Annotated in this window: 58 protein-coding genes (1 of these 58 running past the window's edge); 41 read left to right on the plus strand and 17 right to left on the minus strand. The window is 67.9% G+C overall.

The window, feature by feature from the left end; all coding sequences use genetic code 11:
- The 10 genes from sdhA to zapE form a co-directional block, all read left to right on the plus strand.
- The coding region (sdhA, locus tag ACFE87_RS15010; RefSeq protein ID WP_375460457.1) for a succinate dehydrogenase flavoprotein subunit at positions 1-1,616 on the plus strand (1,616 nt) is incomplete at its 5' end.
- A gap of 153 nt (positions 1,617-1,769) precedes the next feature.
- On the plus strand, positions 1,770-2,024 hold the full coding sequence (locus ACFE87_RS15015; RefSeq protein ID WP_375460518.1) for a DUF433 domain-containing protein: 255 nt from the start codon (positions 1,770-1,772) through the stop codon (positions 2,022-2,024).
- Positions 2,021-2,401, plus strand: coding sequence for a DUF5615 family PIN-like protein (locus tag ACFE87_RS15020; RefSeq protein ID WP_375460458.1), 381 nt, complete (start codon positions 2,021-2,023; stop codon positions 2,399-2,401). The genes ACFE87_RS15015 and ACFE87_RS15020 overlap by 4 nt, the downstream gene beginning before the upstream one ends.
- Positions 2,402-3,184: a succinate dehydrogenase iron-sulfur subunit gene (locus ACFE87_RS15025; protein WP_375460459.1), complete on the plus strand. Its 783-nt coding sequence runs from the start codon at positions 2,402-2,404 to the stop codon at positions 3,182-3,184. It begins immediately after the preceding gene.
- A gap of 70 nt (positions 3,185-3,254) precedes the next feature.
- Positions 3,255-4,331, plus strand: a complete 1,077-nt coding sequence (locus ACFE87_RS15030) for an ATP-dependent DNA ligase (protein WP_375460460.1) — start codon at positions 3,255-3,257, stop codon at positions 4,329-4,331.
- Positions 4,328-5,212, plus strand: a complete 885-nt coding sequence (ligD, locus tag ACFE87_RS15035) for a non-homologous end-joining DNA ligase (protein WP_375460461.1) — start codon at positions 4,328-4,330, stop codon at positions 5,210-5,212. The genes ACFE87_RS15030 and ligD overlap by 4 nt, the downstream gene beginning before the upstream one ends.
- A gap of 51 nt (positions 5,213-5,263) precedes the next feature.
- Complete coding sequence (locus ACFE87_RS15040) at positions 5,264-6,370, plus strand: OpgC family protein (protein ID WP_375460462.1); 1,107 nt, start codon at positions 5,264-5,266, stop codon at positions 6,368-6,370.
- Positions 6,307-7,158 (plus strand): SGNH/GDSL hydrolase family protein, encoded by an 852-nt coding sequence (locus ACFE87_RS15045; RefSeq protein WP_375460463.1) that lies wholly within the window; start codon positions 6,307-6,309, stop codon positions 7,156-7,158. The genes ACFE87_RS15040 and ACFE87_RS15045 overlap by 64 nt, the downstream gene beginning before the upstream one ends.
- Positions 7,159-7,283: 125 nt before the next feature.
- On the plus strand, positions 7,284-7,871 hold the full coding sequence (locus tag ACFE87_RS15050) for an AprI/Inh family metalloprotease inhibitor (protein ID WP_375460464.1): 588 nt from the start codon (positions 7,284-7,286) through the stop codon (positions 7,869-7,871).
- A 70-nt stretch (positions 7,872-7,941) separates the two neighbouring features.
- Positions 7,942-9,096 (plus strand): cell division protein ZapE, encoded by a 1,155-nt coding sequence (gene zapE / locus ACFE87_RS15055; protein ID WP_375460519.1) that lies wholly within the window; start codon positions 7,942-7,944, stop codon positions 9,094-9,096.
- Between the two features lie 54 nt (positions 9,097-9,150).
- Here the strand turns inward: zapE and ACFE87_RS15060 are convergent, their stop codons facing one another.
- Entirely contained in the window at positions 9,151-9,282 is a 132-nt protein-coding gene (locus tag ACFE87_RS15060) for a hypothetical protein (protein ID WP_375460465.1), read from the minus strand.
- A 392-nt stretch (positions 9,283-9,674) separates the two neighbouring features.
- On the opposite strand from ACFE87_RS15060, the gene ACFE87_RS15065 reads away from it, so the two are divergent.
- The 10 genes from ACFE87_RS15065 to lpdA all read left to right on the plus strand — a co-directional run bounded on the left by ACFE87_RS15065 (position 9,675) and on the right by lpdA (position 20,354).
- Positions 9,675-9,887 (plus strand): hypothetical protein, encoded by a 213-nt coding sequence (locus ACFE87_RS15065; protein ID WP_375460466.1) that lies wholly within the window; start codon positions 9,675-9,677, stop codon positions 9,885-9,887.
- A gap of 128 nt (positions 9,888-10,015) precedes the next feature.
- Entirely contained in the window at positions 10,016-10,978 is a 963-nt protein-coding gene (gene mdh / locus ACFE87_RS15070) for a malate dehydrogenase (RefSeq protein ID WP_375460467.1), read from the plus strand.
- A 109-nt stretch (positions 10,979-11,087) separates the two neighbouring features.
- Positions 11,088-12,284 (plus strand): ADP-forming succinate--CoA ligase subunit beta, encoded by a 1,197-nt coding sequence (sucC, locus tag ACFE87_RS15075; protein ID WP_375460468.1) that lies wholly within the window; start codon positions 11,088-11,090, stop codon positions 12,282-12,284.
- An 82-nt stretch (positions 12,285-12,366) separates the two neighbouring features.
- Positions 12,367-12,882 (plus strand): RDD family protein, encoded by a 516-nt coding sequence (locus tag ACFE87_RS15080; protein ID WP_375460469.1) that lies wholly within the window; start codon positions 12,367-12,369, stop codon positions 12,880-12,882.
- Between the two features lie 150 nt (positions 12,883-13,032).
- Positions 13,033-13,917 carry a succinate--CoA ligase subunit alpha gene (gene sucD / locus ACFE87_RS15085; protein ID WP_375460470.1) on the plus strand — a complete coding sequence of 295 codons (885 nt, stop codon included), beginning with the start codon at positions 13,033-13,035 and terminating at the stop codon, positions 13,915-13,917.
- 163 nt (positions 13,918-14,080) lie between these two features.
- Complete coding sequence (locus ACFE87_RS15090; RefSeq protein ID WP_375460471.1) at positions 14,081-17,023, plus strand: 2-oxoglutarate dehydrogenase E1 component; 2,943 nt, start codon at positions 14,081-14,083, stop codon at positions 17,021-17,023.
- Between the two features lie 4 nt (positions 17,024-17,027).
- Positions 17,028-17,243 (plus strand): hypothetical protein, encoded by a 216-nt coding sequence (locus ACFE87_RS15095; RefSeq protein WP_375460472.1) that lies wholly within the window; start codon positions 17,028-17,030, stop codon positions 17,241-17,243.
- A gap of 29 nt (positions 17,244-17,272) precedes the next feature.
- Positions 17,273-18,535 carry a 2-oxoglutarate dehydrogenase complex dihydrolipoyllysine-residue succinyltransferase gene (gene odhB, locus ACFE87_RS15100; RefSeq protein WP_375460473.1) on the plus strand — a complete coding sequence of 421 codons (1,263 nt, stop codon included), beginning with the start codon at positions 17,273-17,275 and terminating at the stop codon, positions 18,533-18,535.
- 11 nt (positions 18,536-18,546) lie between these two features.
- Positions 18,547-18,933, plus strand: coding sequence for a hypothetical protein (locus ACFE87_RS15105; RefSeq protein WP_375460474.1), 387 nt, complete (start codon positions 18,547-18,549; stop codon positions 18,931-18,933).
- Positions 18,934-18,950: 17 nt separating this feature from the next.
- A complete protein-coding gene (lpdA, locus tag ACFE87_RS15110; protein ID WP_375460475.1) occupies positions 18,951-20,354 on the plus strand; it encodes a dihydrolipoyl dehydrogenase in 1,404 nt (467 codons plus the stop codon).
- Between the two features lie 40 nt (positions 20,355-20,394).
- Here the strand turns inward: lpdA and ACFE87_RS15115 are convergent, their stop codons facing one another.
- Entirely contained in the window at positions 20,395-21,528 is a 1,134-nt protein-coding gene (locus ACFE87_RS15115; RefSeq protein WP_375460476.1) for a CobW family GTP-binding protein, read from the minus strand.
- Entirely contained in the window at positions 21,521-23,005 is a 1,485-nt protein-coding gene (locus ACFE87_RS15120; protein ID WP_375460477.1) for a D-alanyl-D-alanine carboxypeptidase family protein, read from the minus strand. The genes ACFE87_RS15115 and ACFE87_RS15120 overlap by 8 nt, the downstream gene beginning before the upstream one ends.
- 160 nt (positions 23,006-23,165) lie before the next feature.
- Here ACFE87_RS15120 and ACFE87_RS15125 point away from each other — a divergent pair, with 160 nt between their 5' ends.
- The 3 genes from ACFE87_RS15125 (at position 23,166) to ACFE87_RS15135 (ending at position 26,657) form a co-directional block, all read left to right on the plus strand.
- Positions 23,166-24,074 (plus strand): EamA/RhaT family transporter, encoded by a 909-nt coding sequence (locus ACFE87_RS15125; RefSeq protein WP_375460478.1) that lies wholly within the window; start codon positions 23,166-23,168, stop codon positions 24,072-24,074.
- A 93-nt stretch (positions 24,075-24,167) separates the two neighbouring features.
- A complete protein-coding gene (locus ACFE87_RS15130) occupies positions 24,168-25,334 on the plus strand; it encodes an acetyl-CoA acetyltransferase (protein ID WP_375460479.1) in 1,167 nt (388 codons plus the stop codon).
- An 87-nt stretch (positions 25,335-25,421) separates the two neighbouring features.
- Positions 25,422-26,657 (plus strand): nitrate/nitrite transporter, encoded by a 1,236-nt coding sequence (locus ACFE87_RS15135; RefSeq protein WP_375460480.1) that lies wholly within the window; start codon positions 25,422-25,424, stop codon positions 26,655-26,657.
- Here the strand turns inward: ACFE87_RS15135 and ACFE87_RS15140 are convergent.
- A complete protein-coding gene (locus tag ACFE87_RS15140; RefSeq protein ID WP_375460520.1) occupies positions 26,632-26,880 on the minus strand; it encodes a BolA family protein in 249 nt (82 codons plus the stop codon). The two genes, ACFE87_RS15135 and ACFE87_RS15140, sit on opposite strands and share 26 nt — an antisense overlap.
- Before the next feature lie 95 nt (positions 26,881-26,975).
- Between ACFE87_RS15140 and ACFE87_RS15145 the strand changes: the two genes are divergently transcribed.
- The 9 genes from ACFE87_RS15145 to ruvB all read left to right on the plus strand — a co-directional run bounded on the left by ACFE87_RS15145 (position 26,976) and on the right by ruvB (position 36,193).
- Positions 26,976-27,590 carry a J domain-containing protein gene (locus ACFE87_RS15145; protein WP_375460481.1) on the plus strand — a complete coding sequence of 205 codons (615 nt, stop codon included), beginning with the start codon at positions 26,976-26,978 and terminating at the stop codon, positions 27,588-27,590.
- Between the two features lie 143 nt (positions 27,591-27,733).
- Entirely contained in the window at positions 27,734-28,720 is a 987-nt protein-coding gene (gene cobS, locus ACFE87_RS15150; protein ID WP_375460482.1) for a cobaltochelatase subunit CobS, read from the plus strand.
- A 116-nt stretch (positions 28,721-28,836) separates the two neighbouring features.
- Complete coding sequence (locus ACFE87_RS15155) at positions 28,837-29,325, plus strand: DUF29 domain-containing protein (protein ID WP_375460483.1); 489 nt, start codon at positions 28,837-28,839, stop codon at positions 29,323-29,325.
- A 3-nt stretch (positions 29,326-29,328) separates the two neighbouring features.
- A complete protein-coding gene (locus ACFE87_RS15160) occupies positions 29,329-30,066 on the plus strand; it encodes a haloacid dehalogenase type II (protein WP_375460484.1) in 738 nt (245 codons plus the stop codon).
- Positions 30,063-31,952: a cobaltochelatase subunit CobT gene (gene cobT, locus ACFE87_RS15165; protein WP_375460485.1), complete on the plus strand. Its 1,890-nt coding sequence runs from the start codon at positions 30,063-30,065 to the stop codon at positions 31,950-31,952. The genes ACFE87_RS15160 and cobT overlap by 4 nt, the downstream gene beginning before the upstream one ends.
- Before the next feature lie 120 nt (positions 31,953-32,072).
- Positions 32,073-33,146, plus strand: coding sequence for a hypothetical protein (locus ACFE87_RS15170; protein WP_375460486.1), 1,074 nt, complete (start codon positions 32,073-32,075; stop codon positions 33,144-33,146).
- Positions 33,143-33,670, plus strand: a complete 528-nt coding sequence (locus ACFE87_RS15175) for a GNAT family N-acetyltransferase (protein ID WP_375460487.1) — start codon at positions 33,143-33,145, stop codon at positions 33,668-33,670. Before ACFE87_RS15170 ends, ACFE87_RS15175 begins: the two co-directional genes overlap by 4 nt.
- A 4-nt stretch (positions 33,671-33,674) precedes the next feature.
- Complete coding sequence (gene hslU, locus ACFE87_RS15180; protein ID WP_375460488.1) at positions 33,675-34,997, plus strand: ATP-dependent protease ATPase subunit HslU; 1,323 nt, start codon at positions 33,675-33,677, stop codon at positions 34,995-34,997.
- A gap of 143 nt (positions 34,998-35,140) precedes the next feature.
- Positions 35,141-36,193: a Holliday junction branch migration DNA helicase RuvB gene (gene ruvB / locus ACFE87_RS15185; RefSeq protein ID WP_375460489.1), complete on the plus strand. Its 1,053-nt coding sequence runs from the start codon at positions 35,141-35,143 to the stop codon at positions 36,191-36,193.
- A gap of 32 nt (positions 36,194-36,225) precedes the next feature.
- On the opposite strand, the gene ACFE87_RS15190 is transcribed toward ruvB, so the two are convergent.
- The 3 genes from ACFE87_RS15190 to queC all read right to left on the minus strand — a co-directional run bounded on the left by ACFE87_RS15190 (position 36,226) and on the right by queC (position 38,872).
- Entirely contained in the window at positions 36,226-36,789 is a 564-nt protein-coding gene (locus tag ACFE87_RS15190) for a VUT family protein (RefSeq protein ID WP_375460490.1), read from the minus strand.
- Between the two features lie 57 nt (positions 36,790-36,846).
- Entirely contained in the window at positions 36,847-38,070 is a 1,224-nt protein-coding gene (locus tag ACFE87_RS15195; RefSeq protein ID WP_375460491.1) for a VWA domain-containing protein, read from the minus strand.
- Between the two features lie 70 nt (positions 38,071-38,140).
- Positions 38,141-38,872, minus strand: a complete 732-nt coding sequence (gene queC / locus ACFE87_RS15200; protein WP_375460492.1) for a 7-cyano-7-deazaguanine synthase QueC — start codon at positions 38,870-38,872, stop codon at positions 38,141-38,143.
- A 63-nt stretch (positions 38,873-38,935) separates the two neighbouring features.
- Here queC and ACFE87_RS15205 point away from each other — a divergent pair, with 63 nt between their 5' ends.
- Complete coding sequence (locus tag ACFE87_RS15205) at positions 38,936-39,178, plus strand: AbrB/MazE/SpoVT family DNA-binding domain-containing protein (protein WP_375460493.1); 243 nt, start codon at positions 38,936-38,938, stop codon at positions 39,176-39,178.
- The gene (locus tag ACFE87_RS15210) at positions 39,178-39,579 is read left to right on the plus strand and encodes a type II toxin-antitoxin system VapC family toxin (protein WP_375460494.1); all 402 of its coding nucleotides are present in this window, start codon (positions 39,178-39,180) and stop codon (positions 39,577-39,579) included. Before ACFE87_RS15205 ends, ACFE87_RS15210 begins: the two co-directional genes overlap by 1 nt.
- Here the strand turns inward: ACFE87_RS15210 and ACFE87_RS15215 are convergent.
- A complete protein-coding gene (locus ACFE87_RS15215; protein ID WP_375460495.1) occupies positions 39,576-40,508 on the minus strand; it encodes a ribose-phosphate pyrophosphokinase in 933 nt (310 codons plus the stop codon). The two genes, ACFE87_RS15210 and ACFE87_RS15215, sit on opposite strands and share 4 nt — an antisense overlap.
- Before the next feature lie 184 nt (positions 40,509-40,692).
- Between ACFE87_RS15215 and uvrC the strand changes: the two genes are divergently transcribed.
- The 3 genes from uvrC (at position 40,693) to moaD (ending at position 43,775) form a co-directional block, all read left to right on the plus strand.
- Positions 40,693-42,813, plus strand: coding sequence for an excinuclease ABC subunit UvrC (gene uvrC, locus ACFE87_RS15220; RefSeq protein WP_375460496.1), 2,121 nt, complete (start codon positions 40,693-40,695; stop codon positions 42,811-42,813).
- Positions 42,814-42,906: 93 nt separating this feature from the next.
- A complete protein-coding gene (gene pgsA / locus ACFE87_RS15225) occupies positions 42,907-43,527 on the plus strand; it encodes a CDP-diacylglycerol--glycerol-3-phosphate 3-phosphatidyltransferase (protein WP_375460497.1) in 621 nt (206 codons plus the stop codon).
- Entirely contained in the window at positions 43,524-43,775 is a 252-nt protein-coding gene (moaD, locus tag ACFE87_RS15230) for a molybdopterin converting factor subunit 1 (protein ID WP_375460498.1), read from the plus strand. The genes pgsA and moaD overlap by 4 nt, the downstream gene beginning before the upstream one ends.
- Positions 43,776-43,782: 7 nt before the next feature.
- Here the strand turns inward: moaD and ACFE87_RS15235 are convergent, their stop codons facing one another.
- Positions 43,783-44,388 carry a glutathione S-transferase gene (locus tag ACFE87_RS15235; protein WP_375460499.1) on the minus strand — a complete coding sequence of 202 codons (606 nt, stop codon included), beginning with the start codon at positions 44,386-44,388 and terminating at the stop codon, positions 43,783-43,785.
- Between the two features lie 106 nt (positions 44,389-44,494).
- On the opposite strand from ACFE87_RS15235, the gene ACFE87_RS15240 reads away from it, so the two are divergent.
- Positions 44,495-44,896, plus strand: coding sequence for a PaaI family thioesterase (locus ACFE87_RS15240; protein ID WP_375460500.1), 402 nt, complete (start codon positions 44,495-44,497; stop codon positions 44,894-44,896).
- Here ACFE87_RS15240 and ACFE87_RS15245 read toward each other — a convergent pair.
- The 3 genes from ACFE87_RS15245 to ACFE87_RS15255 all read right to left on the minus strand — a co-directional run bounded on the left by ACFE87_RS15245 (position 44,881) and on the right by ACFE87_RS15255 (position 48,203).
- Complete coding sequence (locus ACFE87_RS15245; protein ID WP_375460501.1) at positions 44,881-45,651, minus strand: SDR family NAD(P)-dependent oxidoreductase; 771 nt, start codon at positions 45,649-45,651, stop codon at positions 44,881-44,883. The genes ACFE87_RS15240 and ACFE87_RS15245 overlap by 16 nt on opposite strands.
- A 5-nt stretch (positions 45,652-45,656) precedes the next feature.
- Positions 45,657-46,895: an MFS transporter gene (locus tag ACFE87_RS15250; protein WP_375460502.1), complete on the minus strand. Its 1,239-nt coding sequence runs from the start codon at positions 46,893-46,895 to the stop codon at positions 45,657-45,659.
- A 189-nt stretch (positions 46,896-47,084) separates the two neighbouring features.
- Positions 47,085-48,203: a DNA topoisomerase IB gene (locus ACFE87_RS15255; protein ID WP_375460503.1), complete on the minus strand. Its 1,119-nt coding sequence runs from the start codon at positions 48,201-48,203 to the stop codon at positions 47,085-47,087.
- Between the two features lie 239 nt (positions 48,204-48,442).
- Here ACFE87_RS15255 and ACFE87_RS15260 point away from each other — a divergent pair, with 239 nt between their 5' ends.
- Together ACFE87_RS15260 and gabD are read left to right on the plus strand one after the other, a co-directional pair.
- Entirely contained in the window at positions 48,443-48,850 is a 408-nt protein-coding gene (locus ACFE87_RS15260) for a hypothetical protein (protein WP_375460504.1), read from the plus strand.
- 75 nt (positions 48,851-48,925) lie between these two features.
- Complete coding sequence (gene gabD, locus ACFE87_RS15265; RefSeq protein ID WP_375460505.1) at positions 48,926-50,407, plus strand: NADP-dependent succinate-semialdehyde dehydrogenase; 1,482 nt, start codon at positions 48,926-48,928, stop codon at positions 50,405-50,407.
- 120 nt (positions 50,408-50,527) lie between these two features.
- Here gabD and ACFE87_RS15270 read toward each other — a convergent pair whose 3' ends face one another.
- The 4 genes from ACFE87_RS15270 to ACFE87_RS15285 all read right to left on the minus strand — a co-directional run bounded on the left by ACFE87_RS15270 (position 50,528) and on the right by ACFE87_RS15285 (position 53,778).
- Positions 50,528-51,136: a tetratricopeptide repeat protein gene (locus ACFE87_RS15270; protein WP_375460506.1), complete on the minus strand. Its 609-nt coding sequence runs from the start codon at positions 51,134-51,136 to the stop codon at positions 50,528-50,530.
- 71 nt (positions 51,137-51,207) lie between these two features.
- The gene (locus ACFE87_RS15275; protein WP_375460507.1) at positions 51,208-52,044 is read right to left on the minus strand and encodes a class I SAM-dependent methyltransferase; all 837 of its coding nucleotides are present in this window, start codon (positions 52,042-52,044) and stop codon (positions 51,208-51,210) included.
- Positions 52,041-53,042 carry a UPF0104 family protein gene (locus tag ACFE87_RS15280; RefSeq protein ID WP_375460521.1) on the minus strand — a complete coding sequence of 334 codons (1,002 nt, stop codon included), beginning with the start codon at positions 53,040-53,042 and terminating at the stop codon, positions 52,041-52,043. The genes ACFE87_RS15275 and ACFE87_RS15280 overlap by 4 nt, the downstream gene beginning before the upstream one ends.
- Positions 53,043-53,148: 106 nt before the next feature.
- Positions 53,149-53,778 (minus strand): hypothetical protein, encoded by a 630-nt coding sequence (locus ACFE87_RS15285; RefSeq protein ID WP_375460508.1) that lies wholly within the window; start codon positions 53,776-53,778, stop codon positions 53,149-53,151.
- Positions 53,779-53,931: 153 nt separating this feature from the next.
- Between ACFE87_RS15285 and ACFE87_RS15290 the strand changes: the two genes are divergently transcribed.
- Complete coding sequence (locus tag ACFE87_RS15290) at positions 53,932-54,717, plus strand: SDR family NAD(P)-dependent oxidoreductase (RefSeq protein WP_375460509.1); 786 nt, start codon at positions 53,932-53,934, stop codon at positions 54,715-54,717.
- A 27-nt stretch (positions 54,718-54,744) separates the two neighbouring features.
- Here the strand turns inward: ACFE87_RS15290 and glpK are convergent, their stop codons facing one another.
- Positions 54,745-55,502, minus strand: the 3' portion of a protein-coding gene (gene glpK / locus ACFE87_RS15295; protein ID WP_375460510.1) for a glycerol kinase GlpK. Its footprint extends 736 nt past the window's final position; 758 of the gene's 1,494 nt are visible here — the last part of the coding sequence; its start codon lies off the right edge, out of view; its stop codon occupies positions 54,745-54,747.

A 55,502-nucleotide genomic window follows, 5' to 3' on the forward strand; every position in this document is an offset into this window, starting at 1 on the left:
CGCTCGGCAATATGGGCCCGGACGATTGGCGCTGGCACATGTACGACACCGTGAAAGGGTCGGACTGGCTGGGTGACCAGGACGCCATCGAATATCTCGTCCGCAATGCGCCGGCCGCCGTCTACGAGCTCGAGCATTGGGGCGTGCCCTTCTCGCGCACCGACGAGGGCAAGATCTACCAGCGGCCCTTCGGCGGCATGACGACCGATTTCGGCAAGGGCACGGCCCAGCGCACCTGCGCGGCCGCGGACCGGACCGGCCACGCCATCCTGCATACGCTTTACGGCCAGGCCGTCCGGCACCAGACGAATTTCTTCATCGAATACTTCGCCATCGACCTGATCATGGACGAGGAGGGCCGCTGCCGCGGCGTCATCGCGATCGACATGCAGTCGGGCGAGATCCACCGCTTCCGGGCCGCGATGACCATCCTGGCGACCGGCGGCTATGGCCGGGCGTATTTCTCGGCCACCTCCGCCCATACCTGCACGGGCGACGGTAACGCCATGGTGCTCCGGGCCGGGCTGCCGCTCGAGGACATGGAATTCGTGCAATTCCACCCGACCGGCATCTACGGCGCCGGCTGCCTCATCACCGAGGGCTCGCGCGGCGAGGGTGGCTACCTCACCAATTCCGAGGGCGAGCGCTTCATGGAGCGCTACGCACCCTCCGCCAAGGACCTCGCCTCGCGGGATGTCGTCTCGCGCTCGATGACGATGGAGATCCGGGCCGGCCGCGGCGTCGGCAAGGAGAAGGACCACATCCATCTCCATCTCGATCACCTCGACCCGAAGATCCTGCATGAGCGCCTGCCCGGCATCTCGGAGAGCGCCAAGATCTTCGCCGGCGTCGACGTGACAAAGGAGCCGATCCCGGTGATCCCGACCGTCCATTACAACATGGGCGGGGTCCCCACGAACTTCCACGGCGAGGTCCTGACCCTGAAGGGCCAGGATCCGGACTATATCGTGCCGGGCCTGATGGCGATCGGGGAGGCTGCCTGCGTGTCGGTCCACGGCGCGAACCGGCTCGGCTCGAACTCGCTCATCGACCTCGTCGTCTTCGGTCGTGCGGCGGGGCTCCGCTGCGCCGAGATCGTCGAAGCCGGCGCGCGTCAGGCCGAGCTGCCGGCGAACTCCGCCGACCTCGCGCTCTCGCGCCTCGACCGCGCCCGTCACGCCAACGGGGGCACGCCCACGGCTGTGCTGCGGGACAAGATGCAGAAAACGATGCAGTCGAACTGCGCCGTGTTCCGCACCGGCGAGGTGCTGGAGGAGGGCAAGGGCCTGATCGGCGAGGTCTGGCGCGGCCAGCAGGACCTCCAGGTCACCGACCGCTCGCTCGTCTGGAATTCCGACCTGATCGAGACGCTCGAATTCGAGAACCTGATCGTCCAGGCGGTGGTCACCATGGAGAGCGCCGCCAACCGCCAGGAATCCCGCGGCGCCCATGCCCGCGAGGATTTCCCGGACCGCGACGACAAGCAGTGGATGAAGCACACACTGAGCTGGATCGACGAGACCAAGCACGAGGTCAATATCGATTACCGGCCGGTGCATACGTATACGATGTCGAACGACATCGGGTATATCGAGCCGAAGGCGCGAGTGTATTAGGCTATGACGGATTGGAGAGGCTGAGGTCGTTTGGCTGCCATATTTGTTCGTACGGTGGCGTGGTGATCTGGGCTTTTTCGGGAAGTATTTCGAAAGTCTAGGTGTTCTGGCGAACTTCAAGTGCGGCGGCAGGAGTTAGAGAGAGGCTTGGTGATGAGGCGGAGCGTCCAAGGGTTTCCGACGATTACCGTCGATCCGGCTGTTATGGGCGGCAAGCCGAGCATCCGCGGTATGAGGGTGACAGTCGGGATGATCCTCGACGAGATCGGCGCGGGCACGACCGTCGATCAACTCCTCGCCGACTTCCCGTACATTCAGCGCGACGACGTATCCGACGCCATCCGGTTTGGCGCATGGCTCGCCCGGTTCCGTGACATCGACCTTGTCGAGGCAGGGGGAGGATCGTGATCGACACGAACCTCTCGGCAGAGTGGGTGCCGGCGCTTGCTGAGGTCGGTATCAAGGCGATCCACTGGTCCAGCATCGGCAGAGAGGATGCGCCAGACGAAGAGATCATGGACTGGGCGCAGGCGAACGATGCCGTCGTGCTGAGCCGCGATCTGGACTTCGGGTCGATCGTCACGCTGCTCGGGCTCCGATCACCGAGCGTCGTCCAGTTGCGCATCAGGCAGGTGGATCACACCTCACAAGCGGTCCTTGTCCGGCGGGTGCTGTCTCTGCAGTCCGAACAATTCGCCCGAGGCGCAATCGTGACGGTGGAAAGCGAGCGCGTCCGCGTCAGGCGCCTTGAGCCTTTCAACCCTTTCGAGAACGAGATCGAGTAGATGGCCCAGTTCCAACTCCCCAAAAACTCCCGCTACACGGACGGCACCACCTGGCCGAAGCCGGCCGGGGCGAAGCGGCTGCAGGAGTTCCGCATCTATCGCTGGAACCCGGATGACGGGAAAAATCCGGCGATCGACACCTATTATGTCGACCGGGACGATTGCGGGCCGATGGTCCTCGACGCGCTCCTCTGGATCAAGAACAAGGTCGACCCGACCCTGACGCTCCGGCGGTCCTGCCGCGAGGGGATCTGCGGCTCCTGCTCCATGAACATCATGGGCGAGAACACGCTCGCCTGCACGCTCGGCATCGACGATTGCAAGTCGGACGTGATCAGGATCTATCCCCTGCCGCACATGCCGGTGATCAAGGACCTGGTTCCCGACCTGTCCTCCTTCTACGCCCAGATCGCCACCATCGAGCCCTGGCTCCACACCGACAGCCCGGCGCCGGAAAAGGAATGGCGGCAATCGCCGCAGGAACGAAGCCAGCTCGACGGGCTCTACGAGTGCATCCTGTGCGCCTGCTGCACCACGTCCTGCCCGAGCTATTGGTGGAACGGCGACCGCTTCCTCGGGCCCGCCGCCCTGCTGCAGGCCTATCGCTGGCTGTCCGATTCCCGCGACGAGGCCACCGGCGACCGGCTGGACGAGCTGCACGACCCGTTCCGGCTCTACCGCTGCCATACCATCATGAACTGCGCGAATACCTGCCCGAAGGGCCTCAATCCGGCGAAGGCCATCGCCGAGATCAAGAAGATGATGGTGCAGCGCGCCGTGTGAGCGAACCCGAAGCTTTGCTCCCGCGTTGCCGATCATCGGTGCGGGGGCGAGTTCGGCTGTGGCGTTGCGTGTGGCGGACGAGGTAGCGGCTCGGCCCGGGGCCGGAGCGCCAATCCCGATCGAGACCGAAACGTCTCCAATGGAGGCCCGGCTCGTCTCCGAGCTTCCCCATGACGCTGGCTGGCAGTTCGAACCCAAATGGGACGGGTTCCGCTGCCTCGTCTTCCGGGACGGCGAGACTGTCGACCTTCGGGCGAAGTCCGGGAAGCCGCTCGGGCGCTACTTCCCGGAGGTGGTCGAGACCGTGCGGCGGCTGCCCCTGGACGGTTTCGTCCTCGACGGTGAGCTCACCATCCCGGTCGGCGACAGCCTCGATTTCGACGCCTTGCAGATGCGGCTCCATCCGGCCGAGAGCCGGATCCGCAGACTGTCGCAGGAGACGCCCGCGATCCTGATCCTGTTCGACATCCTGGTCGTGCCCGGCGGCCGGGCCACCGCTGCCTTGCCGCTCGAGCAACGCCGGGCTGAACTCGAGGCTCTTTGGGCGGGGCTCGACGACACGTCCGGCCTGAGGCTTACGCCCTTCACCCGCTCGCGAGAGGAGGCCGAAGCCTGGCTTGGCCGGCTCGGCGGGGCGCTCGACGGGGTCGTGGCGAAACGGCTCGACGGCCCTTACGAATCCGGTGAGCGCGCGATGCTCAAGGTCAAGCGGATGCGGAGCGCCGATTGCGTGGTCGGCGGCTTCCGCTACGAGAGCAACGGCCGGCAGGTCGGGTCTCTCCTTCTCGGTCTCTACGACGACGAGGGCCTGCTCAACCATGTCGGGTTCACGTCCGGGATCGCCGACAGCGAGCGGCGGGAGCTGACCGCGCGGCTGGAAGGCCTGGTCGAGGCGCCGGGTTTCAGCGGCCGTGCGCCAGGCGGCCCGAGCCGCTGGAGCACGGAGCGAAGCGGTGATTGGCAGCCGCTGCGGCCGGAACTCGTCGTCGAGGTCCGCTACGACCACGTCACCGGCGACCGGTTCCGGCACGGGACGCGGCTGCTCCGCTGGCGGCCCGACAAGGCGCCGCGCCAATGCGGCTTCGATCAGCTCGAAGCGGAGGCGCGTCCTGCCGAGCTTATCGCCCGCATGGTGGCCGGAACATGAGCGCGGGCGAGGCGATCGAGGTCGAGGGCGTCCGGCTGACGAGCCCGGACAAGATCCTCTACACCGAACAGGGCATTACCAAGCGCGAGCTCGCCTCCTACTACGTCGCGGTTGCCGACCGGATGGTGCCCTATGTGGCGAACCGGCCGATCACGCTCGTGCGCTGTCCGGCCGGCCGCCAGAAGAAGTGCTTCTACCAGCGCCATGCGGGCTCCGGCGTGCCGTCCGAACTCGGCCAGGTCGAGGTCGCGGGGTTCGAGGAATCCGGCGCCTATCTCTTCATCCGCGACGTTCGCGGCCTGGTCGCGCTCGTGCAGATGGGCGTGCTCGAAATCCATCCCTGGAACGCCCATGTCGACCGGACCGACCGGCCGGACCAGGTCATCTTCGACCTTGATCCGGGCGAAGGCCTAGCCTTCCAGAACGTGGCGGCGGCGGCCCATGACGTCCGGGCCGAACTCGACCGGCTCGGATTGCCGGGTTTTCTCAAGACGACGGGCGGCAAGGGCCTGCACATCGTCGTGCCGATCACGCCGGATCATGACTGGGCCGAGGTGAAACGTTTCTCGAAGGCCGTTGGGGACAAGCTCTCCGCGGCGGAGCCCGAACGCTTCCTGACCCGGCAATCCATCGCCGCCCGCAAAGGCCGCATCTTCATCGATTACCTCCGCAACGACCCGACCTCGACTGCGGTCGCGCCGTTCTCGACCCGGTCGCGGCCGGGGGCGACGGTGTCGGTCCCGATCGGGTGGAGCGAGCTCACGCCGGATCTCGATCCGGCCGAGCTGACCCTCCGGACCGTGCCGAACTGGCTCGCCCGCCGGACCGACGACCCGTGGGCCGGCATGGACGCCGCGCGGCGGCCCTTGCCCCCGCTCTGACTTCGGCTCGCGGCCGGGTACAAGGGGCCCCGAGTCGGGCCGACGAACACGATGCGGGTTGCGAACGAGATCGATTTCTGGCGGGGGCTCGCGCTCGTCAGCATCTTCGTCAATCACGTCCCCGGCTTTTCCTTCGAGCGGTTCACGCACCGGAATTACGGGCTGTCGGATTCGGCCGAGCTGTTCGTCTTCCTGGCCGGCTGGGGCCTCCGTCATGTCGCGACGACCGCGCAGGAGCCGCTCGGTCTCCCTCGGCTCGTCCTGCGCCTCGGCGCCCGGGCCGTGACCCTCTATGCCGCCCAGATCCTGATCACCATGCTGGCGATCGCGACCATCGCGTCGGCCGCGCTCCTGCTCGATAACCCGCTGCTCCTCGAATCGAACAACGCGGCGGCGGTGTTCCAGGACCCTGTGCCGACGCATCTCGGCCTCGTGCTCCTGTCGCACCAGCTCGGCTATTTCGACATCCTGCCGCTCTACGTCGTGCTGATGTTCGGCGCGCCGGCCATGGCGATCGTGCACCGGCTCGCACCCCGGCTGCTGCTGCCGCTCTCGATTGCGATCTACGCAGCGGCCCTCACCTTCCGGATCAACCTGCCGACCTGGCCTGTCGATGGCGTCTGGTTCTTCGATCCCTTCGCCTGGCAGTTGATCTTCGTGCTCGGTTTCGTGCTCGGCGCACCGGACGAGATCGGCGGCCTCGTCCGCAGGCATCTGCGCTGGCTGCGCCCGATCGCCTGGGTCGTGGTGGTGGTGGGAGCATGGGTCGTGCTCATCGACTACGAGCCCGATCCGACGCGCGTGCCCGATCCGACACTGTTCTTCGTCTTCGACAAGACCTTCCTATCGCCGGCGCGGCTGCTGCATTTCCTGGCGGTCGCGGCCGCCTTCGCCGGGAGCTTCCGCTACATCGCCCGCTTTCTCCGGCCGGTCGCCCGGTTCCTGTCGATGCTCGGCCGCAACTCCCTCAATGTCTTCTGCGTCGGCTCCCTTCTCAGCCTCGTTGGACAGTTCTTGCGGGTCGCATGGGGAGGAGGTTTGATGGTGGATGGGCCCGTGCTATTGCTCGGGATAGCGGTCTTGGGATCAACGGCATGGCTGTCCGAGTTGCGCGACAGGCTAAGGCTTTCGGCTCCACCCTCGTCGCCTGTGTCCTGACATTCGGCTTGCTCTTCGCGGCGCCGTCCCGAGCCGTCGAGGGGGAGCCCGTGATCCCGGTTCCGGGCCCGCCCGCGCCGCCCGCCCTCAGTCCGCGCTGTCAGGCCCCAGCCGCCGACATCGCGACGCCGGCTCCGCTGCCTCATCTTCAGGCCGATCTCGAAGCACGCCGTACGATCCGGGTGCTGGCGATCGGCTCCTCCTCGACCGTGGGGCTCGGGGCTTCCTCGCCCGCCTTCAACTATCCGGCCCAGCTCGAAACCATCCTGGAACAGACCTTCAAGGGTCTCGACGTCGTCATCATCAATCGGGGCGTGTCGGGCGAGATTTCGTCGGCCACGGCCGACCGCATGAAGACCCTGGTCGCGCTCGAAAAGCCGGATCTCGTGCTGTGGCAGGTCGGCACCAACGACGCCCTGATGCGGGTGCCGGTCGACGAGTTCAAGGCGACCGTCATCGATACGGTGCGATGGCTGCGGGAGCGCGAGATCGACACCGTGCTGGTCGGCCTGCAATACACGCTGAAGGTGAGCAAGGACGAGCATTACAAGGGCATCCGCATGGCGCTCCGCGATATCGCCATGAGCGAGGGCGTGCTGCTGGTCCGTCGTTACGAAGCCATGGAGTTCATCGAGAATGCCAAGGCGGGACCTCTCCTGTCGCCCGACGAATTGCACCTGAACGACCTCGGCTACCGCTGCATGGCCGAGCATATCGCGCGCGCCATGGTCGTGAGCGCCTTCATCAAGGACAAGCGTTCGCCGAGGGCGGCGCGGACGCGGCTCTGACGGGACGTTGACGGACGAGTCTGCCCGACCGGGTCATCGCCCGGGAGGGCGCAGGTCCGGATCGTATTGCGCACAGGCGCTCGAGCCGTCATGGACCGCGGCGGGGGTGGAGCGAAGTGAGAATCATGGGTGCCGAGACAGGCTGGATCCAGAGGCTGGCCATGATCGTCTGCGTCGCAACGGCCGCGGCCGGATGCCAGTCGGGACGGTTCGGCGGTGGTGCGCGGGCGCCCGTGGTCGCGTCAGCCCGCTCTGCCCCGGCCGAGCCTCCATCGGAGCCGACGGTCGCAGCGGTCCCGTCGGGCTCCGTGACCTCGGAGCCGCTCGGCCCGCCACCCGGCTCAGAGGTCCAGGTCATGCCGGGCGGACCCCGGCCGGTCGAGACCCTCGGCGGCGGCGGCGCACCCGCCTCCGCGCCCGCAGGTCCCTCGTCCCGCTCCGCCGCCATTGGCGGCTGGACGGCGCGCGAGGCGACCGGCACGACCTGCAAGGTCAATCTGTCCAGCACGCCCTCGCTCGACCTCTACCGGGCCTCCGCCGGCGGATGCGCCAACAAGGACCTGGCCCGGATCACGGCCTGGGATTTCCGGGATGGCGAGGTCTACCTCTATCAGCCTGGCGGGGCAGTCGCGGCGAGACTCCGGTCGTCCCATTCCGGACTGTCCGGCGTGCTCGCGAAATCCGGTGCGCCCCTGAGCCTGACCCGCTCCTGAACTCGCGCAGCCCGATCTCCGCATCCGGCCGGTCGTGACGCAGCCACAAGGCCGCCCGGGCAAGACCGGCATGGTGCGGGCCCGCTACGACGAACTGGTGCGCGAGGGCGCGCTCGAGGCCGACCCCGCGCAATCGGCGCTGGTCGGGCGGCTCGACCAACTGCGCGAGGAACTCGTCGAGCATCGTTCGGCCCGCAAGCCGGGCCCGCTCGGATGGCTGTTCGGCACCCGCGCCCAGCCGCCTGCCCGGGGCCTCTACATCTGGGGCGGCGTCGGGCGCGGCAAGACGATGCTGATGGACCTGTTCTGCGACAGCCTCGGGGACAAGACCAGGCGAAGGGCCCATTTCCACGCCTATATGGCGGAGGTGCATGCCCGGATTCACGCTTGGCGGCAGGATCTCAGGGCCGGGCGCGTGGCGGGAGACGACCCGATCCGGCCCGTGGCCGAGGCGCTGGCGGAGGAAGCCTCGATCCTCTGTTTCGACGAATTCGCCGTGACCGACATCGCCGACGCGATGATCCTCGGCCGTCTCTTCACGGCGCTCTTCGCCGAAGGTGTGACCGTGGTCGCGACCTCGAACGTGCCCCTAGGCGATCTCTACCGCGACGGTCTGAACCGGGCGCTGTTCCTGCCCTTCATCAAGCTTCTCGAAGAGCGCGCGGAGGTTTGGCACCTCGAGGCCCGCACGGATTTTCGGCTGGAGAAACTCGGCGACGCGTCCGTCTATTTCACGCCGAACGACGGCGAGGCGTCAGGTCACATGGACGGGCTGTTCCTGCGGCTGACGGGCGGAAAGCCGGCGCGACCCGCAACCCTCAGAGTGCTCGGGCATGATGTCGACGTCCCGAGCCAGGCGATGGGCGTGGCCCGCTTCGCATTCGGCGATCTCTGCCGCCGGCCGCTCGGAGCGTCCGATTACCTGGGCATCGCCCGCAGCTATCACACGGTCTTCGTCGACGGCATCGCCCGTATGAGCTCGGATCAACGCAACGAGGTCCGGCGATTCATCACACTCATCGACGTGCTGTACGAACGTCACGTCAAGCTCGTCGCCTCCGCCGAGACGCGGCCCGAAGACCTCTATCGGGCAGAGACAGGCGCCGAAGCGTTCGAATTCGCCCGGACGGTGTCTCGCCTGCACGAAATGCGATCGCGGGACTATCTCGCGCTGCCCCCGCGGGACGAAAACACCGGTTCGGCGAAGGGTCTCGCGGAGACCTGACCGACCTGCGGCGATCGCTCGCCGCAGGTCGAAGATCTTGAGAGGGTGCGGAGCTTAGCCGCCGCCACCCGTGCCGCCGCCACCGCCACCGCCCGTGTTCGGGACTGCACGCGAGGGCTGCTCGGCATTGCCGGCGCCGGCGGGGTTGTTCGAGACCGTGCCCGCTCCCGTCCCTTCGGTGGGCATGCTTCCGGTCGCACCGGGACCGCTATTCGCACGCGCCGGGGAGCCGGGCGCCACCGCACCCGGCGCCATAGCGGGCGGGGATGCCGGCGAGGTCGACATCTGGGCAAGGGCCGGCATCGCCGCGCACAGCGCGCCAGCTACCATCAACATTCTGCGCATATTCATCTCCCACAAGAGCCGGATCATCGCTGCGGAGGCCGGCTCGGTTGTGGTTGACAAAGATGAGCCTTGGAACTGGTTCCAGTCATCGTATGTCGAATTCGGACACCGAGGAGGGAAGACTGTCACGCTAGTGTTACGATGCTAGTCTTGATGGCTGATCAGCGCCGATGGCGAGGCGGACACCTGACATGCGCGAGAACCCAAGAGCGAGCGGCATTGAGGATGCTATCGTGACCCTGGCCGAGGATATCGCGCGCGCCTCCCCCGATTGCGCCGACAAGGCGATGCGGATCGTCGACCTTGCTCGCCAAGGAGACCTGCGGCCCGATCACCAAACGGTGCAGAATGCAATCGAGGGTAACCTCCTCGACGACGAGATGTCCGAGTCCCGGATCCAGACGACCACCTCGCGCGTCCTCGGGGCCATTCGCACGGGCGCTTAGCCGAGCCTCTCGGCCAAAACCGGCCCTCGGTCTTTCCTCGCTTGATGGTCACCCACGAATGCGTCAAAGAGGCGCCACGGGCTCCTGCCCAAGACCCTCATGACACGACGCCGAGGAACCATCACGACATGGCTCGTAAGACGATCGCGCTGATCGGCGCGGGGCAGATCGGCGGCACGCTCGCCCATCTCGCCGGATTGAAGGAACTCGGCGACATCGTCCTGTTCGACATCGCCGACGGCGTTCCCCAGGGCAAAGGCCTCGACATCGCCGAATCCGCGCCGGTCGACGGTTTCGACGCCAAGTACCAGGGCGCGAGCGATTATGCGGCCATCAAGGGCGCCGATGTCGTGATCGTCACGGCCGGCGTTCCCCGCAAGCCCGGGATGAGCCGCGACGACCTCCTCGGCATCAACCTGAAGGTGATGGAAGCTGTCGGGTCCGGCATCAAGCAATATGCTCCGGACGCTTTCGTGATCTGCATCACGAACCCACTCGACGCGATGGTCTGGGCGCTACAGAAATTCTCCGCCCTTCCCGCGAACAAGATCGTCGGCATGGCCGGTGTCCTTGATTCGTCCCGGTTCCGGCACTTCCTGGCCGAGGCCATGGACGTGTCGGTGAAGGATGTGACCGCCTTCGTGCTCGGCGGCCATGGCGACGACATGGTGCCGCTCACGCGCTACTCGACGGTCGCCGGCATTCCTCTCCCGGACCTCGTGCAGATGGGCTGGCTCGACCAGGCCAAGCTCGACGCCATGGTCGACCGGACCCGCAAGGGCGGCGGCGAGATCGTCGCCCTCCTGAAGACCGGTTCGGCTTTCTACGCCCCGGCCGCTTCCGCCATCGCGATGGCGGAGAGCTATCTCAAGGACAAGAAGCGGGTGCTGCCTGCGGCCGCGCTCCTGACGGGACAGTATGGCGTCGACGGCATGTTCATCGGCGTGCCGATCGTCATCGGGGCGAACGGCGTCGAGCGCATCGTCGAGGTCACGCTGAACGAGGACGAGAAGGCGATGTTCGCCAAGTCGATCGCCTCGGTCCAGGGTCTCGTGGACGCCTGCAAGGGCATCAACCCGGCTCTCTCGTAGGGGCTCCCTTGTCATGGCCGGGCTTGTCCCGGCCATCCCGATCCGACCGGCTCGCCCTTGCTATCGTCATAGCCGGGACGAGCCCGGCCATGACATCGAAAGTTGATCCATGAACATCCACGAGTATCAAGGCAAAGCCGTCCTCAAGGAGTTCGGGCTTCCCGTCTCTCGCGGCGTCGCGATCTTCTCGGCCGACGAGGCCGAGGCGGCCGCGAAGGAGCTCGGCGGCCCGATCTGGGTCGTGAAGAGCCAGATCCATGCGGGTGGCCGTGGTAAGGGCAAGTTCAAGGAGGCCGAGGCCGGCGACAAGGGCGGCGTCCGGCTCGCGAAGTCGATCGAGGAGGTAAAGCGCTTCGCCTCCGAGATGCTCGGCCGGACGCTGGTCACGATCCAGACCGGGCCGGCCGGCAAGCAGGTGAACCGGCTCTATATCGAGGACGGATCGGAGATCGACCGGGAGTTCTATCTCTCCGCGCTCGTCGATCGCGAGACCGGCCGGGTCGCCTTCGTGGTCTCGACCGAAGGCGGCATGGATATCGAGGCGGTCGCCCACGACACGCCGGAGAAGATCGTCACCTTCTCGATCGACCCCGCCACCGGCTACATGCCCCACCACGGCCGCGCCGTCGCCCAGACGCTCGGCCTCACGGGCGAACTCGCCCGGCAGGCGGGGGACATCATCTCCAAGCTCTACACGGCGTTCCTCTCCAAGGACATGTCGATGCTGGAGATCAACCCGCTGATCGTCACGAAAGCCGGCTCGCTCCTCTGCCTCGACGCCAAGATCGCCTTCGATTCGAACGCGCTCTACCGCCACAAGGACGTGGTCGAGCTTCGCGACCTGAGCGAGGAAGACTCGAAGGAGATCGAGGCCTCCAAGCATGACCTCGCCTACATCTCGCTGGAAGGCACCATCGGCTGCATGGTGAACGGCGCCGGCCTTGCCATGGCGACGCTCGACATCATCAAGCTGTATGGCGAGGAGCCGGCGAACTTCCTCGACGTCGGTGGCGGCGCGACCGAGGACCGGGTCACGGCGGCCTTCAAGATCATCACGGCCGACCCGAACGTGAAGGGCATCCTGGTCAACATCTTCGGCGGCATCATGAAATGCGACGTCATCGCGCGCGGCGTCATCGCCGCCGTGAAGGCGGTCGGGCTGCAGGTGCCGCTGGTCGTCCGGCTGGAGGGCACGAATGTCGCCGAGGGCAAGGAGATCATCCGAACCTCCGGCCTGAACGTGATCTCGGCCGACGATCTCGACGACGCGGCCCAGAAGATCGTCGCGGCGGTGCGCAAGGGGTAGCGGCGGCCGGGGCCGCTCGCGGCGGCTCCGCCCCGGTTCTCTCGAACAGGCTCGGCATCAATGAAAGGGGCGTGGGGTCGAGATGAGCGCATTCGGACCTGGCAACACCTACGCCCCCGTGCCGCAGCCGGAGGCGCTGACCTTCGCGGGCTTCTGGGTGCGCGTCGGCGCCTATCTGATCGACGCCATCATCCTGTCGGTCGTGAACGCCGTCATGTTCGGGGCCTTCGCATCCAGCCTGACCGGGCCAGGCCCGAGTTCCGATCCGGCCAATGTCCAATTCGGCTCGGTCGTTACCGTCTCCGTTCTCTCCATGCTGATCCCGGCCCTGTACACGATCGGGTTCTGGCTCTCGTCCGGCGCGACGCCCGGCAAGATGGCGCTCGGCCTTCGGGTCGTGAGCAGCGACGCTGGCGCCCCGATCTCGACCGGGCAGGCAATCGGGCGCTTCTTCGGCTATTTCGTCTCCTCCCTCGTCTTCGGCCTCGGCTTCCTCTGGGTCGCCTTCGACATCCGCAAACAGGGCTGGCACGACAAGCTCGCATCCACTGTGGTGGTCCGCCGGAGCAGCACGGTCCCGGTCGCGTTCGGGCGCTGACATGGAAGAAGCAGGATCTAGAGCCGACCGGCGCCGAGCGCCTGTCAGCGACCGTTCTCTACAGCGAAGACCTGAATCACGGGCAGACCTACGGGTCCGTCCGGGTCGTCAACCCCTTCCTTCCCACCTGAACGACTACGAAAGCGCCCCATGTCCATCCTGATCGACAAGAGCACGAAGGTGATCTGCCAGGGATTCACCGGCAAGAACGGCACCTATCATTCCGAGCAGGCGATCGCCTACGGCACCCGGATGGTCGGCGGGACCTCGCCCGGCAAGGGCGGCTCGAACCATCTCGGCCTGCCGGTCTTCGACACGGTTCGCGAAGCCAAGGAGCGGACCGGCGCCGACGCGTCGGTCGTCTACGTGCCGCCGCCTGGCGCCGCGGACGCGATCTGCGAGGCGATCGATGCCGAGATTCCGCTCATCATCTGCATCACGGAGGGCATCCCGGTCCTGGACATGGTGCGGGTGCGGCGGTCGCTCGACGGCTCGAAGTCGCGCCTGATCGGGCCGAACTGCCCCGGGGTCGTCACGGCCGGCGAATGCAAGATCGGGATCATGCCGGCGAACATCTTCAAGCCGGGCTCGGTCGGGATCGTGTCGCGCTCCGGCACGCTGACCTACGAGGCCGTGTTCCAGACGACGAGCGAGGGCCTCGGCCAGACGACCGCGGTCGGCATCGGCGGGGACCCCGTGAAGGGGACCGAGTTCATCGACATGCTGGAGATGTTCTTGGGTGACGAAAAGACGACCTCGATCGTGATGATCGGCGAGATCGGCGGCTCGGCCGAGGAAGAGGCGGCGCAATTCCTGGCCGACGAAGCGAAGCGCGGGCGCAAGAAGCCGATGGTCGGGTTCATCGCGGGGCGCACCGCTCCTCCCGGCCGGCGCATGGGCCATGCGGGCGCGATCATCTCCGGGGGCAAGGGCGGCGCGGAGGACAAGATCGCCGCGATGGAAGCGGCCGGGATCAAGGTCTCGCCCTCACCGGCACGGCTGGGCAAGACGCTGGTCGAGCTGCTCAGGGGGTGAAATCGGGACTGGCACGGTCCATGTTATGGATCGCGTTACGAGGCCCTGGTAAGGGCTGACGACGAGGCCGCCTTTCCCTCGCCCGATTGCGGTGCGACTGCGGCGCAGCACACGAGATGATCGGCGCCGTCACGGGACCGCGCGGGTCGCCAGGACAGGTCGAATGTCGCGCCAGCAGCCGAACGAAGCCCTTCTCCGATCAGCCTTCCTGTACGGAGCCAACGCCGCCTATATCGAGGAATTGCAGGCCCGCTACGAGCAGGATCCGGCCTCCGTCGATCCTGACTGGCAGGCCTTCTTCGCCGGCCTGAAGGAGGAGGGCGGGAATGCCGCCTCCAATGCCCGCGGCGCCTCCTGGGAGCGGCCGAACTGGCCGATCCCGCTGAACGGCGAACTCGTCTCCGCCCTCGACGGCAATTGGGTTCAGGTGGAGAAGGCCGTCGGCGAGAAGATTCGGGCCCGGACGGAAGAGAAGCAGACCGGAGCGTCGCCCGACGAGGTTCATCAGGCGACCCGCGATTCCATCCGGGCCATCATGATGATCCGGGCCTACCGGATGCGCGGCCATCTCCACGCCAATCTGGACCCGCTCGGCTTCGAGAAGCGCGTCGCGGACGACGAATTGTCGCCCGCCCATTACGGCTTCTCGGAAGCGGATTGGGACCGCCCGATCTTCCTCGACAACGTGCTCGGACTTGAGTTCGGAACCATCCGGGAGATCGTGGACATCCTGGAGCGGACCTATTGCTCGACGCTCGGCGTCGAGTTCATGCATATTTCCGACCCGGTCGAGAAGGCCTGGATCCAGGAGCGTATCGAGGGCAAGGACAAGGAAATCACCTTCACGCCCGAGGGCAAGAAGGCGATTCTGAACAAGCTCATCGAGGCTGAAGGTTTCGAGAAGTTCCTCGATCTCAAATATACCGGGACCAAGCGATTCGGTCTCGACGGCGGCGAGTCGATGATCCCGGCTCTCGAACAGATCATCAAGCGCGGCGGCGCCTTGGGCGTGAAGGAGATCGTGTTCGGCATGTCCCATCGCGGGCGGCTGAACGTGCTTGCGAACGTGCTGGCAAAGCCGCATCGCGCGATCTTCCACGAGTTCAAGGGCGGCTCAGCCTCGCCGGAGGAGGTCGAGGGCTCGGGCGACGTAAAGTACCATCTCGGTGTCTCGTCCGACCGCACCTTCGACGACAACAACGTGCATCTGTCGCTGACCGCGAACCCGTCCCATCTCGAGATCGTCGACCCTGTCGTGCTCGGGAAGGTCCGGGCGAAGCAGGACCAGCATAACGACGCGCCGGAAAGCCGGACGTCCGTGATTCCGCTCCTCATCCATGGCGACGCCGCCTTCGCGGGCCAGGGTGTGGTCGCCGAATGCCTGGGCCTCTCCGGCCTCAAGGGTCACCGCACCGGCGGTTCGATCCACTTCATCGTGAACAACCAGATCGGCTTCACGACGAATCCCCGCTTCTCGCGCTCCTCGCCCTATCCGTCCGACGTCGCCAAGATGGTCGAGGCGCCGATCTTCCACGTCAACGGCGACGATCCCGAAGCCGTCGTCTTCGCGGCGAAGGTCGCGACCGAATACCGGCAGACCTTCCACAAGCCCGTCGTGGTCGACATGTTCTGCTACCGTCGCTTCGGCCATAACGAGGGCGACGAGCCGGCCTTTACCCAGCCGCGGATGTACCAGACCATCCGCAAGCACCCGACCACGCTCGACCTCTATTCCAAGAAGCTCGCCGACGAAGGCGTGGTGCCGACGGCCGAATTCGAGGCGATGAGGGCAGAAGTCCGGACACGCCTCGAAGAGGAGTTCCAGACCGCGCAGGGCTACAAGCCGAACAAGGCGGATTGGCTGGACGGCCGCTGGGCCGGTCTGATCGCGGTCTCGGAAGCGGACGAGGATTGCCGGCGCGGCAAGACCGGGGTCCCGGTCGAGACCTTGCGGGCGCTAGGCGAGAAGCTGACGACGCTTCCGGCCGATTTCCACGCGCACCGCACCATCGGCCGTTTCCTCGATAATCGCCGCAAGATGTTCGAGACGGGCGAGGGGATCGATTGGGCGACGGCGGAGGCGCTGGCCTTCGCGACGCTGATCGACGAGGGCCATGCGGTCCGCCTCTCGGGTCAGGATGTCGAGCGCGGCACCTTCTCGCAGCGCCATTCCGTGCTGCTCGACCAGGAGAACGAGGAGCGCTTCACGCCGCTCTCGACCATCGGCGAAGGCCGGGCCCGGTTCGAGGTCGTGAACTCGATGCTGTCCGAGGAGGCGGTGCTCGGCTTCGAATACGGCTATTCGCTCTCGGAGCCGAATGCGCTCGTGCTCTGGGAGGCCCAGTTCGGCGATTTCGCCAACGGCGCGCAGGTGGTGTTCGACCAGTTTATCTCCTCAGGCGAACGCAAGTGGCTGCGTATGTCGGCGCTGACCTGCCTTCTTCCGCATGGCTACGAGGGGCAGGGCCCGGAGCATTCCTCGGCGCGGCTCGAGCGCTTCCTGCAGATGTGCGCCGAAGACAACATGCAGGTCTGCTACTGCTCGACGCCGGCGAATTATTTCCACGTTCTCCGTCGCCAGTTGAAGCGCGAGTTCCGGAAGCCGCTCATCCTGATGACGCCGAAGTCGCTGCTGCGGCACAAGCGCTGCGTCTCGTCACTGGCTGACCTGGCGGATGGCTCGACCTTCCACCGTGTATTGTGGGACGAGGGCAAGAACCTCGTCTCAGACGACAAGATTCGGCGGGTGATCCTGTGCACCGGCAAGGTCTATTATGACATCTTCGACGAACTCGAGCGCCAGGGCATCGACGACGTCTACCTGATGCGGGTCGAGCAACTCTATCCGTTCCCGCTGAAGTCGCTGACGACCGAACTCTCGCGGTTCCCCAACGCGGACGTCGTGTGGTGCCAGGAAGAGCCGAAGAACATGGGCTCCTGGTCGTTCGTGGAACCCTATCTCGAATGGGTGCTCGTCCACGCCAAGTCCCCGGTGAAGCGCGCCCGCTATGCGGGCCGGCCCGCCTCGGCCGCCACCGCGACGGGGCTCATGTCGAAGCATCAGGCCCAGCTGAAAGCCTTTCTCGAAGACGCGGTTTCGGGCTAGTCCCGTGGCCGTCTTCGTCTGCCGCCTGATCCCGCCACGGCCCGACTTCGCGTTCACGATGTCTCCGGCCGAGGCTGAAGACGAGGCGGCGGCACGGGCATCGACCGAAGCGGATCCGGCGATCCGCACCGGATTGGGTCTTCGCTATGAGACTTCCCCGATGCTACAGGCTGCGCTTCATCCCAGCCTCGTGCGCATCCATCGTACGACCGGCACCTGAGACAAGGGACGCCTCCGCGGCGCGATATCATGGCCACCGACATCCTCGTGCCGACACTCGGCGAATCCGTCAGCGAAGCCACGATCGGGCGCTGGTTCAAGAAGCCCGGCGACGCCGTGAAGGCCGACGAGCCGCTGGTCGAACTCGAGACCGACAAGGTCACGCTCGAGGTCCCGGCTCCCGCCTCAGGGACGCTTGGGGACATCCTGGCGAAGGACGGCGAGACGGTCGGGCCCGGTGCGGTGCTGGGCAGCATCGTCGAGGGCGGTGCGGCCGCCTCCACGAAGCCGGCAAAGGCCGCCGAACCGGCTCCGGCCGCGCAGCAGCCGGCCAAGGCCCCCCCTGCACCGGCAGCACCGGCCGCGGCCCCCAAGGCGGCCACGTCCACGCCGAATGGTCCCGCGGTCGACCGGATCGCAGCCGAGAGCGGCGTGGATCCCGCCTCCCTCGCCGGCACCGGCAAGGACGGCCGCGTCAGCAAGGGCGACATGCTGGCCGTGGTCTCGGGCGGCGGCGCCGCGTCGGCCGCCCCAGCCGCGCCGGCTCCCGCAGCCCCGGTCCAGGTGCGCGCGCCCTCGGCCCCGGACGACGCCTCGCGCGAAGAGCGCGTCCGGATGACGAAGCTCCGTCAGACGATCGCGCGGAGGCTCAAGGAAGCCCAGAACGCGGCCGCCATGCTGACGACCTTCAACGACGTCGACATGGGCGCGGTGATGAAGCTGAGGTCGCAATACAAGGACGTGTTCGAGAAGAAGCACGGCACGAAGCTCGGCTTCATGGGCTTTTTCACCAAGGCCGTCGTGCAGGCTCTCAAGGACGTGCCGGCGGTCAATGCCGAGATCGATGGGCAGGACCTCGTCTACAAGAACTACTACCACATCGGGGTCGCCGTCGGGACCGACAAGGGCCTCGTCGTGCCGGTGGTGCGCGACGCCGATCGGCTCTCGATCGCGGAGATCGAGAAGACGATTGCCGGCTATGGCAAGCGGGCGCGCGACGGCCAGCTCAAGATCGAGGAGATGCAGGGCGGCACCTTCACGATCACGAATGGCGGCATCTACGGCTCGCTCATGTCGACGCCGATCCTCAATGCGCCGCAATCGGGCATCCTCGGCATGCACCGGATCGAGGAACGGCCCGTCGTCCGCGGCGGCCAGGTCGTTGCCCGGCCGATGATGTATCTGGCCGTGTCCTACGATCACAGGATCGTCGACGGAAAGGAGGCCGTGACCTTCCTGGTCCGGATCAAGGAAGCGCTCGAGGATCCGGCACGGCTCGTGCTGGATCTGTGATACGATAGTCCATGGCCGCCGGCGAAAATGTCTCCCTCGATCTGCTCGGCGAGCAGATGAAGCGTCTTCAGGCCGACATCCGCGACCTGAAGGGAAGGGTGCTGCTGGTCGAGAGCGATCAGGGCGAGCTGCGCCGGGACCTCGCGCGGGTCGAGACGAAGATCGACGTGCTGTCGGAGCGCACCGATGACCGCTTCGATCGCCTCGAAGCTCGGTTCGACCGGCTCGATGGGCGAGCGGGCGGACTCGAGGCCCGCTTCGATCGCCTTGAAGGGCGCTTCGACCAGCTGGAGGGGCGTTTCGATCGCCTCGATGCGCAGTTTGGTGAGCTGTTGCGGACGTTGAACCAGCAATTCGCGATCTTGAAGCAAGATATCGATCTTCTCAAGCCGCGCTGATCCGAGACCTTTCTTTCATGTCCTACGATCTCGTCGTTATCGGCACCGGCCCTGGTGGCTATGTCTGTGCCATCCGGGCCGCTCAGCTCGGGCTGAAGACCGCCGTCGTCGAAAAGCGGGCGACGCATGGCGGCACCTGCCTGAATGTCGGCTGCATTCCGTCGAAGGCGCTCTTGCACGCCTCCGAGCTGTTCGCCGATGCGCGCGACCATTTCGGTCATCTCGGGATCGGGGTCGGTACCCCGACGCTCGACCTCGCCCAGATGATGCGGTTCAAGGACGAGGGCGTTGCCGGCAACGTCAAGGGCGTCGAGTTCCTCCTCAAGAAGAACAAGGTCGACGCCTTCCGGGGCACCGCCCGCTTGGCCGGAGCGAACAGCGTCGAGGTGCGGGCCGAGGACGGGACCACGCAGATGCTGGAGACCAAGGCGGTCGTTGTTGCGACCGGCTCCACTGTCGCGCCGCTTCGCGGGGTCGAGCTCGACGGCGAGGTCGTGGTCTCCTCCGACGAGGCCATCGCGCTCCCGGTCCTTCCGAAGAAGCTCGTCGTCGTCGGCGCGGGCGTGATCGGCCTCGAACTCGGCTCCGTCTGGCGTCGGCTCGGCTCCGAGGTGACCGTCGTCGAATATCTCGACCGCATCCTGCCGGGCCTCGACAGCGAGGTCGCCAAGCAGTTCCAGCGCATCCTCGGCAAGCAGGGTTTCGTCTTCAAGCTCTCGACCAAGGTCACCAAGGTCGAGCGCACGGGCGCGGGCGCCACCGTTACGATCGAGCCGGCCCAGGGCGAAGGCGCGGCCGAGACGCTCGAAGCCGACGTCGTGCTCGTGGCGACCGGGCGCATTCCCTATTCGGAGGGGCTCGGCCTCGCCGAACTCGGAATCGCGCTGGACCCGAAGGGTCGGATCATCGTCGACCCGCATTTCTCGACCAATGTCGCCGGCGTCTACGCGATCGGGGACGTGATCGCCGGGCCGATGCTGGCCCACAAGGCCGAGGACGAGGGCGTCGCCATCGCCGAGATCCTGGCCGGCAAGGCGGGGCACGTGAATTACGACGTGATCCCGTCCGTCGTGTACACGAACCCGGAGGTCGCCGCTGTCGGACGCTCCGAGGAGGAGCTGAAGGAGGCGGGTGTCGCCTATTCGGTCGGCAAGTTCCCGTTCACGGCGAATGGGCGCGCCAAGGCGAACGCGACGACGGACGGATTCGTCAAGATCCTGGCCGATGCCACGACCGATCGCGTGCTCGGCGTGCATATCGTCGGAGCCCGCGCCGGCGACCTGATCGCCGAGGCCGCGATGGCGATGGAATTCGGCGCCTCCTCCGAGGACATCGCCCGCACCTGCCACGCTCACCCGACGCTCGCCGAAGCCGTCAAGGAAGCCGCGATGGCGGTGGAGAAGCGCGCCATCCACATGTGAGCGGGTGACCTCGCCCCGCAAAGCGGGGAGAAGCAAGACTTTATCGCGCCATGGTGGCGGGCGCGAGCGGGTTGTCGGTCAAGGCCGCCGCATCCGGCTCGTCGAGGGACGATTGGCCCGTGAAGGCCCGCCACATCCGCTCGATTGCCTGCCGCGGCACGTCTTCCACGATCAGCACGATCCGGGTGCGATGATCCGCGTCGGGCCAGTCCGGGAGGAGGGCCGGGACGTGGATCACGTGCTGCACGCCCTGGATCACGAGCGGCCGTGACGGGTCGTGCTTCAGCGCCACGAGCCCCTTCAGCCGCAGCAGCTTGGGGCCTAACTGAGCCCGCAGCATCTCCAGGAATGTGTCGAGCGCGCCCTGGCCGACAGGCGCTTCGCTCGTCAGCACGAAGGAATGGATGCGCGCGTCGTGCCGGCTCACGTGGTGGTGGTGGTGGTGGTCGTGCGCGCCATGCTTCGCCGCGGCGACTTCCTCGGCCCGGAGCCACGCCGCGACGTCGGCGATTTTGCCGGCCGCGTCGAACAACCCGCCCGATATGACCTGCTCGGCCGGGATTTCGCCCTGGACGGCACGGAGCAGGACTGCCCCCGGATTGAGCTGCCGCAGCCGGTCCTCGAGCACCTGCCCCCCGTCCGTCGCGAGATCGCCCTTGCTGATCACGATCCGGTCGGCGACGGCGACCTGCCGGCGCGCTTCCTCGTGCCGCTCGATCGTGGCCGCGCCATGCATCGCGTCCACGACGGTGACGACGCCTTCGATCGCGTAACGGCGCGAGAGGTAAGGGTGATAGAGCACGGCGGCCAGGACCGGCGCGGGATCGGCGAGCCCCGTCGTCTCGATCACGACCCGGCGGAACGGCACGATCCGGCCGTTGTCGCGCTTGCGCAGGAGGTCCTCGAGCGTCTGGACGAGATCGCCCCGGACCGTGCAGCACAGGCATCCGGCCGACAGGAGGACCAGGCCGTCCTCCACGGTCTCGACGAGCAGGTGGTCGAGCCCGATCTCGCCGAACTCGTTCACGACGACGACCGTGTCGGCGAGCGCCGGGTCGGCGACGAGGCGGTTCAGGAGCGTCGTCTTCCCGGCGCCCAGGAAGCCGGTCAGGATCGTGAGCGGGATCGGCGGCGGAGGTCCGGCCGGGCGCTGGCCGGACCTGTTCTCAATCACGACCGGCCGGGGCGGGTTTCGCGCGGGCGGCCGTCTTCGCCGCCGCATTTCCGGCTGCCGCCGCAGCGGGCACGGGTTTCACCTTGGGGGCGGGTTTCGCGGCCGCCTTCGGCTTCGGCTTCCCGGCATCGGGGTTCATGCCCTCCAGCGCGGCTGCGGTTTTCGGCCGGTCTGGAATCGCGCCGAGCTTACGCCGCCCGGCCGCGCCGGCGCTCGCCGCGACCGGGTTCGCCTTGTCGGCCCCGATGCCGCTCGCGATCGGCGACGGCGTTCCGGCCGATGACGTGAAGGCCGCGGTGGCCGGCCCCGGGCTGGCGACGACCTTCGTCCGGCCCCGGTTCCCGGCAGCCCTGGTCCGCTGTCCCTTGACCTGGCCCTCGTCGCTCGCGACGGAACCGGGCGTCGCGCCGAGCCAGACCGGGATCGGTTCGAAGGCGACCCGGGGCCCGAGCGTGCGACGGCTTCCTGTGGCGGCTGCACCCGCCACGCCCTGGCCGAAGGCGGAGGGCGAGAACAGGCTCGCGATCGGGTTGTCGGCGTTGCCGGCCTGAGCGCTCGTCTGCTCGTCATTCTCCTGTGGCTGACGCCGCTTCGGACCGCAGATCGACTGCCGCATGTCGGGCGCGGCCATCGAGCCCGATGGCGGCAACGTGTCGAGGGATTGCGAGCCCCAGCCAAGCGAGGCGAAGCCCGAATCGAAGAGGTCGGCCGTGCGGAGGTCGCGCTCTCGGGCGGACGGGAACCCCATCACGACGGCGATCAGCCGGCGCCCATTCTGCGTCGAGGTCGCCACCACGTTGAACCCGCCCGAGCAGATGAAGCCCGTCTTCATTCCGTCCGTGCCGGGATAGCGGCCGAGGAGGCCGTTATGGTTGCGCATGATCCGGTTGCCGAGCTTCAGGGCTCCGATGTGGAACAGCGCCTCGTGTTCGGGAAAATGCGCCATCAGCGCCCGGGCCAGCACGGCCATGTCGCGCGCGGAGGTCTGCTGGCGGGCATCCGGCAGACCGTGCTGGTTGACCCAGCGGCTCTCGCGCATGCCGAGGCGGCGCGCGGTGTCGTTCATGAGATCGGAAAAGCCTTCCACCGACCCGCCGCCCAGATTCTCGCCGATCATCTGGGCGACGTCGTTCGCCGACAGGACCATGATGATCTTCAGGGCATTCTCGAGCGTCATGGTCTGGCCCGGCCGCATGCCGAGCTTCGACGGGGGCTGGGCGGCGGCGGTCTCCGACATGGTCAGGAGGCCGTTCATCGAGGCCCTGCCCTGGCGCACCTGATCCAGCGCGACATAGGTCGTCATCAGCTTCGTGATCGAGGCCGGGAACCAGGGGTCCGTGGCTCGCTCGGCGAAGAGGACCCGGCCCGTATCCGCGTCCACCACGAGGCCGGGCGTCTGGGCGCGCGCCGATCCGCAGCCGATCGCGGCCAGCACAAGCGTTGCGATCGCGAGAAAGGTGGCTCGGCTCGCGGCCATTCATTCAGCTCCGGTGAGTCGGCAGGCTCCCGCGTGCGACGCGACGGTCGCACGGGTCCGATGGTCGGGCAGGACGGGCACGCCCTTGTTGCCCCACACGTATCGGCTCATACGTGGCAGCAGCAAGGCATAGCACGAAGCCGGGTTCCGCGCGACCGTCATGGATGTGGGCTTACTTTGGATCCCGGCGACCCTGATCGCCTCGGTCGGCCAGGTGGCCCGCAACACGATGCAGAGGCGGCTGACCGAAACCATCGGCACCGCCGGCGCGACACAGGTCCGCTTCGTCTACGGTTTTCCCTTCGCTCTCGTCTTCCTGGCGCTTGTGCTGCTGATCTCGGGCGAGCCGCTGCCCGGGCCGGGAGCCGGCTTCGCGCCCTTCCTGCTGCTCGGATCGGTGACCCAGATCCTGGCCACGGCGACGATGCTGGCCGCGATGCGGCTGCGCTCCTTCTCGGTCGTGACGGCCGTCCTCAAGACGGAGGCGATCCAGATCGCCGCCTTCGGTTTCGTGGTGCTCGGCGACCGGCTGCCGCCGCTGGCGCTCGCCGCCATCGTCACGGCGACGCTCGGGGTTGTCCTCGTCTCCTGGAGCCCGCGCGTCTCGGGCGAACTGGGCCAGGGCGGATGGCGGCCTATCCTTCTCGGGATCGGGTCGGGTGCCCTCTTCGCGATCTCGACCGTCGGGTTCCGAGGCGCCATCCTCGCGTTCGATTCGGGATCGTTCGTCGCGCGGGCGACGACCACGCTCGCCTGGAGCCTCGGGCTGCAGACGACGATCCTGGGCATCTGGCTGGCCTTCTTCGACCGGGCCGCCCTGGCCGGCAGCCTACGCCATTGGCGCACGTCCCTCTCGGCCGGCTTCGTGGGGGCGGCGGCCTCGCAATTCTGGTTCATCGGCTTCGCCCTCACGGCGGCCGCGAATGTCAGGACGCTGGCGCTGGTCGAGGTCGTGCTCGCGCAGATCGTGTCCCGACGCATCATGGCGCAGGAGACCTCGCGCCGCGAACTCGGCGGGATGGCGCTGATCGTGATCGGCGTCATCGTGCTTCTCCTCACCTCGCGGTGAGGGTCGCTCCATCGACGCCGGAGCCATGAGCGCGCCGCGCTTGTCGGAGCGGAATGACGGGCGCATATGCAGCCGAAGACAGGGAGAAACGCCATGCAGCCGTCGATCGTCGGTTGGGCCCATACGCCGTTCGGCAAGCACGATGCCGAGACCGTGGAAAGCCTCATCACCCGGGTCACGCATGAGGCGCTCGACCATGCCGGGATCGGGGCGGGCGATGTCGACGAGATCGTGCTCGGCCATTTCAACGCGGGCTTCTCGCCCCAGGATTTCACGGCCTCCCTCGTGCTCCAGGCCGATGACGGCTTCCGGTTCAAGCCGGCGACGCGGGTCGAGAATGCTTGCGCGACCGGATCCGCGGCCGTCCATCAGGCCCTGAAGACGATCGAGGCGAAGCAGGCCCGCGTGGTCCTCGTCGTCGGCGTCGAGCAGATGACCCGGACGCCCTCGGCCGAGATCGGCCGCAATCTCCTGCGCGCCTCCTACCTCGCCGAGGAAGGCGAGACGGAAGGCGGCTTCGCCGGCGTGTTCGGCAAGATTGCGCAATCCTATTTCCAGCGCCACGGAGACCAGTCCGACGCGCTCGCCATGATCGCGGCCAAGAACCACCGCAACGGCGTCGACAACCCCTATGCGCAGATGCGGAAGGATCTCGGCTTCGACTTCTGCCGGGCCGAATCGGCGAAGAACCCCTTCGTGGCCGGACCGCTGAAGCGGACCGATTGCTCGCTCGTCTCGGACGGCGCCGCTGCGCTCGTCATCGCGGAATCCGAGACGGCCGCGACCATGAACCGGGCGGTCACGTTCCGGTCGCGGGCGCACGCGCAGGACTTCCTGCCGCTCTCCCGGCGCGACATCCTGCGGTTCGAGGGCTGCACGGTCGCCTGGCAGCGGGCCCTCGAAGCGGCCGGGATCGGCCTCGACGACCTCTCCTTCGTGGAGACGCATGACTGTTTCACCATCGCCGAGCTCATCGAATACGAGGCGATGGGGCTTACCCCCGAAGGGCAGGGCGCGCGGGCGATCAAGGAGGGCTGGACGGAGAAGGGCGGGCGTCTGCCCGTGAACCCGTCGGGCGGGCTGAAGTCCAAGGGCCATCCGGTCGGCGCCACCGGCGTCTCCATGCATGTGCTCTCGGCCATGCAGCTCTGCGGCGAGGCGGGCGGAATCCAGGTCGAGGGCGCCGAACTCGCCGGCATCTTCAACATGGGCGGGGCGGCGGTCGCGAATTACGTCTCCGTGCTCGAGCGGGTGAGGTAGCGGCTCCGTCCTGCCGGACGCGACCGCCCCACCCGCCAGCTTCTCGCACCGCCTCCGCATTCTCTGCCGGACGCCGGGACCTCGCCCGTGCCGACATTCGTCGCGCTGCTCGTCGCCTATACGGTGAGCCAGTTCTTCCGCTCCTTCCTGGCCGTCGTCGCGGCCGATATGGCGCGCGACCTGACGCTCGATTCGGCGCAGCTCGGCGCGCTGTCGGCGATCTGGTTCGCGGCCTTCGCGGTCGCTCAATTCCCGGTCGGCTATGCGCTCGACCGTTTCGGCCCGCGCCGGACGCTGGCCTACATCATGCTGGCCGCGGTCGTGGGGTCCGCCTGGCTCTCGGCCGCGACGAACTATGCCGAGGGGCTGGCCGCCATGGCCCTGATCGGCCTCGGCTGCGCGCCCGTGCTGATGGCCAGCATGTATGTCTTCGCGCGCCGCTACGCGGCCGACCGCTTCGCCGCCATGTCGACGACCGTGATCGGGCTCGGCTCGATCGGGAACCTGATCGGGGCCTCGCCGCTCGCGGTCGCCGTCGAGCGGTATGGCTGGCGGCCATCGCTTCTCGCGATCGCCGGCTTCACGGCCTTCGCCGTGGCGCTCGTCTATGCGGTGCTGCGGGATCCGCCCGCGATCGAAGCCGATACGTCGGATCAGTCGATCCTCGGCGGCCTCGCGACGATTCTGCGAATCAGGGTGTTGTGGCTGCTGCTGCCGCTCATCTTCGTCAGCTACGCGGTCGTAATCGCGACCCGCTCGCTCTGGATCGCGCCCTATCTCAGCTCGGTCCATGGGCTGGGCCCCGGGCCGCTCGGCCATGCGGTGCTGGCCATGGCGATCGCGATGTCGGTCGGCGCGCTCGCCTTCGGCCCGATCGAGCAGCGGCTCGGCCCCAAGCCGACGACGATAGCCGGAGCCGCGCTTTGCGCCGCGGCCTTCCTTGCGCTCGGCTGGTGGGGGGAGACGAGCGCAGCTCTGTCCATCGTGCTCCTGATCACCGTCGGGGGCGCCGGGATCACCTATGCGATCCTGATGTCGCATGCCCGGCTGTTCATGCCGCCCTCTCTGATCGGCCGCGGCGTCACGACGATGAACTTCGCCTTCATCGCCGGGGCGGGCCTTCTGCAATGGCTGTCCGGCCGCTTCGTCCAGGCCGCGCACGAGGCCGGGACCCCGGATGCGCTCACCTACGAGCGCCTGTTTCTCCTGTTCGGAGCGCTCCTTTTCGGCACGATCGTCATCTATGCCTTCGCGCCGCCGCGACCTCGGGAGGTCCGGGGGCCGCAGGCATCCGGGGCTATTCTCCCGGTGCCCGGGCCTTGATGGCGAGGGCGTGCAGTCCACGGCCGAAGGCGTCCGCCAAGGTCGCATTCACGATCCGGTGCCGCTCGACGCGGCTCTTGCCGGCGAAGGCCGCCGACACGACATCGATCCTGAAATGGGTCTCGCCGCTTTCCCGCCAGCCCGAATGGCCGGCATGGAGATGCGACTCGTCCTCGACCGACACCGAGACCGGCGCGAGGTCGCGCGTCAAAGTTTCGACCATCCAGTTCCGTAACGTCACGTCAACGCTCCCCGACCGTAAGGTCGCAGCCGGCGGGCTTGCCCGAACCGCGCTCGTCCACCCATAATCGACCCGACATGGATCTCAATTCGCCATTCTTCGACAGCATCCGGATCAAGCCGTCCTGCGACGAGCCGCGGCCGCGCAGCGAGCCGGTTTGCGACCAGAAGGGCTGCTCGGCCGCCGGCGCGCATCGGGCCCCGAAGGGACGCGGCCACGAGGGCCAATACTGGCGCTTCTGCCTCGACCATGTGCGCGAGTATAACAAGACCTACAATTATTTCGCCGGCATGCCGGACGACGACGTCGTCGCCTATCAGCGCGACGCCGCCATCGGCCACCGTCCGACCTGGGACATGGGCGTCAACGGCAACCGGAAGCGCCGCGACGGCGGTCCCCCGCCGGGCGAATTCGATTACCTCGACCCCCTCGGCATCCTGCGTTCGTCGCGTCCCGCCCATGCGCGGCGCGCGCCCGAGGCGGAACGCCCGCGCCGTCCGGGCCCGGTGCTCAAGGCGCTCGAGACGCTGGGACTCGAGGAGAATGCGGATGCAGCCGCCATCAAGGCGCAATACAAGTCGCTCGTGAAACGCTTCCACCCGGACGCGCATGGCGGCGATCGCTCCTTCGAGGACCGGCTGCGCGACATCATCCGGGCGCATGACACGCTGAAAGCGGCGGGTCTGTGCTGAGGCGGACCGGCCGGGGCGGTCGCGGCCGGCAAATTGCACGGTCCCGAGTGCGGGGCTAAGACACCGAGGCGCGCGGCCGGCCGGCCGCCGAGACAGGCGCGGCAGGGCTTCCGGCTCCAGGCCCTCCCGCAATGAGGCGATCTATGCTCAGCACGAAAGAGACCGCGCCGGCCGTACCGGACATGAAGGTGTCCGTCCGCCAGGTGTTCGGGATCGATTCCGATCTCGAGGTCCCGGCCTATTCGACGTCCGAGAACCATGTTCCCGATACGGATCCGGATTACATCTTCGATCCGCCGACCACGCTCGCGATCCTGGCCGGGTTCTCGCGCAACCGCCGCGTCATGGTCACGGGCTATCACGGCACGGGGAAGTCGACCCATATCGAGCAGGTCGCGGCGCGGCTGAACTGGCCCTGTGTGCGCATCAACCTCGACAGCCACGTGTCCCGGATCGACCTCGTCGGCAAGGACGCGATCGTCATCAAGGACGGGCTGCAGATCACCGAGTTCCGCGACGGCATCCTGCCCTGGGCCTACCAGAACAACGTCGCGCTGGTCTTCGACGAATATGACGCCGGCCGTCCGGACGTGATGTTCGTGATCCAGCGCGTTCTCGAATCCTCGGGCCGCCTGACGCTGCTCGACCAGAGCCGGGTGATCCGCCCCCACCCCGCCTTCCGCCTCTTCGCGACCGCGAACACGGTCGGGCTCGGCGACACGTCCGGCCTCTATCACGGCACCCAGCAGATCAATCAGGCCCAGATGGACCGCTGGTCCATCGTGTCGACGCTGAATTATCTCGCCCACGACGTCGAGGTCGACATCGTCCTGTCCAAGGCCCACCATTACCGCACGCCCGAGGGGCGCGACATCGTCAACAAGATGGTCCGGGTCGCGGACCTGACCCGGAACGCCTTCATCAACGGCGATCTCTCCACCGTCATGTCGCCCCGCACCGTGATCACCTGGGCCGAGAACGCGGACATCTTCAGCGACCTCGGCTTCGCTTTCCGGGTGACGTTCCTCAACAAGTGCGACGAGCTCGAACGCGCGCTCGTGGCGGAATTCTACCAGCGCAGTTTCGGCAAGGAACTGCCGGAGAGCGCCGTCAACGTGGCGCTGACCTGAGGCGCCCCGATGATGAAGGTCCAGATCGAGCCGACCTACGGCGTTGTAAAACACTACGTCGCAGTCGGTCCCAAAGATTTCAGCCGCCGGTAGGCGGGCCAGCCTGGGAGGTCGGAATGGTTGCGACCACAAAGTCGGGGCAGAGCTTGAGCGCCGCTCACGGCTCGAGCGACCTCTACGACCTGGACTACGTTTCCTGGATCGATCGGCAGGTCACCCTTCTTCGGGCGGGACGGCTGACCGAGATTGATGCAGAGAACGTCGCCGAGGAGTTGAGCGATTTGGGCAAGGTGCAGTTCTATCGCCTGCAAGGCTCGCTCAAGATCCTCGTTATGCACATGCTGAAATGGGATCAGCAGTCGGAGCATCGCTCCGCCTCCTGGGAGGGGACGATCCGCGAGCACCGCCGTCGGATCAGGCGGCTCGTCGATAAGAATCCCGGACTCAAGCCGAGGCTGCCGGAGGCGCTGGCCGAGAGCTACGAGGATGCTCGCGGCTGGGCATCCATAGAGACCGGCATTCCCGATGACGATTTTCCCGCCGAGTGCCCTTACGTCTGGTCTGACGTCATGGATCGCGTCTTCGCAATGGATCGGAAGCTTTAGAACGTGTCTCGGCTCGAAGTGTCACAGCTCGGGGATACGCGATCGTCGCCCGATTCCGTCGAAGCCCTCTTCTTCGACGTCTTCGGCACGCTCGTCGATTGGCGGACGACCATCGCCCGCGAGGTCGCGGGGCTCGGACGCGGGATCGACGGCGAGGCCTTCGCCGATGCCTGGCGGGCGGAATACCAGCCCGGCATGGAGGGCGTCCGGGCCGGCAACCGGGGCTATGTGCGGCTCGACATCCTGCATCGCGAGAACCTGGACCGCATCCTGCCGCGTTTCGGGCTGGACGATCTCGACGACCCCGCGCGCCAGCGCCTGAACCTCGTCTGGCATCGGCTCGATGCCTGGCTGGACGTGGAATTCGGCCTGTCGCGCCTGCGCCGCAGGTTCAAGCTGGCGCCAGCCTCGAACGGCAATATCGCGCTGATGGTCGATCTTGCCCGGCACAATAATTTCGGCTGGGACGCGATCCTCGGCGCGGAGATCGCGCGCGACTACAAGCCGAAGCCCGAGGTCTACCTCGCGGCGGCGGACGCCCTCGCGCTCCCGCCGGAGCGCTGCATGATGGTCGCCGCGCATTCCTATGACCTCGCGGCTGCGGCCGCTTGCGGCCTGCGGACGGCTCATGTCGCCCGGCCGGACGAATACGGGCCGGCGACCGGCGAGGCGGGCCCGACGGTGCCGGTCGACGTCGCGGCCGGCAGCCTGTCGGAACTGGCGGAGCGCCTCGGCGCATGACGATCTCGAACCGGAAACCCGGCGACCGCAAGGAGACCCCGAACGAGCCCCTGAAGCGCTCGATCGCGGGCTGCATGCGGGCGCTCGCCCGTCGTCCGGACCTCGAGGTGAGCTACGCGTCCGATCGGCCGTTGCTCACCGGCGAGAAGGCGAGGCTGCCGGAACCGCCGCGCCGGGTTTCTCCCGAGGACGTCGCCATCGTGCGCGGCCATGCCGATTCGATGGCGCTTCGGCTCGCCTGCCACGACGCCGCGACCCATCGGCGGCTCGCGCCTCAGAGTCAGGCGGCTCGGCTCGTCTTCGACGCCGTCGAGCAGGCCCGGGTGGAAGCGATCGGCGCGCGCCGCATGGTCGGGGTCGCGGACAATCTCGCCTCGATGATCGAGGACCGCTACCATCGCGGCGGCAAATACGAGGACATCACCGACCGGGCCGACGCGCCGCTCGAGGACGCGGTCGCGCTCATGGTGCGCCAGCGGCTGACCGGCCGGAAACCGCCCGCGGCCGCGGCCAAGATCGTCGATCTCTGGCGCGACTTCATCGAGGAGCGGGCCGGCCGGGATCTCGATGGGCTGTTGACGGCCCTCGAGGATCAGCGCGCCTTCGGCAGGTCCGTCCGCGATCTCCTGTCCTCGCTCGACATGGCGGACGATTCCTCCTTCGACCGCGACGAGGACGATTCGGAGGACGAGGGCGAGTCCGACCCGTCCGAAGGCGGGGAGGGCGAATCGGAGGAACGCGCCGAGGGCGAGCGGGCCGAGCTCGACCTCCAGGACGAAGCCGCCGACGACATGGAGGAAGGCGCAACCGAAGCGGCCGATTCCCCCTCGGGCGAGATGCCCGAGGAATCGGACGATACCGATGCCGACGAATCTTCGGAGGCCTGGCGGCCGCCGCCGTCCCGCCAGAACGAGACGCGCGGGCCGGAATACCACGCCTTCACGACGAAATACGACGAGGAGGTCGACGCCGAGGACCTGTGCGACGCCGACGAGCTCGCGCGCCTCCGGGCCTATCTCGACAAGCAGCTCTCCCATCTGCAGGGCATCGTCGGCCGTCTCGCGAACCGGCTGCAGCGGCGGCTTCTCGCGCAGCAGAACCGGTCATGGAGCTTCGATCTCGAAGAGGGCATTCTCGATCCGGCCCGGCTCCCCCGCATCATCATCGACCCTCACCAGCCGCTCTCCTTCAAGCAGGAGAAGGACACCGAATTCCGCGACACGGTGGTCACGCTTCTCCTGGACAATTCGGGCTCGATGCGGGGGCGGCCGATCACGGTCGCGGCGACCTGCGCCGACATCCTCGCCCGGACGCTCGAGCGCTGCGGCGTGAAGGTCGAGATCCTGGGCTTCACGACGCGGGCCTGGAAGGGCGGGCAGTCGCGCGAGAGCTGGCTCCAAGGCGGCAAGCCGGCCAGTCCCGGCCGCCTGAACGACCTCCGGCACATCATCTACAAGTCGGCCGATTCACCCTGGCGGCGGGCGCGGCGCAATCTCGGCCTGATGATGCGCGAGGGCCTGCTGAAGGAGAATATCGACGGCGAGGCGCTGCACTGGGCCCATGAGCGCCTGCTCGCCCGGAGCGAGCAGCGCCGCATCCTGATGGTCATCTCGGACGGCGCGCCGGTGGACGATTCCACGCTCTCGGTCAATTCCGGCAATTATCTCGAGCGCCATCTTCGCTATGTCATCGACGAGATCGAGACTCGCTCGCCCGTCGAGCTGATCGCGATCGGCATCGGCCACGACGTCACCCGCTATTACCGGCGCGCCGTCACGATCGTGGACGCCGAGGAACTCGGCGGCGTGATGACCGAAAACCTGGCCGCCCTGTTCGAGGAGGCCGCCATGCCGGCCCGCGGAGGACGGCGGCGGGCCCACGCCTGAGGGCGGAACGATCCATGCCGTGGCTCCGACCGTGACATGGCGTCCGCCTCCCCATCTGCGGGCTGTTCCGCACCCATCCCGCATGATCCTTCTTGTTTCGGCTCGAGCGCGTCCCCGCCGATGATCACAGACAGCGTGCTCGACCTCGCCGTCGAGAAGGGGTTGATCGCACCGGGTCAGGCTGCCGCTTTGCGCAGCCTCGCGCGGCAGGAGGAGCCGGAGCTGCGGCCGGAACCGGTGGACGAGGAGCGCCTGCGCTTCGTCACGGGCTTCGCCGACATCTTCGTGACGCTGGGCCTGGTCCTGTTCCTGGGATCGGCCGCCTATCTGATCGGCCGACATCTGTCGGACGGGCCGACCGCTGCTCTCGTCGCGTTGCTCGCCTGGGCTCTTGCGGAATTCTTCACCCGCCGGCGCCGGATGGCGCTGCCCTCGATCGTGCTTCTCGTCGTCTTCACCTCGGCCGTGTTCCTGGCGCTGGTCGCGGCTCTCGGGAGCGAGCCCGGCCAGGCAGGGCCGCGCCTCGGATGGCTGGACATCGTGGTCCGGCCGAACCGCGATCCGCTGACGAGCGCGCTCGCCGGGCTCGCGACCGCCGCAGCGGCGGCGCTGCATTATCTCCGCTTCCGGGTGCCGATCACGATCGCGGCCGGGGTGGCGGCGCTCGCCTTCATGGTCCTGATGCTCTTCTACGTGGGCGCGCCCGACCTGACGGCGCGCCTCGCCAATCCGATCCTCCTGGCGCTCGGCATCGGGGCCTTCGCCATCGCAATGCGGTTCGACCTCGCCGACCCTGCGCGGCGAACACGACGCACCGACATCGCCTTCTGGCTCCACCTCCTGGCCGCCCCGCTGATCGTGCATTCGCTGTTCGACATGATCGGGGTCGGGCGCGGCCTGCTGCCTCCGGGAGCCGCGGCCATCGTGCTCGCGATCTTTCTTGCGCTCGCGATCGTCGCGGTCTTCGTGGACCGGCGGGCCATCCTCGTCTCCGGCCTCGTCTATGCGGGCGTGGCCTTCGCCTCGCTCATCCGGAGCGTCGGCCTCTCCGACACCACGACGCCGGTCACCATGCTGGCGCTCGGCGCCTTCGTGCTCCTCCTCAGCGCCGGCTGGGCTCCGCTTCGCAGGGGCCTGCTCGGCTTCGCGCCCGAGGGCCTCGTCGCCCGGCTCCCGCGGCCGGTTTCGCCATGACGCAAGCCGAGCCTGGCCGCCCGGAGGGCGAGTGCTACGGCTTCCAGCTCCTGACGCCAGATCATCTGCCGCTCATCCGGCGTTGGCTGGTGGAGCCGCATGTGTCCGCCTGGTGGACCGATCCCGAGGAGCAATATGATCTCATCTCGGGCGACCTCCAGGATACGCGCGTCGAGCAATGGCTGCTCGTCCTCGACGGGCGGCCGATCGGCTACGCCCAGGTCTGGAAGCCCGAGGATTGGCCGGGAAACCCCTTCTCGGACCAGCCCGCCGGGACCTGCGGCATCGACCCGTTCATCGGCGAGCCGGACCACGTGGGACAGGGCCACGGCAGCTCTTTCCTGCGCCTTCTCGCGGACCGCCTCCTCCAGGCCGGAGCACCCCGGGTGATGATCGACCCCGATCCCGACAACCACCGCGCCGTCCGGGCCTATGCGAGGGCGGACTTTCGGTCCATCGAACTGCGCCACACCGAGGACGGACCGGCTCTCCTGATGACCCGGGACACGAGCGACCCCAGATAGGGCCATGACCACCTTTTCTCCCCGCGAAATCGTCTCCGAACTCGACCGCTTCATCGTCGGCCAGCAGGACGCCAAGCGCGCCGTCGCGATCGCGCTCCGCAATCGCTGGCGCCGGCAGCAGGTCGAGGGCCCGCTCAAGGACGAGATCGCGCCGAAGAACATCCTGATGATCGGGCCGACCGGCTGCGGCAAGACGGAGATCTCCCGGCGCCTCGCGAGGCTCGCGGGCGCGCCGTTCCTGAAGGTCGAGGCGACGCGCTTCACCGAGGTCGGCTATGTCGGCCGGGACGTCGAGCAGATCGTGCGCGACCTCCTCGAGGTCGGGATCGGCCTCGTGCGCGACGAAAAGCGCCGCAATGTCGAGGCGAAGGCGCATCTCGCGGCGGAAGACCGGGTGCTGGACGCGCTCGTCGGCACGACGGCCTCGCCCGCGACGCGCGACTCCTTTCGCCGGAAGCTCAGGGCGAACGAACTCGACACGAAGGAGATCGACATCGAGATCGCGGGCGGCGGCGGCGCCTCCGGCCTGCCGATGTTCGACATCCCGGGCATGCCGGGCGCCTCCATGGGCGCGATCAACCTCTCCGACATGCTGGGCAAGGCCCTCGGCGGCGGCCGGCCGAAGGCGCGCCGGACGACCGTCAAGGACGCCTACGGGCCGCTGATCGCCGAGGAATCCGACAAGCTTCTCGACCAGGATGCCCTCGTCCAGGAGGCGATCCGGCAGGTCGAGAATAACGGCATCGTCTTCCTGGACGAGATCGACAAGATCTGCGCCCGGTCGGAGGGCGGCCGCGTCGGCGGCGACGTCTCGCGAGAGGGCGTGCAGCGCGACCTTCTGCCCCTGATCGAGGGAACCAGCGTCTCGACGAAGCATGGCACGGTGAAGACCGACCATATCCTGTTCATCGCGTCCGGGGCCTTCCACGTCTCGAAGCCGTCGGACCTCCTGCCCGAATTGCAGGGCCGACTACCGATCCGGGTCGAGCTCAACCCGCTCACGATCGACGATTTCCGCCGCATCCTGACCGAGACCGAGGCGTCTCTGCTGAAGCAATCGGTCGCCCTGATGGCGACGGAGGGCGTCGATCTCGTCTTCACGGAGGATGCCGTCGAGGCTCTCGCCAAGATCGCGGTGCACGTGAATGCGAGCGTCGAGAATATCGGCGCCCGTCGCCTGCAGACCGTCCTCGAACGGGTGCTGGACGACATCTCGTTCACGGCGCCGGATCGCTCGGGGGACGCGTTCCGGATCGATGGCGCCTACGTGCGGGCCCAGGTCGAGTCGCTCTCCGAGAACACGGATCTGAGCCGGTTCATCCTGTAGCCGGCTCGCGGAGGTCCTTCGGCGCCTCGCGCGAAGGTGCCCGACCCTGTCGCGCGAACTCTGTCCGCGTGATCCAAGATCGATGATAAGGAAGCGTGCCGCGTCGTGGCATCTGCCGCTGGCGGAGCAAGTTCGGACATCATTTGCGGCCTCCAGCGAAACAGAGCCTCGCCTCACCGGAGACCCGGCCGGACGATCCCGACACCTCGCTCCGACCGCTCACGCTGACCGAGTTCATCGGGCAGCGAGCGGCCCGCTCCAATCTCGGCGTCTTCATTTCGGCCGCGAAGACGCGCGGAGACGCGCTCGACCATGTGCTCTTCGTCGGGCCGCCGGGCCTCGGCAAGACGACCTTGGCCCAGATCGTGGCCCGTGAGCTCGGGGTCAACTTTCGTTCGACCTCCGGTCCGGTGATCGCCCGGGCCGGAGACCTCGCCGCGCAATTGACCAATCTCGACGAGCGCGACGTGCTGTTCATCGACGAGATCCACCGCCTCAACCCGGCTGTCGAGGAGATCCTCTATCCGGCCATGGAGGATTACCAGCTCGACCTCATCATCGGGGAAGGGCCTGCGGCCCGCTCGGTCAAGATCGACCTGCCGCGCTTCACCCTCGTCGGCGCCACGACCCGGGCCGGCCTTCTCACCACCCCGCTGCGCGACCGTTTCGGCATCCCGATCCGCCTCGAATTCTACGAGGTCGCCGAACTCGAGCTGATCGTGAAGCGCGGCGCCCGCGTGATCGGGATCGGCATCTCGGAGGACGGCGCGAACGAGATCGCCAAGCGGTCGCGCGGGACGCCCCGGATCGCCGGCCGCCTGCTCCGCCGCGTGCGGGATTTCGCGCTCGTCGATGGAGCCGCGACCATCACGCGCGACATCGCCGACAAGACGCTTCGGCTCCTCGACGTGGACGAGGTCGGGCTCGACCTGATGGACCGGAAATACCTGGCCGTCATTGCGAAGAATTACGGTGGCGGCCCGGTCGGGATCGAGACGATCGCTGCGGCGCTGTCGGAGCCGCGCGACGCGATCGAGGAGATCATCGAGCCGTTCCTGATCCAGCGCGGGCTCCTGGCCCGCACCCCGCGCGGCCGCGTCCTCACCGGCCATGCCTTCCGGCATCTCGGCCTCACCGAGCCGAAGCGCGATCCGTCGCTGCAATTCGGGCTGTTCGGCGACGCCGAGGACGAGTGAGGCGAGCCGGCCTTCAGGCCGGCTCCCGGCCTTCAGGCCGGCTGGAGGCCGATGCGGTCGTCGCGGCGCCGCAGCCAGGCGAGCGCCGGGATCGCGATGAGGACCATCCAGAGCTTGCCGACGATCTGGCCCGGCAAATAGGCCTGGCTGCCGAAGGCGAGCTGCAGGAAGATCGCGGAATCGATCGCGAGGCCGACCGTGCTGGACAGCACCACGGCCCATACGAAATGGCGACGCTGGAGCGGCGTGTAGACGAGGAGGTCGGCCAGTTCCGAGAGGAGAAAGGCCGTGGCGGAAGCGACCACGATCGCGGCCGGGGCGAGCACCATCGAAATCAGCCCGCCGACAGCGATGGCGACCACGCCGGCCCAGAAGCCGAGACGCCGCTGGACGAGGTCGCGGAGCACGAGGGCCAGGCCGGCCATCACGACGCCCGAGGGTGCCATCAGGCCGGGCGCGACCGGGATGAGACAGGGTCCGGCCGGAACGCAGGTCGTCCCGACCTGTCCGATCATCCAGTTCGCGACCGGGATCGTGAGGGTGAAGGCCGCGAATGCGGCGCAGCCTTCGATCAGGCGCTGGCGGGCGAGAAGCATGGGCGGAGCCCTTGCCGCTCGGGCACCCCGTTCGTCAAGCCGGCAAAGGGGGACCGGTCACCGCGCGATGCGCGTCCCGCTGATCAGTTTCTGGATCTTATCGAAGACCGGATCGAGCTGCGACATGTCCTGCACGTCGAAATACATGTCCGGCGACGTGGCACATTCCCGGAGCAAACTCGCGTTGCCCTCGATGATCCGGGCCGTGAAAACCTGGATCTTGTCGGCCTTGACGCTGTCGCAGACGCGGCGCGTGCGGGCGTCGATTTCCGTCTGGCTCTTGGACCAGCGGTTCTGCGTGTTGTCGCCGTCGGTCATGAAGACGATGTATTTGGAGAGATTCTTGGTGTTGCTCGGCGCGGCGTTCGTGACCGGCTCGGACCGGGTCAGGACATGGTAACCCCAGGCTAGACCGATCGTGGTGTTGGTGTTGCCGCTCGCCACCATGCCGGAGATGGCGTTGTGCAGCGCCCCGAAATCCTGTGTCAGCGGCATGATCGGGGCCAGGCTGCAGGGAGCCGACCGGCTCGTATCCGCGCTGAAGGCCGTGGCTCCAGCATTGGGCGGCGTGTCCAGCGCGTCATGCGGCTGATCCCGGTCCCAGACGCAACCGGCCTTCGAGGGGTCGTTCGTCCAAAAGGTCTGCGACGCGGAATCGACCCAAGAGGACGTGCGCAGCGCGCCCAGATTGACATTCGTGTCGAACGGGACGAGCGCGATTTTTAGGGCTCCGGGCTGCATATTGCCGGCCTGCATTTTGTCGACGAAGCGGTGGGCGGCCGCCTTCAGGGTTTCGAGCTTGTTCAACGCGCTCATCGAACCGGTATTATCGAGGACGAGGGCAAGCTCGAGCTTGTTGTCACCGAACAGCGCCTCAGCCGAGCTGCTGACCGGTCTCTTGTTGACGCCGATCACGTTCGAGAGCGTCATCTTCAGGTTGCCGGCCGCGTCGACGCGGACGCGATCTTCCGACAATGTGACCTTGACGACCAGATCCGTCAGCTGGTCGACGTCGAAGGTGTTCTTGAGATAGCTCGTCGCGAGCGCGTCCGGCATGGCGTAGTTGCCGACCTGCTCCCGGTTTCGCGCAACGAGCAGGGCCGCCGCGTCGACGGCCCGCTGCAGACCGGTCTGGACCAGAGCCATGCGGGAATAGTCGAAGGCCACCCCGGCGACTCCGACGAGGACGATCGCCAGAAAGCCGAACATCAACGCCACGCTGCCGCGGGCATCACGCTCGAAGGTCCGGAAAAGGCTCGCCAGGCGGCCGCGACAGTTCATGATCGGACCATTTTACCCGCGACCCGTTACGGTCGGGTTTCCGGCTCATGGGCAAACGGCGCTCTTCTGGTCACCGCAATTCGGGCAGGTCGGCCGACTTTTCGAATTGCCACTTCCGCCAGCCCTCGGCGCGGAGCTCGCAGGCCGGGCACTGACCGCAGCCATAGCCCCAGGCGTGCCGGACGCTGCGGTCGCCTAGATAGCAGGTCTGAGTCTGTTCGAGGACCAGTTCGATCAGGGCCGGGCCGCCGAGCGCTTCGGCCAGCGCGAAGGTCTCGGCCTTGTCGCGCCACATCAGCGGGGTGTGCAGGACGAACCGGGCCTCGAGCCCGAGATTGAGCGCGACCTGCATCGCCTTCACGGTGTCGTCGCGGCAATCCGGGTAGCCTGAATAGTCCGTCTCGCACACGCCGAGCACGATGTGGCGGCAGCCGCGGCGATAGGCGAGGGCGGCCGCGAGGCTCAGGAAGACGAGGTTCCGGCCCGGCACGAAGGTCGTCGGCAGCCCGTTCTCGCCAATTCCGATCTCCACATCCCGCGTGAGAGCCGTTTCCGAGATGGCGCCGAGCACCGGCAGGGACAGGAGGTGGTCCGGCCCGAGCCGGCCGGGTCCGACCGGAATGCCGTCGAGGCCGGCCCGGATGCCGGGCCGGAGATCGAGCTCGACCCGGTGGCGTTGCCCGTAATCGAAGCCCAGCGTCTCCACTTCCGCGAAACGCCCGAGCGCCCAGGCAAGGCACGTAGTGGAATCCTGCCCGCCGGAGAACAGGACGAGGGCGCGGTCGTCGGAGAGCGTGGTCATGGGGCGGCTTGCCCGAGGCGGCATGAAGTATTACTTTACCGAAGTAGGTAATACGAGGTCGGGATGGCTACGCGTGTCACCGTGAAGGGTCAAGTGACCATCCCGAAGGCGGTGCGCGAGAGTCTCGGGATACGGCCTGGCGACGAGGTCGAATTCTACACCGGGCATGACGGGGCGGTCGAGCTTCGGCGGTCCGACCTGCTGCGACGCTTCGAGGAGACGCTCGCGGACCTCCGCCGCGATCCACCCATCAAGGGCATCACGACCGACGAGATCATGCGGATGACGCGGGGCGACGATCGTTGATGCTGTTCCTCGACTCGAACGTCCTGCTCGACGTTTTTTCGGCCGACGAGCGTTGGGGCGAGTGGTCGGCTCGCCAGATGGCACGATTTGCCGGCCGTCTGGACCGGCTTCTGATCAACGCGATCGTTTACGCGGAGGTCTCGATCAAATTGCCCAATCAGGCCGAGCTAGACCGAAACCTGACGGGCCTCGGCATTCGAATCGTCGAGCCGACGCGGCGCGCATCGTTCGCGGCCGGCAAGGCATTCGGCAAGTATCGGAGCAGCGGGGGCGTCCGCACTACGACCCTCCCGGACTTCCTGATCGGGGCGCATGCGGCCGATCTCGGCCTACCGCTCGTCACCCGTGACGTCCGCCGCTACCGAACTTACTTTCCGGAACTCGAACTCGTCACGCCCTAGTCGAACAAGCTCGACACGCTCGATTCCGTCGCCGTCCGGCCGATCGCCTCGCCCATCAGGGGCGCGATGGAGACGACCCGGATGTTGTGGGCGACCTTCACGGCCTCGGTCGGCAGGATGGAATCGGTGATCACCATCTCCTTCAGGCGGGATTTCGCGATCCGGGTCACGGCGCCGCCGGACAGCACGCCGTGCGTGATGTAGGCGTAGACCTCGCTCGCGCCCTGAGCCAGGAGCGCGTCGGCTGCGTTGCAGAGCGTGCCGCCTGAATCGACGATGTCGTCGACCAGGATGCAGGACAGGCCGGCCACGTCGCCGATGATGTTCATCACCTCCGACTCGCCAGGCCGCTCCCGCCTCTTGTCGACGATCGCGAGCGGCGCATCGATGCGCTTGGCGAGGGCCCGCGCCCTGACCACGCCGCCGACGTCCGGGGAGACCACGACCTTCTGCCGGCCGCCGAGCCGTTCCTTGACGTCCCTGACCATCACGGGAGCGCTGAACAGGTTGTCGGTCGGGATGTCGAAAAAGCCCTGGATCTGCCCGGCATGGAGGTCGAGCGTGAGGACGCGGTCGACGCCGGAATGGGTGATGAGATTGGCGACGAGCTTGGCCGAGATCGGCGTCCGGGCGGCCGATTTCCGGTCCTGCCGGGCATAGCCGAAATACGGGATCACGGCCGTGATCCGCCGGGCCGAGGCGCGCCGCAGCGCATCCGAGATGATCAGGAGCTCCATCAGGTGGTCGTTCGTCGGAGACGAGGTCGACTGGATGATGAAGGTGTCTTCGCCCCGGACGTTCTCCCCGATCTCGACGAAGATCTCCATGTCGGCGAAGCGCCTGACCTGGGCGCGGGCGAGTGGGACCTTCAGATAATCCGCGATGGCGCCTGCGAGGGGCCGATTGGAGTTTCCCGCAACAAGCTTCATCGAGATCGTTTCACGCAACGGAGGACGATGCGGGTCCGCTTGGCGGGCCGACCCGATGCAGGAACGCCCGGCACATAGCAGCGTCAGCCAAGCGTCACAATGACACGAGAGCAACGCGCTGCGGCACATCGCGATCGTCGGGCCCCGGCTTCCCGCCGCCCGGCGCGCGGCCTACATCAGCCGCATGACCCGAACCGCCTCCCAGGATGTTCCGCCGGAGGTCGTCGACGACGAGCGCGACGACGAGGAGAGCCTTGCCGAAACCGGCTCGGGCGTAGAGCTCGATTTCGCCGCCGTCCCGGCCTCGGTCGAGGCGGGCACGGCCGTGATCCGGCGCTTCTGGTCGACCCTGCCGACCTCGCCCGGCGTGTACCGGATGATCGATGCGAAGGGGGACGTCCTCTATATCGGCAAGGCCCGCTCGCTGAAGGCGCGCGTCGGCTCCTATATCCGGGACGGCGGCCATTCGAACCGCATCGCCCGGATGATCGCCGAGACCTCGAGCATGGTCTTCGTCACCACGGCGACGGAAACCGAGGCGCTGCTGCTCGAAGCCAACCTGATCAAGCAACTCCGGCCGCGCTACAACGTGGTGATGCGGGACGACAAGTCGCTCCCCTATATCCTGCTGACCGCCGACAGCGAGGCCCCGCAGATCGTCAAGCACCGGGGCTCGCGGAACCGAAAAGGCTCGTATTTCGGGCCCTTCGCCAGCGTCTGGGCGGTGAACCGCACCGTGAACGCGCTGCAGCGCGCCTTCCTGCTCCGCTCCTGCTCCGACAGCTATTACGAGAACCGGACGCGGCCCTGCCTCCTGTTCCAGATCAAGCGCTGCTCCGGCCCCTGCACTGGCGAGATCCCGCTGTCCGATTACGCGATCTTGGCCGAGGAGGGCCGGGCCTTCTTGTCCGGCCGCTCCTCGGCCGTGAAGGAGCGGCTCGCGACCGAGATGCAGCAGGCCTCCGAGGATCTGGAATTCGAGCGCGCCGCCCGCTACCGCGACCGGCTCGCGGCCCTTTCCGCCGTTCAGTCGACGCAGGGCATCAACACGCAATCGCTCGAGGAGGCGGACGTCTTCGCGATCGACGAGCAGGCCGGGCAGTTCTGCGTGGAGGTGTTCTTCTTCCGAAACCACCAGAATTGGGGCAACCGGGCGTATTTCCCGCGGGCCGACCGGTCGCACGGCACGGCCGAGGTGCTGGCCGCCTTCCTGGCCCAGTTCTACGACGACAAGCCGGCGCCCCGCACGATCCTCCTCTCGGAGGAGATCCCGGAATGCGAACTCCTGGCGGCCGCGCTTGCCGTGAAGGCGGGCCGGAAGGTCGAGCTCGCGGTCCCGAAGCGGGGCGAGCGTCGGCTCCTGGCGGAGGCCGCCTGCCGCAACGCCAAGGAGGCGCTCGGCCGCCGGCTCGCCGAGACGAGCTCGCAGGGCAAGCTCCTCGATTCGCTCGGCGGCGCCTTCGGCCTCCCGAAGCCGCCGCGCCGGATCGAGGTCTACGACAATTCCCACATCATGGGCACGAACGCGGTCGGGGCCATGATCGTGGCCGGCCCATCGGGCTTCATGAAGACGCATTACCGCACCTTCAACATGCGGTCCGAGGACCTCGTCCCGGGCGACGATTACGGCATGATGCGCGAGATGCTGCGCCGGAGGTTTTCGAGGCTGGTCAAGGAGGCGCCGCGGGTGATGGCGGTGCCCCCTCCACCGCCCTTCGGGCGGTCCCCCTCCCCCGGCGGGGGAGGAGACGAAGACGGAGCCGGCGCGTTCCCCCCCCCTCGGGGGGGGGGGGACCGGGCGAAGCCTGGTGGAGGGGGTGCCCTCCTGGCCGAGATCGATCCCGACGCCTTCCCGGCGTGGCCGGACCTCGTCCTGATCGACGGCGGCAAGGGGCAGCTCGATGCCGCCCGCGGCGTGCTGGAGGAACTCGGGATCCGCGACCTGCCGCTGGTTGGGGTCGCCAAGGGCCGCGACCGCGATGCCGGTCGCGAGAGCTTCTTCATGCCGGGGCGTGCACCGATCCGGCTGCCGCCCCGCGATCCCGCCCTCTACTTCGTGCAGCGCCTGCGGGACGAGGCGCACCGCTTCGCGATCGGGGCGCATCGGGCCAAGCGCAAGCGCGACATGACCGTGAGCCAGCTCGACGAAATCCCCGGGATCGGGCCGTCGCGGAAGCGCGCGCTGCTCCATCATTTCGGGACCGTGAAGGCGATCCAGCGCGCCGGGCTCGACGACCTGATGCGGACGCCGGGCGTGAACGCGGCCACTGCCCGCACCGTCTACGACCATTTCCACGCAGGCTGATCCCCCGAGCCGGCCCTGGGCGGGAGGCCGCCATGCAAATCGGGCGGCGCATCCCGGTTGACGGTTCTGGGACCCGCATGCTCTGTCCCGGTCATGCTTGCGACGCCGGACTCGAGGGGCTCCCAGGTTTTCAACCTCCCGAACGTCCTGACCTACAGCCGCGTCGTCGCCGTGCCGATCGTGGTCGGGCTCCTGTTCTGGCCGGACGAACCCTGGGCGCGCTGGTCGGCGCTTTTCATCTTCGTCGTCGCCGCTATCACGGATTATTTCGACGGCTATTTCGCGCGAATCTACGCGCAGCATTCGCAGCTCGGCCGGATGCTGGATCCGATCGCCGACAAGCTCCTGGTCGCGGCCTGTCTTCTCATGCTGGCTGCCGATCACCGCACCATCACCGGCCTGTCCCTCTGGGCCGCGATCGTGATCCTGTGCCGGGAGGTGCTGGTTTCGGGTCTTCGCGAGTATCTGGCGGAACTGAAGGTCGGGGTGCCGGTGTCGCGCGTCGCGAAGTGGAAGACAGCCTTCCAGCTCGTTGCGATCGGCTTCCTGATCGCCGGGCCGGCCGGCGAGACGATCCTGCCCGGCACGGTCACGATCGGCCTCGTGCTGCTGTGGCTGGCCGCCGGGCTCACCATCTATACGGGCTGGGATTACCTGAAGGCCAGCATCGAGGTCACGGTCGACCAGGATTCCGGCGGAGGCCGCCACCCGTGAAGCTCGTCTATTTCGCCTGGGTTCGCGAGCGGATCGGCCTCGCCGAGGAGCAGGCCGAGCCGCCGCCCGATGTCGCGACGGTGAGCCAGCTCGCCGCCTGGCTGTCGACCCGCGGCGAGAATTACGCCCATGCCTTCGAGAATGCCGGGATCGTCCGGGCGGCGATCGACCGGGTCCATGTGAAGCCGGGCGCCTCGATCGAGGGCGCGCGCGAGGTGGCCTTCTTTCCGCCGATGACCGGGGGCTGAGGCCTCCTCACCCCTCCGGACGGGTCTTCGCCATGGACGGGCGCTCGCCGAAACCGGCGAACCACGCTGCCGCGGCGGAATGGTCCCGACGCCAGTCGAGGTCGGGAAATCGGAAATCGAGGTAGCCGAGCGCGCAGCCGATCGTGATGGTGCCGATATCGACCCGGTCGGCGGCGCTCGGGAGGATCACCTCGAAACGGTCGAGCGCATCCGCCACCTTGCCCATCTGACCCCGGCTCCAATCCGACCAGCGCTGCGGCTCGGGCCGGAGCATCGCCTCGTAGCGGGCGAGGAGGGCCGCGCCGAGCGCGCCGTCAGCGAGGGCCTGCTCCGTGATGGCGCGCCAGCGCGCCTCGCCGCTTCCGAACAAGCGTCCCCCGGCCTGTCCGTCCAGGAACTCGCAGATCACCCGGCTGTCGTAGAGCGCCATGCCGTGCTCGGTGACGAGCGTCGGCACCTGGCCGAGCGGATTGTCGGTCCGGATCTCCGCGCTGCGGTCGACCGGGCTCGCCTTGCTGGGTACGAGGTCGATACGGTCGGCGATCCCAAGCTCGTGAGCGCAGACCATCACCTTGCGGACGAAGGGCGAGGCGGCGGAATAGAACAGCTTCATCGGACGACCTCGGGGGCGGGCGTCCGGGGTTGAAACACCTGTCCGGCCCGCGCATCAAGCGTCATTCCCGAGGCGCCCGGCGCCGCAAGCTGCCGCTGGAGCCGCGATGATCTTCGGAGCCGATGTTCCCTTCGCCGAACTCTGCGGCATCCGCGAGGTCGGATCCATCGACGGGCGCACGCGGCTCCGGATGGAGGTCACCCCGGAACTCATGAACCATCTCGGCATGGCGCATGGCGGCGTCCTGACCACCCTCCTCGACGTTGCCATGGGGACGGCCGCCCGGATCGCGAGCTGCCGGCCGGTGATGACCCTCGACATGCAGGTGAGCTTCCTCGCCCCGGGCCGGGGCATGCTCCTCGGCCATGGCCATGTCAGCAAGGCAGGGCGGTCGATCCTGTTCTGCGATGCCGAGGTCACGCGGGAGGAGGATGGCGAGCTGGTCGCGCGGGCGACCGGCGTGTTCAAGACGGCACGGGAACCCGTGCCCGCTCAGAACAGCGTGTAGCCGCCGTCGATCACGAAGCTGTCGCCCGTATGGTAGCGGCTCTCGTCGCTCATCAGGTAGACGGCGATGCCGCCGAAATCGTTGCCCCGGCCCCATCGCCGCTGCGGGATGCGGGGCAGGACGGCCTCGGCGAAGCGGCTCTCGGCGATCTTGCCGACCGTCATGTCGGTCTCGATCCAGCCCGGCACGAGGGAATTGGCCGTGATGCCGTAACGGGCGAGCTCGACGGCGAGCGCCCGCATCATCACGTTCAGCGCGCCCTTGCTGGCGCCGTAGGCGACGGCGCCGGCCGGGCCGTGGATGGTCGAGGTGGACGAGGTCGCGACGAGACGCCCTCCCGGATCGCCGGCCTTGGCCCGCTCGACCATGTGACGGGACGCGGCCCGGAGGGTGAAGAAGGCGCCGTCGAGATTGACGCCCATCAGCGCGCGCCAGCTCTCGGTCGTCATCTCGGGGAACGGCGTGCGGGGCATCGAGCGGCCGGCATTGGCGAAACACCCGTCGAGCCGGCCGAACCGGTCCAGGATCTCGGCCACGCGGCGTTCCACCTGCGCCTCGTCGGAGACGTCGCAGCCCTGCACGAGGACCGGCCCGCCTTCTGCCTCGAGCCTTTCCTTCGCGGCCGCGTTCTTGTCGGGATTGCCACCCCAGACCGCGACCGTAGCGCCGGCCTTCGCGAGACCCAGCGCCATGCCGAGCCCGATCCCGCCATTGCCGCCCGTCACGAGCACCACCTTGCCGGAGAGATCGAACATCTCGGTCACCTCGTGGGTTTCGGCCGGCCTGCAACTGCAAGCGCGGCGGCCGCGAGCTCCAGCGCCATGCAGGCCAGCAGCGGGAATGTGTAGCCGCCGGTCGCATCGTGGAGAAGCCCGAGCAGGACGGGACCGAAGGCGTAAAGGAACTGGTTCGTGGCGGTCACGAGCCCGACCACGAGCCCGAACGAAGCGGGCGCATATTCGTCCAGCACGACGAGGGCCGGCAGCGTGATGGCGTTGCCGACCGACAGGCCGAAGGTGAAGCACGCGACGTAGGCGACCGGGTCGGATGGGACGAGCAGGAGGGCTCCGAGCGAGGCTGCCTGGACCGCGAAGCTCGCCGCCGTCACGGCCCGGCGGTCGAGCCGGTCGATCACGACCGAGACCGCGATCCGGCCGACGAGCGCCGCGATCGTCGTCAGCGCGACCGCGAACCCGGTCCCTTCCGGGCCGAGCCGGGGCAGCAGCGCGACCTGATGGACGATGAACCCGACCTGGGCGACGAGGCCGAGCGCGAAGGGCATGGCCGCGAGCCAGAAGCGGCGGTCGCGCAAGGCTTCGGCACGCGAGGCAGGTGCGGGACGCGCCGCGGCCAGCTCGGCCGCCTCGGCGCTGCCGGCCGCGCCGCCGTCACGCTCGCGGGCGAGCCAGGCTGCTCCAGGCTCGCGGAGGCCGAACAGGATCACGGGTACGGCCAATGCGAGCAGGATCGTGGCCATCAGCCAGAGGCCGTCGGCGAAGCCGAACGTGACGGTGAGCTGGATCAGCAGAGGCACGGTCGTGAAGCCGGCCGCGCTGGCCCCGTTCAGCGCAAGCGAGATCGCCAGTCCGCGCCGCCGGCCGAACCACGGCGCGAGCGAGGCGGTGATCGCGATCCCGCTCGTCAGCGCCCATCCGGCCGCCATCAGGAGATGCGCGCCGTAGAGTGCGGGGACCGAGGCGACCGCCGGCAACAGCGCCGCGCCGCCGGCGAGCGCAGCCATCCCGGCCAGGATCGCGGGCCGACGGCCGAAGCGCTCGATCGCCTCGGGAACGAAGGCCAGGGCCACGGCGCCGACGAGGTAATAGGTCGTGGTCGCCGAGGAGACGAGCGAAGCCGACCAGCCGTTCTGGCGCTGCAACTCGGCCAGGAACACGGCCTGGCCGTAGAAGCCGAATGTCCAGGCGAAAACCGCGAGGCAGAAACAGGCGAAGACGGCGGGCCAGGCCGTCCGGTGAGTGTCCGTGGGTCCGCCGTTCATCGCGATGACGTCACCGCCGGTCGTCTGCCCTCCCCCTTGTGGGGGAGGGTGGCCCGAGCGAAGCAGGGGGCCGGGTGGGGGTCCCGCAGAAAATACCGCTTCATATTCCTCCTGCACCACCCCCAGCCCCTCCCCACAAGGGAGAGGGAGGTGCCGGATGGGCTGGAAGACCTATTCGGAAGGCCGACGTCACGCCGCCTCGGCGGATTTCCTCAGCTGGTCCGTCAGGTCGCGCGAGAGGCGGCCCTCCAGCAGCGTCAGCACCGCGGCCTCCTCGGGCTTCAGCCCGCCGAGCTCGTTGCGGAGCTCGTCTTCCACCTGCTTCTTCACCTCGAGCAGCATTTCCCCCTGCATGTAGGAATGAACCACCTCCGGGTGCACGTAGCATTTGCGGCAGATGGTCGGCGTGTTGCCGAGCCGGCTCGAGACGGACTCGATCGCCGCCCTGACATTCTTCTTGGCGCGCGCATCGGAATCGAAGGTCTCGAATTCGTGCAGCGCCATGGCGGCCAGGACCGTGCCGGCCCAGGTCCGGAAATCCTTCGCCGTGATGTCGCGGCCGGTGATCTCGCGCAGGTAGTCGTTCACGTCCGACGAGGTGACGTCGCGCCGCTCGCCCGACTCGTCGAGATACTGGAAGAGCTCCTGGCCCGGGATTTCCTGGCATTCCCGCACGATCTTCGCGATCCGGCGATCCTTGAAGGCGAGGTTCCATTCCTTGCCGCTCTTGCCCTTGAAGCGGAAGCGCATCTCGGTGCCTTCCACCTTGACGTGGCGGTTCTTCAGCGTGGTCAGGCCGTAGCTCTTGTTGTCCTTGGCGTAATCGTCGTTGCCGACCCGGATCAGGGTGTTCTCGAGGAGATAGACGACGGTCGCCAGCACCTTTTCGCGCGACAGGCCCTTCATGGCCATGTGCTTGGCGACCGTCTCGCGGATCTCCGGCAGGCCCTTGGCGAATTCGAGCATGTGCTCGTATTTCGTGGAATCCCGCACCTCGCGGAACTTCTGATGGTAGCGGTATTGCTTGCGGCCCTTGGCGTCGCGGCCGGTCGCCTGGAGATGGCCGTTCGGGCTCGGGCAGATCCAGACATTGGCGTAGGCCGGCGGGATCGCGAGCTTGCGTATGCGCTCGAGCGTCTTCTCGTCGGTGATGCGCTTCCCGTCACGGCCGATGAAGTAGAAGCCCTTGCCGGTCTTGCGGCGTGTGATCCCGGGTTTTTCGTCCGAGACGTAGCTGAGCCCAACGGCCTCCGCGGCCTCGCGCGGGTCGACGATGTTTTCGACCTCGCCTTCCTGGGCTCCAGCCATGTCACACTCCGGTCGTCAGACAACGCGACTCAACCGAGGCTCCCGGACAAGGTTCCTGACCGAAGCGGACCGAAACGCTTCCCGATCGCGTCATCGCAGGCCGTGAAGACTCGACCTGGAAAGGTTTGATTAACCATAACGAATGGTCGCCGGGACGGCTGGCCGGACGTCAAGGGCTTGGAAATCCGGATCCATCACCCTCGCTTCATTGGCAGCGTCTGCATGCCGGAGTCGCGCTCATGAGAATTCCGATCGGCCTCGCGCTCGCCGCGGCCCTGGCGGCCGCCTCCGCCGCCGCGCCGGCGCTCGCCGACGCGCCGCCCGAACGGGCGTATCGCCGTCCGCACGTGGCCCCGTTCGCGATCCCGCGCCCGGAATGGACCGGCCCGCGCCGCATGCGTCATGGCCATCGCCATCCTGGCTTCGCCGTGGCGGCGGCGGGCCCGGTCTATGGGCGCGAGCCGCGCTATTATCCGGGCATGGGAGGCGCCTCCCCCAATGCGGGTTTCGGCGCCGTCTCGCCCGTCGCGGTGGTCGGCTACCGCGAGCCCTATATCGGCCGCGGCCTCGTCTACAACGTTCCCCCCGAGCCGACCTGGGCGGTCGGCTGGTCGCGTCGCTCCAACGTGGTCAGCGTCAAATACTGAGCGGTCTCGCCTGCGCGGGATGGCGCGCGCGAGGCACGCCGTCATGCTAGGACTCTCCCAAAGGGAGGATCCGGCATGACCTACATGGATGTGAAATCGGGAACGCGCGCCCTCAAGGACCGGACGCTGTTCCGCCAGCAGGGCTACGTGGACGGAGCCTGGGTGGACGCCGCCTCCGGCGGCACGATCGAGGTCGACAATCCGGCGACCGGCGAGGTGCTGGGCACCGTGCCGAAGATGGGCCAGGCGGAGACCCGCCTGGCGATCGAGGCGGCCGAGGCCGCCCTTCCGGCCTGGCGCGCGAAGACCGCCAAGGAGCGGGCCGGCATCCTCCGTCGCTGGTTCGACCTGATGATGGCGAACCAGGACGACCTCGCCGCGATCATGACCGCCGAGCAGGGCAAGCCCCTCTCCGAATCGAAGGGTGAGATCGCCTACGCGGCGTCCTTCATCGAGTGGTTCGGCGAGGAGGGGAAGCGCATCTACGGCGACACGATCCCGGCGCATGGGGCCGACAAGCGCATCGTCGTCATCAAGCAGCCGATCGGCGTCTGCGCGGCGATCACGCCCTGGAATTTCCCGGCCGCGATGATCACCCGCAAGGTCGGCCCGGCGCTGGCGGCAGGCTGCACCATGGTGCTGAAACCGGCGTCGCAGACCCCGTTCTCGGCCCTCGCGCTCTGCGAGCTCGCCGAGCGGGCCGGGGTGCCGAAGGGCGTCTTCTCCTGCGTGACCGGCTCCGCCTCCGAGATCGGGGGCGAGATGACCTCGAACCCGATCGTCCGCAAGCTCACCTTCACGGGATCGACCGAGATCGGCAAACTGCTCCTCGAGCAATGCGCCAGGACCGTGAAGAAGACCTCGATGGAGCTCGGCGGCAACGCGCCCTTCATCGTCTTCGACGACGCCGATCTCGAGCCGGCCGTCCGGGGCGCAATGGCCTCCAAGTACCGCAATGCCGGCCAGACCTGCGTCTGCGCGAACCGCATCCTCGTCCAGGACGGCATCTACGATCGCTTCGTCGAGCGGCTCACCGAGGCCGTGGCTGGCATGAAGGTCGCCGACGGCTTCAAGGAGGGCACGACGATCGGGCCGCTGATCGACCAGAAGGCCGTCGCCAAGGTCGAGGAACACGTCGCGGATGCGCTCGCGAAAGGTGCCCGGGTGGTGACGGGCGGCAAGCGCCACGCGCTCGGCCACACCTTCTACGAACCGACGGTGCTGGCCGACGCGACGCCCGACATGCAGCTCTTCCACGAGGAAACCTTCGGACCGGTCGCGCCGATCTTCCGGTTCCGGACGGAGGAGGAGGCGATCAGGCTCGCGAACGACACGCCCTTCGGCCTCGCAGCCTATTTCTACAGCCGCGACATCGGCCGGGTCTGGCGGGTCGCGGAGGCGCTCGAGACCGGCATCGTCGGCATCAACGAGGGCATCATCTCGACCGAGATCGCCCCCTTCGGCGGCGTCAAGGAGAGCGGCCTCGGCCGCGAGGGCTCGCATTACGGCATCGAGGACTACCTCGAGGTGAAGTATCTCTGCATGGGAAATATCTGACCGGACGGCCGGTCTCCAGCGCCACCCGCCTCCGCTCATCCCGGCGGAAGCCGGGATCCAGCCGTCCTGGGCACCGGCTTACGCCGGTGTGAGCGGGTCCGGGTCCCTCAGCCTGATGAGCTAGAGGTCCCGCCCGTCGACCTCCGGGGCGAGGCGCTCGACGATCGTCGTCACGCTCGCGAGGTGGGGGTGGATCTTCAACGCCTTGCGGAAGGCCGCAAGGGCACGGTCTGAATTGCCCTGGGCGAGTTCCAGATGGCCGAGGGCGGTCCAGGCAGTGAAATGGCGCGGCTCGCGCACCAGCGCCTGCTGCAGATCGAGGATCGCCTGACCCGAATCCTCCAGCCTGTGGAAGGCTGCGGCGCGCCGGTTCCAGGCCTCCGCCCAATCCGGCTTCAACTGCATCACCCGATCCAGAAGCTCGACGGCGAGCGCCGCATCCTCGCCCTTCAGCGCCTCGCCGGAGCGCTGCATCAGGAGGTCGGCCGTGTCGCTGCCGGAGCGCTCCAGGCGCCGCTCGATCAGGTTCGCGACGCCCTTCGCCTCGTCCTCGTCCTTGGCGGATGCGAGCCGCGCGAAAAGTTCGTCGAGTTGCCCTGGCGCGCGCGGCGCAGCCGTCGGGGCTGGACCGGTGGCCTCGGCCGGGCGGGGTTGGGCGAAGAGCGCGTCGACGGCGCCGAGGGTGAGAAGGGCGGCGACGGCCGTCGGCAGCATGGCGGAACGGATCATCGCGCCATCATCGGCCGACCGTTCGGCCTGTCAAGGCGCGCCCGGGTCGCGCCCGGCGCCCGGGTCGCGGATCAGCGCTGCTTGCGGAGCCAGAGGCTCGTCTCGAACGCGCCGCTCCGCAACGGGATCTCGCCGAGGGCGCCCTGCTCGAGGCGGTCCGGGTGGCGCGACGCGACCCAGCGGCTGGAGAAGACGATCTCGTAGGCGCCGCCCTGCAGCAGGGCCGCGACCACGATCTGCTCGTTATAGCCGCGCCAGCGCCAGGCCTCCGGGTAGGGATCGGGAAGCAGGATGTCGTGCAGGTGCACGAGAGCGCCCGCCGGCAAACGCGGCAGCAGGTCGCCTACGATCCGGTCGAGATCGGTGCCCGGCATCGCCACATGGCTCGAATCCACGAAGAGGATGTCGCCAGCAGCGAGAAGGGCCGCATCGCCGGTCCCGAGCATCCGGGCTTCGTGCCGCACGCCGAGCGAGGCGAGGGAGGCCCGCGGCGACGGATCGATCGCCGTGATCGTGGTCGGGAGGTCGCCGTCGGCGACGGCACGGGCGAGGAAGCGGGTCGAGTGGCCGGAGCCGATCTCGACGATGCGGGCGGGGCGCTCGCGTCGCACGAGAGCGTAAGCCGCGGCCGCGTCGAGGCGCGGAAACCAGTCCTGGTCGAACCGCGCCGGCCCGGCCCCATCCCGGATCGCCCGCAGGTCCGGGCCGAGACGCTCGATGTCGGCGAGGACCGTCTCCATGCGGGGTTCGGCCTCGCTGAAGAGCGGTTCGAGCGCCGGATAGGCCAGGGGCTCCGCGCCGGCGGCGTATCGGTAGGGGATGAAGAAACCGCGCGGGGCGGCTCCCAGGATGGTGGAGAGGCCGAAGCCGAGCCTGCGCCCTGCCCCGCGCCATCCCGCCCGGGTCACGGCGGCGGGGTGGGTACCGGCGGGATGGTGGCCGGGACGCTGCTCTCACGCCAGGCTCGCGCAAGCCGGGCCCGCTCGAACATGAGCACGACGACCAGCGCCATGGCGAACGGGATGAGGAGGTAGAACAGCCGAAAGACGAGAAGGGCGGCAAGCACGGCCGCCTTGTCCATGTCCGGCATCATGGCCACGAAGACGAGTTCCAGCACGCCGAGCCCGCCCGGGGCGTGGCTGGCGAGCGCGAGCGAGAAGGCGGCCAGGAAGGCGCCGAGCACGATCAGAAAGCCGGGATTACCGGCCTCCGGCAGCGCGAAGTAGATGATGCCGGCCGCGCCAAGCAATTCCAGGGGGGCCGCGACGAGCTGTCGAGCCATGATGTTCGGCTGCGGATAGCCGACCGTGAAGCCCCGGATCTTGATCGGTTTCAGGCGAAGCAGGGAGCCGACGACATAAGCCGCGACACCGGCCAGCAGGACGAAGCCGACGATCCGGGCGGTGGTGGGATTGGCGAGCACCGCCGGAAGACGGTCCGCGACCCGCGACAGCAATTCGGGCTCGTAGACCAGGACGGCGCCGAGCAGGAGCGCGGTTCCGAGCCCGAAGGTGAAGGAGCAGAGCGCCACCAGCACGGCGACCTGTGCGGCCGACAGCCCCTTCGACGTGTAGGCCCGGTAGCGCACCAGCGCGCCGGAGAAAACCGAAGCCCCGATATTGTGCGACAGCGCATAGGTCGTGAAGGACGTCACGGAGACGAAGAGCCACGAGATGTGGCCGACGCCGAGATGCAGGAGCGCGATCCGATCGTACCAGGCGAGGGCGCCGTAGGCGACGAGCGTCGACAGCATCGCCAGGAGATAGCGGTTCGGCGGGATGGAGGCGAGGCTCGCCCACAGGCTCGCCATCGACATGTCCTTCAATTCGGCATGAAGGAGGATGCCCGACCCAACCACGGCCGCGAGGCCGATCAGCGGCCAGATGAACTCCTTGGCGTTCTTCATACGGGTCAGCCGCTCCAAGCGCGCGCCTCTCTGCCCGACCCCGTCCGGGCCGGCAAGCACCGAGCGCTCCGGCTCTCGGCCTAGCCTCGCGCCCCGCTCGCGCCGGTCACTGGCAGTCGCGCTTCGCCCGCTCCAGCGCCTGGGCGAAACCCGTGAGCGAATAGCGGTCCGCCGTCTTGTTGCCGCGGGCCGAGGTGGCGTTGAGCGTCATGTTGCCGCCCTTCGACATGGTGCCGATCGCAAGCGCCTCGTCGGAGGCGTTCTTGACCCAGGCATTCTCGCCCTTGGTGACCATGTCGTAATTGGTGGCGCCGATCACGAGCGAGGCCGGGCCGCCGTCCTTGGTCTTGAAATTGAGGACGGCCGCGACCTCGTTGCGGATATTCTCGGCCGGCCGGAAGGAGACGAACAGGTAGGCCTTGGTCTCCTTGAGGGTCGCGGGCGTGCGCGATTTCGGCTCGGCCAGCGCGTAGCAGATCTTGGCCCGCCCGTTCTGGGCCGTGTAGGCGCCCCAATCCCCGTAGGTCTCGACCAGCGTCGCGCCTCCGGGCGCGCCGCCGTTGGTGGCGGCGGGCTTCGCCTTGTCGTCGGGTTTCTTCCGGGCCGGCTTCCTGGCCGGTTTCGCATCCTCTTCCGGTTTCGGCTGGGCCGAGGCCGCACCGGACAGCGCGAGCGACAACCCGAGCGCCGAGGCGCAGACGAGACGCAGCAGGACAGGTCGACGAGGATGGGACATGGACAATGAGGTAGAACCGCCAAGGTTAAAGTTTGCTCTATAACGAGGCGGAAATGGGATGGCGACGCGACGTTGCGCCGTCGCGGCCCCGCGATCCCGCCCTTTCCGTCCCGGCTGCAACCGAGCTATCCAGCCGCAACGGCGGAGAATGACGTGAAGCTCGACGATTCTGTGGCGGCTGTGGTGACGGGGGCGGCGTCGGGACTGGGCGAGGCCACGGCCCGGCTGCTCGCCGACCACGGCGTGAAGGTGGCCCTGTTCGACCTGAACGAGGAGCGCGGGCACGCGATCGCGGCCGAGATCCAAGGGGTGTTCTGCCGCGTCGACGTGACCGACGACGGCTCCGTCGAGGCCGGGCTCGCCGCTTCACGGGCGCGCCACGGCGCCGAGCGCATCCTCGTCAATTGCGCCGGCATCGCGCCGGGCCGGAAGACGGTGTCGAAGAACCGCGACACGGGCGTCCTCGTCGGCCACGACATGAGGGTCTTCAAGAGCGCGATCGAGGTGAACCTCGTCGGCACCTTCCGGATGATCGCGGCCTCGGCGGCCGGCATGGCCGGCCTCGACCCGATCAGCCAGGACGGGGGACGCGGCGTCATCGTGAACACGGCCTCGGTCGCGGCGACCGACGGGCAGATCGGCCAGGCCGCCTATTCGGCATCGAAGGGCGGCATCCTCGGGCTCACCCTGCCGGTCGCCCGCGACCTCGCCGGCTACGGCATCCGGGTCGTCAGCATCATGCCGGGCCTCTTCCACACGCCGATGTTCGACAGCGTGCCCGAGGAGGTCCGCACGGCGCTCGAGAAAAGCGTGCCCTTCCCGTCGCGGCTCGGGCGGCCGGAGGAATACGCGAAGCTCGTCCGGGCCATCGTCGAGAACGATATGCTGAACGGCGAATCGATCCGCCTCGACGGCGCGCTCCGCATGCAGCCGAAATAGCCGAAGGACACACGCCGCTCGGAGGCCTCAGCCGAGCAGCCCTTTCAGCGCAGCGCGCCACCCTGTGAGCAGGCGGGCGCGGCTCTCGCCGTCCATCTGCGGCGTGAAGCGGCGTTCGCGCCGCCAGCGATCGGTGAACTGGTCCGGACCGGGCAGGATGCCGGCGCCGAGCCCGGCCAGGTAGGCGGCGCCGAGGGCGGTCGTCTCCTTGACCTCGGCCCGATCGACCGGCGCGCCGATGAGGTCGGCCAGCCGCTGCATCGTCCAGTCCGAGGCGGACATGCCGCCATCAACGCGGAGCACCATGCCGCCGCCGTCGCGTCCCTCGCCCCAATCGGCCTGCATGGCCTCGAGAAGATCGGCCGTCTGGAAGCACACGCTGTCGAGCGCCGCGCGGCAGAGTTCCGCGGGCCCGGTCGCGCGGGTCAGGCCGAAGAGCGCGCCCCGCACATTCGGGTTCCACCAGGGCGCGCCGAGGCCGACGAAGGCCGGCACGAGATAGACCTCTTGCCCTGCATCGGCCGCGGCCGCGAGGGGGCCGGATTCGGCCGCGTCCGCGATGATGCCGAGGCCGTCGCGGAGCCATTGCACGGCCGCGCCCGCGACGAAGATCGCGCCCTCCAGCGCATAGGTCGGCTCGCCCTCGAGCTGGTAGGCGATCGTCGTGAGCAGGCGGTTCTTCGAGGCGACGGCGGTGGGGCCGGTATTAAGGAGGGCGAAACAGCCCGTGCCGTAGGTGGCCTTCAGCATGCCGGGCCGGAAACAGGCCTGGCCGACGGTCGCGG

The sequence above is a fragment of the uncultured Enterovirga sp. genome (assembly GCF_964242715.1).
Taxonomy (GTDB): domain Bacteria; phylum Pseudomonadota; class Alphaproteobacteria; order Rhizobiales; family Beijerinckiaceae; genus Enterovirga.

Excerpts from the sequence above, each read along its gene's own strand:
- ACFE87_RS15245 (WP_375460501.1), bottom strand. The coding sequence starts at position 45,651 with ATGTTCGATCTCTCCGGCAAGGTGGTGCTCGTGACGGGCGGCAATGGC.
- pgsA (WP_375460497.1), top strand. The coding sequence starts at position 42,907 with ATGCTTGCGACGCCGGACTCGAGGGGCTCCCAGGTTTTCAACCTCCCG.
- hslU (WP_375460488.1), top strand. The coding sequence starts at position 33,675 with ATGACCACCTTTTCTCCCCGCGAAATCGTCTCCGAACTCGACCGCTTC.
- ACFE87_RS15210 (WP_375460494.1), top strand. The coding sequence starts at position 39,178 with ATGCTGTTCCTCGACTCGAACGTCCTGCTCGACGTTTTTTCGGCCGAC.
- ACFE87_RS15190 (WP_375460490.1), bottom strand. The coding sequence starts at position 36,789 with ATGCTTCTCGCCCGCCAGCGCCTGATCGAAGGCTGCGCCGCATTCGCG.
- ACFE87_RS15235 (WP_375460499.1), bottom strand. The coding sequence starts at position 44,388 with ATGAAGCTGTTCTATTCCGCCGCCTCGCCCTTCGTCCGCAAGGTGATG.
- lpdA (WP_375460475.1), top strand. The coding sequence starts at position 18,951 with ATGTCCTACGATCTCGTCGTTATCGGCACCGGCCCTGGTGGCTATGTC.
- ACFE87_RS15125 (WP_375460478.1), top strand. The coding sequence starts at position 23,166 with ATGGATGTGGGCTTACTTTGGATCCCGGCGACCCTGATCGCCTCGGTC.
- ACFE87_RS15270 (WP_375460506.1), bottom strand. The coding sequence starts at position 51,136 with ATGATCCGTTCCGCCATGCTGCCGACGGCCGTCGCCGCCCTTCTCACC.
- ACFE87_RS15120 (WP_375460477.1), bottom strand. The coding sequence starts at position 23,005 with ATGGCCGCGAGCCGAGCCACCTTTCTCGCGATCGCAACGCTTGTGCTG.
- ACFE87_RS15175 (WP_375460487.1), top strand. The coding sequence starts at position 33,143 with ATGACGCAAGCCGAGCCTGGCCGCCCGGAGGGCGAGTGCTACGGCTTC.
- mdh (WP_375460467.1), top strand. The coding sequence starts at position 10,016 with ATGGCTCGTAAGACGATCGCGCTGATCGGCGCGGGGCAGATCGGCGGC.
- gabD (WP_375460505.1), top strand. The coding sequence starts at position 48,926 with ATGACCTACATGGATGTGAAATCGGGAACGCGCGCCCTCAAGGACCGG.
- ACFE87_RS15090 (WP_375460471.1), top strand. The coding sequence starts at position 14,081 with ATGTCGCGCCAGCAGCCGAACGAAGCCCTTCTCCGATCAGCCTTCCTG.
- ACFE87_RS15155 (WP_375460483.1), top strand. The coding sequence starts at position 28,837 with ATGGTTGCGACCACAAAGTCGGGGCAGAGCTTGAGCGCCGCTCACGGC.
- ACFE87_RS15285 (WP_375460508.1), bottom strand. The coding sequence starts at position 53,778 with ATGTCCCATCCTCGTCGACCTGTCCTGCTGCGTCTCGTCTGCGCCTCG.
- ACFE87_RS15015 (WP_375460518.1), top strand. The coding sequence starts at position 1,770 with ATGAGGCGGAGCGTCCAAGGGTTTCCGACGATTACCGTCGATCCGGCT.
- ligD (WP_375460461.1), top strand. The coding sequence starts at position 4,328 with ATGAGCGCGGGCGAGGCGATCGAGGTCGAGGGCGTCCGGCTGACGAGC.
- ACFE87_RS15145 (WP_375460481.1), top strand. The coding sequence starts at position 26,976 with ATGGATCTCAATTCGCCATTCTTCGACAGCATCCGGATCAAGCCGTCC.
- ACFE87_RS15040 (WP_375460462.1), top strand. The coding sequence starts at position 5,264 with ATGCGGGTTGCGAACGAGATCGATTTCTGGCGGGGGCTCGCGCTCGTC.
- ACFE87_RS15240 (WP_375460500.1), top strand. The coding sequence starts at position 44,495 with ATGATCTTCGGAGCCGATGTTCCCTTCGCCGAACTCTGCGGCATCCGC.
- ACFE87_RS15130 (WP_375460479.1), top strand. The coding sequence starts at position 24,168 with ATGCAGCCGTCGATCGTCGGTTGGGCCCATACGCCGTTCGGCAAGCAC.
- cobT (WP_375460485.1), top strand. The coding sequence starts at position 30,063 with ATGACGATCTCGAACCGGAAACCCGGCGACCGCAAGGAGACCCCGAAC.
- uvrC (WP_375460496.1), top strand. The coding sequence starts at position 40,693 with ATGACCCGAACCGCCTCCCAGGATGTTCCGCCGGAGGTCGTCGACGAC.
- ACFE87_RS15060 (WP_375460465.1), bottom strand. The coding sequence starts at position 9,282 with ATGCCCACCGAAGGGACGGGAGCGGGCACGGTCTCGAACAACCCCGCC.
- ACFE87_RS15045 (WP_375460463.1), top strand. The coding sequence starts at position 6,307 with ATGGCTGTCCGAGTTGCGCGACAGGCTAAGGCTTTCGGCTCCACCCTC.
- ACFE87_RS15250 (WP_375460502.1), bottom strand. The coding sequence starts at position 46,895 with ATGAACGGCGGACCCACGGACACTCACCGGACGGCCTGGCCCGCCGTC.
- queC (WP_375460492.1), bottom strand. The coding sequence starts at position 38,872 with ATGACCACGCTCTCCGACGACCGCGCCCTCGTCCTGTTCTCCGGCGGG.
- sucC (WP_375460468.1), top strand. The coding sequence starts at position 11,088 with ATGAACATCCACGAGTATCAAGGCAAAGCCGTCCTCAAGGAGTTCGGG.
- ACFE87_RS15205 (WP_375460493.1), top strand. The coding sequence starts at position 38,936 with ATGGCTACGCGTGTCACCGTGAAGGGTCAAGTGACCATCCCGAAGGCG.
- ACFE87_RS15255 (WP_375460503.1), bottom strand. The coding sequence starts at position 48,203 with ATGGCTGGAGCCCAGGAAGGCGAGGTCGAAAACATCGTCGACCCGCGC.
- ACFE87_RS15195 (WP_375460491.1), bottom strand. The coding sequence starts at position 38,070 with ATGAACTGTCGCGGCCGCCTGGCGAGCCTTTTCCGGACCTTCGAGCGT.
- ACFE87_RS15170 (WP_375460486.1), top strand. The coding sequence starts at position 32,073 with ATGATCACAGACAGCGTGCTCGACCTCGCCGTCGAGAAGGGGTTGATC.
- ACFE87_RS15050 (WP_375460464.1), top strand. The coding sequence starts at position 7,284 with ATGGGTGCCGAGACAGGCTGGATCCAGAGGCTGGCCATGATCGTCTGC.
- ACFE87_RS15280 (WP_375460521.1), bottom strand. The coding sequence starts at position 53,042 with ATGAAGAACGCCAAGGAGTTCATCTGGCCGCTGATCGGCCTCGCGGCC.
- ACFE87_RS15140 (WP_375460520.1), bottom strand. The coding sequence starts at position 26,880 with ATGGTCGAAACTTTGACGCGCGACCTCGCGCCGGTCTCGGTGTCGGTC.
- ACFE87_RS15215 (WP_375460495.1), bottom strand. The coding sequence starts at position 40,508 with ATGAAGCTTGTTGCGGGAAACTCCAATCGGCCCCTCGCAGGCGCCATC.
- ACFE87_RS15080 (WP_375460469.1), top strand. The coding sequence starts at position 12,367 with ATGAGCGCATTCGGACCTGGCAACACCTACGCCCCCGTGCCGCAGCCG.
- ACFE87_RS15105 (WP_375460474.1), top strand. The coding sequence starts at position 18,547 with ATGGCCGCCGGCGAAAATGTCTCCCTCGATCTGCTCGGCGAGCAGATG.
- ACFE87_RS15260 (WP_375460504.1), top strand. The coding sequence starts at position 48,443 with ATGAGAATTCCGATCGGCCTCGCGCTCGCCGCGGCCCTGGCGGCCGCC.
- sucD (WP_375460470.1), top strand. The coding sequence starts at position 13,033 with ATGTCCATCCTGATCGACAAGAGCACGAAGGTGATCTGCCAGGGATTC.
- odhB (WP_375460473.1), top strand. The coding sequence starts at position 17,273 with ATGGCCACCGACATCCTCGTGCCGACACTCGGCGAATCCGTCAGCGAA.
- zapE (WP_375460519.1), top strand. The coding sequence starts at position 7,942 with ATGGTGCGGGCCCGCTACGACGAACTGGTGCGCGAGGGCGCGCTCGAG.
- cobS (WP_375460482.1), top strand. The coding sequence starts at position 27,734 with ATGCTCAGCACGAAAGAGACCGCGCCGGCCGTACCGGACATGAAGGTG.
- ACFE87_RS15025 (WP_375460459.1), top strand. The coding sequence starts at position 2,402 with ATGGCCCAGTTCCAACTCCCCAAAAACTCCCGCTACACGGACGGCACC.